Source organism: Ruegeria sp. YTSA108 (assembly GCF_059610185.1).
The window spans coordinates 1-55,932 of sequence record NZ_JBXWND010000001.1; the positions used below are offsets into that span (position 1 = coordinate 1).

The window sequence follows — 55,932 nt, forward strand, 5'->3', positions numbered from 1 at the left end:
CTACGACCAATTGATTAACAGTCAACTGCTCTACCGCTGAGCTACGCCGGAACGGTTCGCGCCGTATAGCAACCCGACTCTTCGCCGTCCAGAGGGGGGCGTGAGTTTTTTCGTCGAAAAAACATGCGCACAGCGAAGGCGGGCATCCATGATAATTTGCGGTGTGTTTTGGGGAAATTGGCTCCGGCGGTAGGGATCGAACCTACGACCAATTGATTAACAGTCAACTGCTCTACCGCTGAGCTACGCCGGAACGGTTCGCGCCGTATAGCAACCCGAATTTTCGCCGTCCAGAGGGGAAGCGCGGTTTTGGAAAAAAATTTACCTCGGCATCTATGGGGTTCTGGCGAAGATCGCGCCGACAGATAATTTTGACTGCGGTGCAACCAGAAATCGGCACGTAAGATCAACGAGATGGGCGAATACATTCCGTTCGGCAGCGGGCAACAGGGCAGCGGGGGTTTCGGTATAGATTCGCTCGGCCAATTCCCGGGCGGTCCCTGGCCTGGTTTCCAATGCGGACAGAATCTGTGTTTCCCGGGCGCGCCGGTGGGTGATCAACCAATCGAGCCTTTTGGCAGGGTCGTTAATCGGTGCGCCATGCCCTGCGTGGAATACGGACCAGTTATGTTGTCCTAGCTTTTCGCAAGCCGCCATGAAATCGGTCAGATCACCATCAGGTGGTGACACCAGTGAACTGGCCCAACCCATCACATGATCGGCGGTAAAGCAGACATCCCCCCAACCCAGCGCAATATGGTTACCAAGATGACCGGGCGTATGGATCACATTCAACTGCCACCCTTCGGCGGCGATTACATCACCATCTTCGACTTCGATATGCGGGCGGAACGCCGTGTCGATCCCTTCACCTCCGCCTGCGAGCCCCTGAGTAGCCAATTCGGCCATCACCTCACTGCGGCCTGCTTCGGGGCCTCCGAAAGCAATGATCTTTGCTTGCGTTCGTTCGGCCAGCGGTGCAGCAAGCGGAGAGTGGTCCAGATGAGAATGTGTGACAATGATGTGGCTGATCCGTTGTCCGGGTTTAACCGCGTTCAGGATTGCATCCAGATGATCCGCGTTGGCAGGGCCGGGGTCAATCACCGCAAGATCGGTTTGGCCAAGCAAGTATGTATTGGTGCCGCGATATGTCATCGGAGACGGGTTGGGGGCAAGAATCCGCCTCAGGCCCGGTTGTAATTCATCATCTCGACCTGGCATTGGATTGAAATCGTCCGGTGCTTGCATTCTGCACTCTTTCTCTCGTCTGAACAGCCCGTTAGGTTTAACCCATGACGACGCAATGGCTCAAACTTTATATGCCGCGCAGCCTGTACGCTCGGGCGGCTTTGATTCTCATTTTGCCGGTGGTGGTGATGCTGCTGGTGATCAGTGTCGCCTTTTTGCAAAAGCACCTGGAAGATGTCACTGCGCAAATGACTCGTGCCGCATCGCGTGAGGTTACGCTTGTTACGGATGTGATAGAACATTCTGAAACGCAGCAACAGGCGGTGGCCGAACTTCGGCCCGATCTGGCCGCGCTTGATATGAAACTGCGGTTTCTCGGGATAAACGAAACGCCAGTCATCGGGAAACGCCGCTGGTATGATTTCATTGCACCTCAAGTCGAATCCGAGTTGCGCGCCCTGCTTCCCGATCTTGTAGCGGTCGCCTTGCCAAGCGGGCAGGAGGCTCGATTGTATCTGCAGACGGATTTGGGTGTATTGCAGCTAACTTTCGACCGTCGGCGATTGTCCCCAACCGCGCCGCATCAGTTGATTGTGACCGTCTTGTTCTTTGCGATCATCATGACAACCATTTCGTTCTTGTACATGCGCAACCAGCTACGACCGATCACCCGTCTGGCCGAGGCTGCACAGGCATTCGGACGCGGGCGGGTTGTTCCTTATTCGCCAGGCGGCGCGATCGAGGTGCGAGCGGCTGGCAGTGCGTTTCTGGATATGCGCGCCCGGATAGAGCGTCAGATGGAGCAGCGCACCATGATGCTGTCCGGTGTCAGCCACGATTTGCGAACGCCTTTGACGCGTCTCAAGCTTGGGCTGTCTTTGTTGCCCGAAGGTGAGGCAGCGCCATTGCAACAGGACGTGGATGAAATGCAGCTATTGCTGGACGCGTTTTTGGACTTTTCCAAAGGAGCGGCAGAGGTGGCGCCGGAATCCGTAGACCCTGAGAGGTTCCTTCGGCAGATCGTCAAGGATGCGTGCAGGGCAGGGCATAAGGTCGAATTGGTAAAGGTTGATGGCGCAGGAACCGCGATGTTGCGCCCGACGGCTATTCGTCGCGCGGTAGAGAATTTGATCGGGAATGCGGTCAGGTATGGAAATCGCGCTGAGATCAGCCTGTCGGTCTCTTCCAAATCGCTGCGTATCCGCGTCGAAGATGATGGTCCGGGTATTCCGCCCGAGCAGCGCACCGAAGCGGTCAAACCTTTCTCGCGATTGGATCCGGCGCGCAACCAGAATCGGGGCAGCGGTGTTGGTCTAGGGTTGGCCATTGTGGCAGATGTCGCCCGAGCCCATGGCGGCGTGCTTCGATTGGGCAAAAGCGAACATCTGGGCGGTCTGTGTGCCGATATTATCATCGGTCGCTAGAGCATCGTGCACCGGACCTCTGCTCTGCCAAATCTGGTGTGAGTTCATCTTGGATTGTCGGATGTTCAGTGACCGATAAACTGATTCAAGCGCCTGAAAAGTTTCCGGGATATCCCGGGCGGGAATCGAAGATATGTCCTGAAACCGTGGGGCACTTGCCTCGCAACCTATTGTTAGGTCGTGGAGCATCTCTCTCTATTTTCGGGCCAATCGAGCGTTGTTTTTAAAGGGAAATTTGCGGATTTTGGTAGGCCCGGAGGGACTCGAACCCCCAACCAAAGCGTTATGAGCGCTCTGCTCTAACCAATTGAGCTACAGGCCCGCCTAGGCGCTTTGCCTATCATGGTGAACGCCCGCGTCAAGCCTGACCGTTGCAACATCTCCAACAATCGACTAACCCGCGCGGGAACCATTCAAAAGAGGTTGGCCATGACAGCAGGCAAAAACGGAATCACCTACGCGGATGCGGGCGTTGATATTGATGCGGGGAATGCTCTGGTCGACCGGATAAAACCTGCTGCCAAGCGGACCAACAGATCCGGTGTGATGAGCGGGCTGGGCGGGTTCGGCGCATTGTTCGACCTGAAGGATGCAGGTTATCGGGACCCGATTCTTGTCGGCGCCACCGACGGTGTTGGCACCAAGTTGCGGATCGCGATTGATACAGGCCTGGTCGATGGCGTCGGTATCGATCTTGTGGCCATGTGCGTCAACGATCTGATCTGTCAGGGGGCTGAGCCACTTTTCTTCCTCGACTATTTCGCCACAGGCAAACTGGATACCGAGACCGCCGCACGGATTATTGAGGGCATTGCCGAAGGCTGCGTTCAATCGGATTGCGCATTGATCGGTGGTGAAACTGCCGAGATGCCGGGCATGTACCCCGATGGTGATTTCGATTTGGCCGGGTTTTCGGTCGGTGCGATGGAGCGCGGCGCACACCTTCCTGCAGATGTTCAAAAGAGTGACGTGTTGCTTGGGCTGGCCTCAAACGGGGTGCATTCCAATGGCTATTCGCTAGTGCGCAAGCTGGTCGAGATCTCGGGCCTGGGTTGGGATGCGGCATCGCCCTTTGGGGATGGATCGCTGGGCGAGGCACTGCTGACCCCGACGCGCCTTTACGTGAAACCTGCGCTACAGGCGATCCGGACAGGCGGGGTGCATGCGCTCGCCCATATCACCGGCGGTGGCCTGACCGAAAACCTGCCACGGGTGCTGCCCGAAGGGCTGGGTGCCCAGATCGACTTGAACTCCTGGGATTTGCCACCCGTATTCCGCTGGATGGCAGAAACCGGCGGTATTGCTGAATCCGAGATGCTCAAGACTTTCAACTGTGGCATCGGCATGATCGTGGTTTGCGGCGCAGAGCAGGCCGACGACCTGTCGGCACTGCTGGCCCAAGCTGGTGAGACGGTTTCGCGGATTGGCACCGTGACCGACACCGCAGGAGTGGCCTATTCGGGCAAATTGCTGTGAGCCATAAGCGCGTCGCCATTCTGCTCTCGGGCGGGGGGTCGAACATGGTCTCTCTGGTCGACAGCATGACCGGCGACCATCCGGCACGGCCTTGTCTGGTCTTGTCCAACGATGCCGGGGCAGGCGGGCTGAAAAAGGCCGCTGATCGTGGAATCGCGACCGCCGCCGTTGATCACCGACCCTTTAAAGGCGACCGCGCGGCTTTCGAAGCCGAGCTGCTGAAACCGTTAGAGCAAGCACAACCGGACATCGTGTGTTTGGCTGGGTTCATGCGGGTGCTGACCGGTGATTTCGTCTCGCGCTTTCAGGGTCGGATGCTCAACATCCACCCGTCACTGTTGCCGAAATACAAGGGTCTGAACACCCATGCCCGTGCGATTGCAGCAGGTGATATCGAGCATGGATGCTCGGTTCACGAAGTGACCGCAGCGCTGGACGATGGCCCAATCTTGGGGCAAGCCCGCCTGAATATTGAGGCTGGAGACACTCCTGAGACTTTGGCGTCGCGCGTTCTGACCTACGAACACAGGCTTTATCCGGCCGTATTGCGCCACTTTGCCGGAAATGACCGCACACCGGTGCTTTTGCCGTGAATCCCGCGGGGTGATTTACACGCGGTTGCCATTCGGCCTATGGTTCGCCCGACGGCCCGGAAACGTGTAGGACTGACGGGTGATTAAAAACAAAAGCAAGAATAGCACCACGAATGAAAACCCTCACGACGACGCAAGAGCTGGCCGATTTCTGCAAAGCGGCTGCGGCCTTTGATTACGTAACCGTAGATACCGAGTTCCTGCGCGAACGGACCTACTATTCCAAACTTTGCCTGCTTCAACTGGCGGTCCCGTCGCCCGACGAAGACAGCGCCGTTTTGGTCGACCCGTTGGCCGAAGGGATGACTCTGGAGCCTTTGTACGAGCTCTTCGCCGATGAAAGCGTGGTTAAAGTATTTCACGCAGCCCGTCAGGATCTTGAGATTTTCTGGGTTGAGGCGGGTGTGTTCCCCAACCCTCTGTTCGACACCCAGGTCGCTGCTATGGTCTGCGGATTTGGCGAGCAGGTTGGCTATGAAACCCTAGTGCGCAAGATTTGTAAGGAAGGCGTGGACAAGACCTCTCGATTTACTGACTGGTCACGCCGCCCACTGTCCGAGGCGCAAAAGACGTATGCCCTGGCAGATGTAACGCATCTGCGGAAAATCTATGAGTATCTGTCGGCCGAGTTGACGAAAACCAAGCGCAGCCATTGGGTCGCCGAAGAGCTGCGCACGCTGACGCAATCCGGCACCTATGAGATCCAGCCCGAAAATGCGTGGAAGCGTATCAAAACCCGGACGAACTCGGCCAAGTTTTTGGCTGTTGTTCGCGAGTTGGCCGAGTTCCGCGAAACCTATGCGCAGGAAAACAACGTACCGCGCAGCCGGGTGTTCAAAGACGACGCTCTGATCGAACTGGCATCGACCAAGCCGAAATCTTTCTCAGATTTGGGTGGATCGCGCCTGCTGTTGCGCGAGGCCCGCAAAGGGGTCATTGCGGATGGGATTCTGGCCGCCGTCAAAAAGGGTGTTAATTGCCCACCAGAAAAATTGCCCAAGATTGATACCAGCCGTGACAAGATGAAGGTAAATCCTGCGCTTGCCGACCTATTGCGGGTGCTGCTGAAATCAAAAACGGAAAGCTCGGGCGTGGCTGCCAAACTGATTGCTACCAGTTCCGAACTGGATCAGATCGCAGCCGGTGAACGGGAATTACCTGCAATGTCCGGTTGGCGGTTCGAGGTATTCGGCGAAGATGCTCTGAAACTGTGCGATGGCAAAATCGCCCTGGCAGCTAAAGGGCAGACCGTCACGGTCGTAGAGCTTTAGCAGGAATTATCTGCGGCGGGATTCCAGGGCATTTTGTTCCCCTTTGACGCGGACCAGCCGAATGTTTACAAGCTCGTCTCGGCTGATATTGATTGCATTGGATACCCTTCGGGACCGTTCGGTCCCCTGGCTTGTCGCATATGACGGGTAGTCGACACGGAACGTGAATTCGAGAATGCCGTTTTTTGCATTCTCTTCGCTTTCAACACGAACAAGCCGCGCATTATATGCACCCTGCCTTGCAGCAATCCCAGTCGTGTAAACGATAGCTCCATTCGGAATTGGATCGATCCGCAATTCTTCGATCTTGGCGATCGGGAAGCTCTTATCCTCGGGTGGCTTCTTGGAAAACAGGCCAACACCATCGTCTGTCTGGGGAACCAGCGCATTTGCATCGTTCACCGAGACTTCAGAGGGTGCCGGAGTACTGGACCCAAACCAGTTTGTCGGGTTGACCCGAGAATCACGCCAAGCGCTGCAAGCCGACAGGGTCAAGGCAGCAGCCAAAAGAACAGACAGTGATTTCTTCATCGTCACAACACCCAGAGCAGTCTATATGGCAATGAGTTATAGCACTTTTCCGGGTTTGAAAAGCCACGTGGGGGGCTGGACAGATGCTGGTCAGGATCATAGTTCAAAAATGTGAACCCAATGAGAGGACAGCCCCGAGATGGCGACACCTGCTTTTGAAGAAATCGTCGAAGATTTCGAATTCCTGGAGGACTGGGAAGACCGGTACCGCCATGTCATCGAGCAGGGGAAAGCGATGGCGCCATTGGATGATGCGTTGAAGGTGCAGGCAACCAAAGTCCATGGTTGCGCCAGCCAGGTCTGGCTGCATCCCAGTGTCGAGGGAGGGACCTTTCATTTTGACGGCGACAGTGATGCTCTGATCGTGCGGGGGCTGATTGCGGTTCTGCGATCCCTATATAACGGCCTGCCGGTTCAAGAAGTCCCGCAGGTTGACGCAGGAGGCGAACTGGCGCGGCTGGGGTTAAACGATCATCTTTCCGCGCAACGATCTAACGGTTTGAGGGCGATGATCGACCGTATCCGCGAGGTCGCGATAGAGGCCGCCTAAAGCGGGCGGTTGGCCCAGTCGCTCAGCGTGGATTGCAGATCACCATAACCGGTAAAACGGCGCTCGAAAGCCAGGCCCATTCGGTCTGCGCACTCCTTGGCCCGTTCGGTCAGAGCCGCATCATCAGTCTGTGCCTGATAAACCAGTTTCGTGTAGTTGCCGAAATACATTTCCCTAAGCTCGGGGTGGCGATCCAGCCCCAGCGGCTTCCAGACGAAGGCATCGAATTGACGTGCCAGAAAATCTGTTAGGTAGAACGCTGTAGTTTCATCCTCGCCGCGATTTTCAAAGACCTGGTTCCCCTCGAAGAAAGAATAGCAGTGGGGCCCTTTAATCATCTCCACGCCCATCTCCCCGCAGGCTTTCTGTAACAGGCCACCGGTGCCGCAATCTGCGTAGACGACATAAACTTTATCGTATTGGTCGCGGTGTTTGGCAACGGCCTCTTCCACCGCCTGCGTGATCCGTTCCGGGTGGATGTGCAAGATGGCGGGCAAGCAGGTCAGTTCCATATGATCCCAGCCATTACGACGCTTTAGGTCCAGGATTTCCCGCGCCAGCGCACCGCAGGCCAATAACAGAATTCGCCCTGCGCCGTGATGGTCTGAATAGCCCTGCGTTGTCAGGCTGGCGTCGTCGGGAAGTTGGTCCTGAGTCATTTCGCGCCTCTTTCTCGTTATCTAGAAAATCGGCTTATTCGGTGGCTGGCAAGCCCGTATTCGACACATAATGTCGGCTTCGGATCAGGGTAGGGTGAATAAATGAAAAAGGCCGCCCGAAAACCGGACGGCCCTGAAATGGTTTAGATGTCGATCAACCCGCCAGCTGATTGTGCTTGCGCGAGACAAAATCCTTTGCCGTTTCAACAGCTACGGCCGCGTCACGGCAATAGGCATCAGCACCGATCGCCTTGCCGAACTCTTCGTTCAGGGGCGCGCCGCCAACCAGAACGATATAGTCATCGCGCCGACCCTGTTCGATCAGTGTGTCGATCACGACTTTCATATATGGCATGGTCGTCGTCAGCAGGGCCGACATGCCCAGAATATCGGGCTGTTCGGTATCAAGCGCTTCCAGATAGTTTTCGACGGGGTTGTTGATGCCGATATCAACAACCTCGAATCCGGCGCCTTCCATCATCATTGACACCAGGTTTTTGCCAATGTCGTGAATGTCGCCTTTAACAGTGCCGATCACCATTTTACCAACGCGCGGTGCGCCGGTTTCGGCCAGCAGCGGCTTGAGGATAAACATGCCGCCCTTCATTGCGTTTGCGGCCAGCAAGACCTCGGGTACGAACAGAATGCCGTCACGGAAGTCGTGGCCCACAACCGTCATGCCGCCGACCAGTGCCTTGGTCAGGATGTCATAAGGTGTCCATCCGCGCTCCAGCAGGATGTTCACACCTTCTTCGATTTCTTCTTTCAGACCGTCGTAAAGGTCATCGAACATCTGTTCGACCAGTTCGTCGTCGTTCAGTTCGGACAGGACGATGTCTTCTTCATCGGACATGGGGCGTTTCCCTGAGCTGTTCGGGCCTTGCGCCCGTGGTGGCATTTTTTCCGTTTTGGCCATTTCGCCGTAATACTACTGTGACGATTGCGACCTTGGCAGTTCCGAGACCGACCTATAGGCCAAATTTGTCGTTATCTCGACGTCATTTTACACATGAACATCCTGCAATTCGTTCAAATGCACCAATTGTTCAGGGCCTGATTGGGGTTCTGATGATGCCTCAGCAAGGTAAATGTGCCGCTTGCCGGACCGGTCGATATTCCATATACCAAATAGCATGAACAAAAGTAGAACAAACCTTCCTTCGGCCATTGCCAAGGGGCGAGCAGCCACGGAAAATACGGCAGGCAGATTCGAACGGTTTGACACAATCCCCTGCGATGACGGCTGGGGGTATGATGACGATCTTCCTCCGTTGCGGACTGAAGTCAGGCACGAAACGGCACGCAGCATAATCACTTATAACCGCTCCCCCGACTTGCCATTTGATCGCTCGATTAACCCCTATCGGGGGTGTGAGCACGGCTGCATCTATTGCTTTGCGCGGCCCAGCCATGCCTATCTGGGTCTGTCGCCGGGGCTGGATTTTGAGACGCGCTTGATTGCCCGACCCAATGCGGCCGTGCTTCTTCGCAAAGAGCTTTCTGCGAAAGGTTACACTGTTGCGCCAATCGCGATTGGAACCAATACCGACCCTTATCAGCCAGTTGAAAAAAACCTCGGAATCACAAGGTCTTGTTTGTCGGTGCTTACTGAGTTTCGCCATCCGGTTGCGATTGTGACCAAGGGGGCACTGATCGAACGTGACCTCGATCTGCTCGCACAGATGGCGGAACAGGGTTTGGTTCGGGTCGGGATATCTCTGACCACGTTGGATGCGGATTTATCGCGCCGAATGGAGCCACGGGCACCCGCGCCAAATCGGCGCCTGAAAATCATTCGCAGGCTGACCGAAGCGGGGGTTCCGGTACGAGTCATGACCTCGCCTTCTATTCCCGGTTTGACAGATCATGAGATGGAAAGCCTGTTAGAGGCGGGCAGGGATGCCGGGGCGGATGCAGCAAGCTGGATTATGCTGCGGCTGCCGCGCGAAGTTTCGCAACTTTGGCAAACCTGGCTGCAAGAGCAAGAGCCAACGCGCGCCGAAAAAGTCATGTCCAAGCTTCGGCAAATGCACGGGGGCAGGGACTATGATCCGCGCTGGGGCCACCGAATGCGCGGTGAGGGCGAATATGCCGAGATGGTGGCTAAGCGGTTTTCACTGGCTGTAAAACGACTGGGCCTTGCAACGCGCACCCCGAAGCTGCGGTGCGATTTGTTCGATATCCCGCCCCAAGCCGGGGACCAGTTGACGCTGTTCTAACAAATCAGCCCCGGATTCTGGTCCGGGGCTGTTTGGTTTGTTGGGGATCGAAATCAGCGTTTTTCGATGTCCACGTAATCGCGACTGGTTTCGCCCAGATAGAGCTGGCGCGGGCGGCCGATTTTGTTCTGTGGATCTGCGATCATCTCTTTCCACTGACTGACCCAGCCAACGGTGCGCGACAGTGCGAAAATCGGGGTGAACATCGACGTCGGGAAACCCATCGCCTCAAGGATGATCCCTGAATAGAAGTCCACGTTCGGGAACAGTTTCTTTTCGGAGAAATACGGATCTTCCAGTGCCTGTTTTTCCAGCGCCTTGGCGACCTGCAGCTTGGGATTGTCCTCAATCCCCAGCAGATCCAACACTTCGTCGGCGGATTGCTTCATAACCTTGGCGCGCGGGTCAAAGTTCTTATAGACGCGGTGACCAAAGCCCATCAGGCGGAACGGATCAGCCTTGTCTTTGGCGCGGGCGATAAATTCCGGGATACGGTCAACCGTGCCAATTTCTTCCAGCATTTCAAGGCAGGCCTGGTTTGCGCCGCCATGGGCAGGGCCCCAAAGACACGCGATACCAGCGGCAATACACGCAAACGGGTTCGCCCCCGAGGACGAGGCCAGACGCACTGTCGAAGTCGAGGCATTCTGTTCGTGATCCGCGTGCAGAGTAAAGATGCGGTCCATCGCGCGGCTGAGGATTGGGTTTACCTCATATTCTTCGGCAGGGACGCTGAAGCACATGCGCAGGAAGTTTGAAGCATAATCCAGATCGTTGCGCGGGTACACGAAGGGCTGACCGGTATGATACTTGTAAGCCCAGGCGGCGATGGTCGGCATCTTGGCGATCAGACGATGGGATGCGACCTCACGCTGATGCGGGTCCGAAACATCGGTCGAATCGTGATAGAACGCAGACATCGCGCCCACGACACCGACCATGATCGCCATCGGATGCGCATCACGGCGGAAGCCACGATAGAAATACTGCATCTGTTCGTGCAGCATGGTGTGGCGGGTGATCGTGGTTTCAAACTTTTCCAGTTCCTTGGCCGCCGGCAGCTCTCCGTAAAGCAGCAGGTAGCACACTTCGAGGAAATGCGATTTCTCGGCCAACTGGTCGATCGGATAGCCACGGTGCAGCAGTTCACCTTTTTCGCCGTCGATATAGGTGATGGTGCTGTCGCAGCTGGCTGTCGAGGTGAAGCCGGGGTCATAGGTGAACACATCCGCTTCGCTGTACAGCTTGCGGATGTCGATGACATCAGGTCCCACGGTAGGCGAATGAACCGGCAACTCGTATGTTTTACCATGTACGGTCAAAGTGGCTGATTTATTGCTGTCGGTCATAATGTCCCTTCCTCATTCATACGTGAAACGGATCGTCGTCCGTTTCGGCGGGCAACGGTTGCGCACAGGGGCGCAGCCCGGGTGTTAGCGGAGCAGCGTTACCCAAATGTGAAACCTTTGGTTATGTCGCTGCGTCGGAGAGCCGTGCCAGGGTTTCATCCCGCCCAAGCACAAGCATCATATCAAAAACCGAAGGCGTTACAGCCCGACCAGCCAATGCAGCGCGCAACGGCCCTGCCAGCTTGCCAAACTTTAGCCCTTTCGCTTCTGCAAACGAGTTCAGGGCACTCTCCAGTTCGTTCCGGGTCCAGCTAGCATTTTGCACGTGCGGCGTCAATTCACTCAGTATACCGTCGGATACAGAGGACAGCGCCTTTGCAGCCTTCTCATCAGGTTTAATCGGGCGTGACGTCAGCACAAAATGCGCTTTTTCAAGGAGTTCCGGGAATGTGCGTGCCCGATCCTTGAGGCAATACATCGCACGTTCCAGATCACCTGATTGTGCATTGGTGAGAGCGGGCAGTCCCGCCGCCGCCAAGTATCCCTGAATTTCCTGCCGCAACGCGGCATCGCCAGTGATTGGAATATGCTGACCACATAGATTCTCGAGCTTTTTCAGATCGAACCGTGCAGGGCTTTTACCGATTCCAGCCAGATCGAACCACTCTTTCGCCTGCTCATCTGTAAAGAATTCGTCATCCCCATGGCTCCAGCCGAGACGGGCTAGATAGTTGCGCATACCCGCGGCCGGGTACCCCATCGCCTGATATTCTTGGGCACCCAAAGCTCCGTGACGTTTGGATAGTTTCTTGCCGTCCGGACCATGAATCAGCGGAATATGTGCCCAGACCGGAACATCCCAACCCATGGCTTCATAGATCATCATCTGGCGTGCGGCATTGTTCAGGTGATCGTCGCCCCGGATAACATGGGTCACACCCATGTCGTGATCATCCACAACAACCGCCAGCATATAAACCGGTGTTCCGTCCGAGCGCAGCAGGATCATGTCGTCCAACTGATCGTTGCGGATTGTCACGTCGCCCTGAACCTGATCGCGGATCACAGTGACCCCGTCCCGCGGTGCCTTTATGCGGATCGCATATGGGGTGTCAGGTTGGGTCGAAGGGTCAGCGTCGCGCCAGGGGCTCTGGAACAGCGTCGATTTTCCCTCTGCACGCGCCTGTTCGCGAAAGGCTGTGATCTCGTCCTGGGTCGAAAAACATTTGTAGGCTTTGCCGTCCGCCAGCAGCTGATGTGCCACTTCAGCATGACGCGGGGCGCCTTCGAATTGGCTGATCACATCGCCATCATGGTCCAGGCCCAACCAGGACATCCCCTGAAGAATTGCTGCAGTAGCCTCTGGCGTTGAGCGTTCGCGGTCCGTGTCTTCAATCCGCAACAAGAACTTGCCACCACGTCCCCGAGCAAAGAGCCAGTTGAACAATGCAGTGCGCGCGCCGCCGATGTGAAGAAAACCAGTGGGTGAAGGTGCAAAACGGGTGACGACCTGATCGGACATAGTGTGGATTAACCTTTTGGTAACCGTGTCGGGCTTAACTTGGCGCCTGTCTAACGAGCCCGAAGGACGGGGGCAACCATGCGTGTTCTGGCACGGGTCGAGACCGCATTGCTGAACCAGACAGGCTATTTGTTTCAGTGGTCACCAGTGTGCTTGGCCATTGGCATCGGCCTGTATTTCGCGCTCCGGTTCGAGCCGGGGTGGCAGATCTACGTCTGTTTCAGCTCGGTGATTGTTGCGGCTATGGGGATGGCCCGCAAATCGCGGTCTGGCTGGGCTTCGTTGGCAATCGGGGGGACGCTGATCGCTGCCGGGTTTATCCTGGCCGGCGCACGTGCCCATACGGTGGCAGAGCCGGTTCTGTCTTGGCGGTACTATGGCCCGGTCGAGGGACGTGTTGTCGCCATAGACCGCTCTGCGTCGGATGCGCTGCGGGTGACGCTCGATCGGGTGCGATTAGGGGACGTGCCCTTGGATCGACGACCGCGGCGCGTCCGACTTTCCCTGCATGGTGGGGATGTCGCGCTGGTTCCTGGGCAAAGGATCATGACAACAGGTCATCTGTCGCCACCTCAGGGGCCGGTAGAGCCCGGCGGTTTCGATTTCCGTCGCCACGCATGGTTTCAACGTTTAGGGGCAGTCGGATACACGCGCGTACCGGTGTTGTTGGTTGCCCCGCCGGACAGGACCAATCTCCGCATCACGGCGTGGAGGATGGCGATCTCTGCACATGTGCGCGCTTTGCTGCCTGGAGAGGTCGGAGGTTTCGCCGCGGCTGTCACGACGGGTGATCGCAGCGGAATGGGTCAGGAAACGCTGAACAATCTACGGGCATCTAATCTGGCTCATCTGTTGGCGATATCCGGATTGCATATGGGGTTGTTGACAGGTTTTGTTTATCTGATTTGCAGGGTCACGCTGTCTGCTGTCCCGGTGCTCGCTCTTAGACTTCCGGTCCGCAAGATTGCAGCGGTTTGCGCCTTGGTCGCGGCGGTTGTTTATCTATTGCTGTCTGGCGGGAATGTCGCAACAGAGCGGGCCTTTATCATGGTCAGCGTAATGCTGGGGGCCATTTTGATCGACAGAAGGTCAATTTCGCTACGCGCGGTGGCCGTCGCTGCCCTTATCGTGCTGTCGTTGCGCCCGGAATCTCTGTTAAGCCCCGGTTTTCAGATGTCCTTTGCTGCAACAACGGCACTTGTGGCCGTTTTCGGAGCCTTACGCGGTTTCGGTTCCGCTTTCGGGCCGAAATGGCTACGGCCCATTATCGGGGTATTGATGTCCTCTGCCATAGCCGGGCTTGCAACCGCACCGATTGGGGCCGCGCATTTCAACTCACTGTCTCACTATGGGCTCGTTGCGAATATGCTGTCGGTCCCGGTGATGGGAGCCGTCGTGGTTCCTGCGGCCGTTATTGCCGCAATCCTGGCGCCATTCGGGCTCGAGTGGTTTGGGCTGGCGGTCATGGGGGCAGGGTTAGAATGGATTCTGGCGGTTTCAGACTGGATCTCGGGACTGGAAGGTGCGCAAGGTTATGTGGTCAGTCCACCGTCCTACGTCTTGCCCATATTTGCATTGGGTGCGCTGTGGATCGCCTTGTGGCGCGGTGGGGCAAGGTGGGTCGGCGTCGCACCTTGCATGGTGGCGATTGCGCTTTGGGGGCAGGGTAACCGTCCGGAAGTTTTGGTCGCAGACTCCGGTGGGTTAGTTGGTGTGATGACTGATCAGGGGCGCGCGCTGAGCAAGGAAAAGGGCAGCAAATTTATTGCAACCGTGTGGCTTGAAAACGACGGAGACGGCGCGAGCCAGAAAACTGCCGCAAATCGCTGGCCCGATGGGAAAGATCTGTCGCAAAGATATTTCTGGCAGGGCAAAGAGCTGATTCACCTCACCGGCAAACGATCTGCGCGCGAATTCAGCGAATGTGGAGATGACCAAATCGTCATCTCTGCTGTTCCGGTCCAGCTGTCCGGCACCTGTATGGTGATTGATCCCGAGTTGCTGAACAAGACAGGAAGTATTGCACTGTCCATCGGAAACGTAATGACCAGTGCCGAAGTCATAGGCAAAAGGCTGTGGTCGCCAGACAGCTAAAGATCAATAGCTTCGGATCAGCCCAACCAAACGGCCCTGAACCTTGACCTTATCTTCAGGCAGTACACGCGTTTCATAGGCCGGGTTCGCAGCCTCAAGCGCTATCGCCTGACCTCTCCGAAAGAACCGTTTGAGCGTTGCTTCCTGATCTTCGACCAGAGCGACAACGATATCGCCATTATCAGCCGCGGAGGTTTCGCGGATGACGACCACATCACCGTCGTTGATGCCAGCGTCAATCATCGAGTCGCCACGCACCTCAAGCGCGTAATGCTCACCTCTGCCGGAAACCATGCTCCCGGGAACGGCAACGCGGTGCGAGACATGGCTGATCGCCTCGATCGGAACACCTGCTGCGATGCGTCCCATGACCGGCAATTCCATTGCGTCTACGGTCACTGGTTCGAAATTCGCGGGGCGTTTGCCTTCGGGCTTGTCACCTTCGATAACACGGGGTTTGAAAGCGACTGTTGGCTCTCCTCCCAGGCTTTCAGGAAGTTTGACGATTTCGATGGCACGGGCACGATGGGCCAGACGACGGATAAAGCCGCGTTCTTCAAGCGCTGTGATCAACCGATGGATGCCGGATTTGGACCGCAGGTCCAGCGCAGCTTTCATTTCATCGAAACTTGGGGGGACGCCATCCGCCTGAACGCGTTTATGGATGAACTCCAACAAATCCAACTGCTTCTTGGTCAGCATTGCTCACACCTCGTCGCTCATGCGTTTTCTTTTGTTCTACGCATGTTCACGTTTTGTGTCAATGATCTTGTAGGGACTCAGATCGGAAGGAACATCACTTCGTCTCCGGCCAGGCGTGCCGGGTCATTGGGTTGCCGAACCAAAAGCGCGTTTGCTTCGGCAAGCACGCTGAGCAGCGAACTGTCCTGGTTTTGGCAGGCTTTAATTCCATCACCAGTCACGATAGCGCGCATGTAATGCTCGCGCGGCCCATTCGCTGGGATAGCCTCAGTTAAATTGGCGCTTTGAAGCGGGGTCAGAACCTGTTCCAGGCCCAGCATCTTACGGATCATCGGGGCAAGAAACAGATAGCTGCAAACCATTGCGCTGACCGGATTACCCGGAAGTCCAACCATCACGCTATCGCCCAAGCGACCGGCCATCAGCGGTTTGCCGGGGCGCATGCGGATTTTGTAAAAACTCCGCTCCAACCCCAGTGCGGTGGTGACCTGAGAGACATGATCATAATCCCCAACCGAGGCACCGCCGATCGTAACCACCAAATCAACGTCGGCTGCTAGGGCAAAGGCGGTCTCGAGGGACGAAACCGTGTCAGAGGCGATGGGCAGAACCCGCACATGCGCTCCAACATCCTCTAGCAAGGCTTTGATACCAAAGGTGTTTGAGGCGATTATCTGATCCGGTCCCGGTGTTTCGCCGGGCATGATCAATTCATCCCCGGTTGCGATCAGCGCGACCACGGGTTTACGTGCAACCGGCACCATGGGGATATTCATCGCCGCCAAAAGCGCCAGATCCTCGGGGCGCAAACGGCGTGGGGCCGACATCTTGGCGCCAATTTCGAAATCGACGCCTTTTGGACGAATGTTGGATTTAGGGCCCGGCAGATCAGAAATGGTGATTAGGTCACCTCGGCGATCAACATCCTCTTGAATGACAACAAAATCTGCACCTTCAGGAATAGGGGCGCCAGTGAAGATCCGAACCGCCTGTCCGGGTCCAACCTGACCGTCAAATCGCCGACCGGCCGCAGCCTCGCCAATGACTTTGAACATGGCGTGCAGCTCGACCTCGGTCGACTTTACCGCGTAGCCATCCATAGAAGACGAAGCGAATGGCGGCTGATCGCGTGTGGCTGCTACATTCTCGGCCAGTACTCTACCCGCCGCATCCATCAAGGGAGCCGTCTCCGAGGGGAGGGTGTTTACAAGATCGAATAGCTGCGCCCGGGCGCTTTCAACGGTTATCATTTCGCCTCGTAACGGCCTGACTTACCACCATCTTTTAGCAAGACGCGAATGCCGCCAATTTCCATTGCCTTATCGACGGCTTTGGCCATGTCGTATATGGTCAGTGCGGCAGTTGAGGCCGCTGTCAGCGCCTCCATTTCCACGCCGGTTTGACCAGATGTCTTGACGGTTGCTTGTACCTGTATGCCGGGTAATTCTGGGTCCAGTGTCAGGTCTACGGTAACTTTGGTCACTGGCAGTGGGTGACATAGCGGGATCAGATCGGGTGTCTTCTTTGCCCCCATGATACCGGCCAGACGTGCCACCCCCAAGACGTCACCTTTTTTGGCGCGACCTTCTGCGATCAAGTCGAACGTATCTTGTGCCATCGTGATACGAGCCGCTGCGACGGCGACACGATCCGTGATGGGCTTGTTCGACACATCGACCATATGAGCCTGTCCCTGGGCATCGAAGTGAGTCAGCGGCATCACATCACACCCGGGCTGAGCGGACGCGACAGCAGATCGTGTGTCGCTGCTGCGACGTCTTCCTGACGCATCAGGCTCTCGCCAATTAGAAAACAACGCGCACCGTAACGGGCGATATCGGCCAAGTCTGCTGGTGTGCTCAACCCGCTTTCGCAAACGATGGTCCGGTCAGCGGGAACTAGTTTTGACAGGCGGCGTGTCGTATCAAGAGTGGTCTCGAAGGTCTTGAGATTACGGTTGTTTATCCCAATCAACGGGCTTTTGAGCTGCGTTGCTCGTTCCAGCTCGGCTTCATCATGAACTTCAATCAGAACGTCCATGCCCCAGTCAAAGGCGGTCTGTTCCAACTCAGCCGCCTGGCTGTCATCAACCGATGCCATGATGATCAAAATACAATCCGCCCCAAGAGCGCGGGCTTCGGCCACCTGATAGGGATCGTACATGAAATCTTTGCGTAGAACCGGCAAAGAACAGGCTGCGCGTGCCTGAACCAGAAACTCTTTGGCACCCTGAAAGCTGGGCGTGTCGGTCAACACGGAAAGGCAGGCAGCGCCGCCTTCTTCGTAAGCTTGTGCAAGTGCTGGTGGATCAAAGTCAGCGCGGATCAGACCTTTGGAGGGGCTGGCTTTTTTGACTTCTGCAATCAGCCCGTACCCGCTACGTACAGCCATTTGCAATGCCGATGCGAATCCGCGCGGTTCAGAGGCTGATCTTGCTTCGTTTTCAACAGCTTCCAGAGACTTATTGGCCTTGTCCGAAGCGACCTCTTCGAGCTTGTAAGCTTTGATTTTGTCCAGAACCGTTTCGGTCATGCGGCCTCCTGAGTAATGCGGGCCAGGGCCGCGATCTTGTCTTTGGCTTTTCCGCTGTCGATACTTTCAGCGGCTTTTGCGACACCTTCGCGCAGATCAGCAGCGGCCTCTGCGACGACCAGGGCAGCTGCGGCATTCAACAATACCGCATCGCGATAGGCGGAGGCCTCGCCGTCTAGAAGAGCTCGGAAGGCTACTGCGTTTTCCTCGGGGGTTCCGCCGAGAATGTCCTCGAAGGGATGTACCGGCAGCCCTGCATCTTCTGGGTGAAGCTCGACCTCTTTAATTGTGCCGTCTTCGAGGGCCGCAATCCAACTGATACCCGTGATGGTCAATTCGTCTGTGCCGTCCGATCCGTGCACCAGCCATGCGCGTTCGGACCCAAGCAGGCCCAACGTTTCGGCCATCGGGCGGATCAACTCTCGGCTAAAGGCTCCGGTCAACTGCCGCTTGACGCCTGCCGGATTGGTCAGCGGACCGAGAATGTTAAAGATCGTCCGTGTCCCAAGCTCTTGCCGGGTGGGCATGACATGCGCAATCGCCGGGTGATGCATGGGGGCCATCATGAATCCGATGCCGACATCTTGCAGTGCATTTTCAACGGTTTGCGGGCCGACCATAACGTTGATACCCAGCTGGCCTAGCGCATCTGCGGCTCCGGATTTAGAACTCAGGTTCCGGTTGCCGTGTTTGGCCACGGTGACACCGGCACCCGCAACCACAAAGGCGGTCGCGGTCGAGATATTCAGCGTTCCCTTGCCGTCACCGCCGGTGCCCACAATATCTATCGCGCCAGCTGGTGCCTGAACTGCATTGCATTTTGCACGCATCACGGCAGCGGCGGCGGCATATTCATCGACGGTCTCTCCGCGTGTGCGCATAGCCATCAATAGCCCGCCGATCTGGCTGGGTGTTGCGGCGCCGTCAAACAGGATCCCAAAGGCTTCTTCCGCTTCGGCGCGAGTCAGGGGGCGGTCGGCGGCAACTCCGATCAGCGGTTTCAGGGCGTCGCTCATGCGGGAACTTTCATCTCGGACAGGAAATTCTTGAGCAACGCGTGGCCGTGCTCGGAAGCGATGGATTCCGGGTGGAACTGTACGCCATGAATGGGCAGTTCGCGGTGCTGGAGGCCCATTATGGTGCCATCTTCCAATTCCGCCGTAATCTCCAGGCAATCGGGCAGGGTATCGCGATCCACAATCAGCGAATGATAGCGCGTCGCCTCAAACGGCGTGGGCAGGCCCGCGAACACACCTTTACCGGTGTGGTGCATTGTTCCCATTTTGCCATGCACAATCTCATGGCAACGCGTGACTTTTCCACCGAAAACCTGACCTATGGTCTGATGGCCAAGGCAGACACCCAACAAAGGCGTCCGTGTTTCGGCGGCTGCCTCGGTCAGGGCAAGGCAAATGCCTGCCCGGTCAGGGTCGCAAGGGCCAGGGCTGAGCAGGATGCCAGCGGGGTTCATGGCCATCGCTTCTTGCACGTCCAGCGCGTCATTCCTTCGAATGACCATTTCCGAGCCAAGTTCGCCTAAATAATGTACCAGGTTGTAGGTAAATGAGTCGTAGTTGTCGATCAGCAGCAGCATTTGGCTCTTGTCTCGTGTTGGGCATTTCGGGCTGGCGATGCAACCCAAGGCCACGGTATAGTGTTGGCACATACATGCTCAGGCTTGTGGGGCAGCGTCAAGGGTGCATCCCGAACTTGGCGGTCCTGCAGGCAGGTGCCACAACAGATGGTGCAAGGGCAAGGCAGCAGGACTAAGGCGAGAGGCAAATATTATGGGCGGATTTGTCGGCGGAATGATCGCAGGCGCAGTTGTCGTTGTGGTGCTGGGGGCAGTCTTATCGCTCAACGCGCCGCTGTCGAAAAAGCCGTCCATAGCGACAGTCGCACCAGAACCTGCACCGGTGCAGACGTCGGAGAGCTCCGAGGTTGTCGCTGAGGCGGGTGCAGATGCCGATCTGCTCAAACTCCCTGCGCAGACGCCCGAGAATGAAGTCGAAGAAGAGGATTCTCTGGCCGGTTTATCCGAAGCTGAGAACGCCCCGGACAGCCAGCCGGTAGTGAATGACGTAAGCGTTCCGGTCGAAGCGCCGACGCCCAGCGAGGCGGATTCCGTAAGCATCTCGAGTGAGGCCCCGGTCGTTCCGCGAATGCCTGTCCCCGTTCAGCCTGCGCCGCTTGCCGACCTCAGCCCAGATGCCGCAGAAGATGCCCCTGAACCACCGGCTGATCAGGTTGCTCTTGACGAGCCCTTGCCCGAAGTCTCGCCTTCGGAATCAATCGAGCTGGAGGTGAATCCGGAGGATAACCCAATCGCAGTGGAAGGGGACGAGGACACGCTGCCCAGTCAGCCGCTACCGCGTATCGCCTCGGTTCCGCAGATCGGCGCAGAGGAAAACACGTCGGGAAATACCACTATCGGGCGTCGTGTAGTGCCTTTGACTGAACGAGATGATGAAGTAGCCCAAGATCCGCAGGAAGAGGTTCCTGTAGGTAAACCGATCGAGGCCTTCGCAGAGAAGTTTGACAATCCGGATTCCAAACCCCTCATGTCGATCATTCTGATTGACGATGAGGGTGCATATGGCGCCGAGGCGCTTCAGGATTTTCCATATCCGCTTACGTTTGCGGTGCGCCCATCAGACCCCGATGCAGCTGAGAAAATGGCTCGACATCGGGCGGCCGGGTTCGAAGTGATGGTCACTGCTGACCTGCCAAAGGCGGCCAGCGCACAGGATGCTGAGGTATCGCTTTCGGTGTGGCTTGAAGCGTTGCCCGAAACGGTAGGAATTCTTGAAGGTGATGGATCCGGCATCCAAGGTAACCGGAAACTGGCGGATCAGGTCGCCGCCATCGCCGGTGGAACGGGTCGAGGACTGATCACTCAGGATAACGGGCTCAACACGGTACAGAAGTTGGCCTCCCGTAATGGAATTCCGTCTGCGGTAATTTTCAGGGATATCGACGGCGCGCGGCAGGATGCAAAAATCATGCGACGTTTCCTGGACCAGGCTGCGTTCCGGGCCGGGCAGGAGGGCACTGTTGTCATGTTGGGCCGGTTGCGCCCGGATACCATATCGGCCTTGCTGCTTTGGGGTCTGGAAGATCGCGGAGGCCGCGTTGCAATGGCGCCTATTTCGGCGGTGATGATGCAAGGGGCGCAATAAGCCCGATCACATCCTTCCCCGAAACAGGCAGCCCAGACGGGCTGCCTTTATCAATTCTTGCCGGACAGCGTAAATCGGGCCGCGTCAGCCGCAGCGCGTCTGATGGCGTTGGACTTGTGGACGGTTTCCATGAATTCAGCCTCTGGATCGCTATCATACACAACGCCACCACCGGCCTGAATATATAGCTTTTGATCCTGAACGATGGCCGTTCGCAGGGCGATACACATGTCCATGTCTCCGCCGGCGCTGAAATAGCCGACGCCGCCGCCGTAGACACCGCGTTTTTCCGGCTCAAGCTCATCAATGATTTCCATGGCTCGTACCTTGGGCGCGCCCGAGACCGTCCCCGCAGGCATTCCCGCAAAAAAGGCGTCCAGCGCATCCTTACCCTCGGCCAGCTCACCCACAACGTTTGAAACGATGTGCATAACATGGCTGTACCGTTCAATGATGAACTCTTCGGTCGGGCGCACCGTTCCGATCTTTGAAACCCGCCCGGTGTCATTGCGGCCTAGATCCAACAGCATCAGATGTTCGGCCAGTTCTTTCTTGTCGGCCAGCAATTCAATCTCGTAAGCTTTGTCCTCTTCCGGGGTCGCTCCACGTGGACGCGTCCCGGCGATGGGTCGTATGGTGACTTCATTGCCAAACACGCGCACCAGGATTTCCGGGCTGGCGCCGATCACCTGAAACCCGCCAAAGTTAAAATAGAACATGAAGGGCGACGGGTTTGTTCGCCGAAGCGACCGGTACAGCGCAAATGGAGGCAGCGGGAAATCCTGCGTCCAGCGTTGCGCTGGCACTACCTGAAAGATATCGCCAGCTCGAATGTATTCCTTGGCTTTCTCGACTGCTTCCAGATAGCCGGACTTGGTAAAATTCGAGACGGGTGGAGCGACTTCGTACGCATCGCCAAGGTCGCGTGTTTCAGCAGGCATCGCCCGCTCCAGATCGCGCACTGCGTCCATGACGCGCTCGGCGGCCTGGGCATACGCAGCCTTGGCTGACTGGCCATCGCTGACCCAGGCGGGGGAAACGACCGTGACTTCGCCCTTCACACCATCCAGAACCGCGACGACAGAAGGACGCAGCATGACAGCATCCGGCAGGCCCAGAGGGTCGGGGTTGATGTTCGGCAGATGCTCGACCAAGCGCACCATGTCATAACCGAGATAGCCAAATAGTCCCGCCGCAGCTTGTGGAAGGTCGTCAGGCAGCTCGATCCGGCTTTCGGCCAGAAGCGTCCGAAGGTTGTCCATCGGATCGCCATTCTGCGCCGTGAAAGCGTCCGGGTCGAACCGGGCCGAGCGGTTCAGTTCCGAGGTCTCAGCGCGACAGCGCCAGATCAGGTCGGGTTTCATACCGATGATAGAATACCGTCCGCGGACCTCGCCACCAGTTACCGACTCGAGCATAAAGGCGTCTTTTTGCGCTCCGGTCAGTTTCAGCATCAAGGAGACAGGCGTATCAAGATCGGCTGCCAGACGGGTGTAAACGACCTGGTTTTCGCCGGCCTCATAAGCACGGGCGAAGCTGTCAAACTCGGGGGTCAGGGCCATATTCGGTCTCTTAATTAATAGCTCGCCTGAACGGCGTTCAGTGCTTGCTGATCCACCACAGGACGGGCGCGGGCCTGGGCGTCGCGAACATAGGCATCGAAAATGTTCTGTGCCAGAGCCTGATTCAGCTGAGCGGCCAGCGCTTGTTGAACCTGACGGCGTTCATCGGTCTCGGCAGGGGGCAACAATTCGTCAAGTCGAACGATCAACGCGACCCCGGCACCGGGAACGACACGATAGCTTCCTAGTTCCATGTCGAACACTTCCGGCATGAAACCTGCGGGTACATCTTCTAGAAATGCAGTTCGTGTCAGAGCGTTTTCCACGCGGTGAGGTAGGCCGGTCGTGGTGAAATCCCCGTTCTCCTGCAACTGCTCCAACACGGCATTCGCGCGGTCTTCCAACGCTTTGCCAGTTTGAACCTGTGTCCAGGCCGCCGCAACGCGATCACGCGCTGATTCCAGCGGTTCAGGCCGACGAGGCAGCGTTTCGTTCAGGCGCAGCGCAAAGATCGAACCGTCCTCCAGGAATGCAATCTCGGGAAAATCCCCGTCTTGCACGGCTTCGGCTGCACTGCGGAAACCGTCATATGCGGCCACGCCATCCTGACTGGCGCGAGTCCAGTCGATCTGTCCCAGCTCCATCCCGGTCTCGGCTGCCAACTCCTCAAGTGTTGCCCCGCCTGCAAGCAGGTCATTGATGTCTTCGGACTGAGCCTCGATCTGGCGGCGCGCACGGTCTGCGGCCAACTCTTCGCGCAGAGCTGGGGCGGCGTCTTCGAAGGGAGTGTTGTTCTCAGCCAGCGAGCCGTTGATACGGAAAAGGGCAGGGCCGAATACCGAGGGCAGAGGTCCAACAACAGTGTCCAGTTCAGCCGCGAAAATGGCCTCGGCCGCATCGCCCAGGTCGTCGCGGGTAACGTCGCCCAGATCCACGTCGCTCAGCTCAAGCTCACGGTCACGGACAAGTTGTTCGAAGGTTGTCCCGCCAACTTCAATCTGTGCCATGGCATCTTGCGCAGCGGCGTCATCAGAAAAAGAAAGGCGTTCAACAAGGCGGCGTTCGGGTTGCTGAAACTCGTCTGCGCGCTGTTCGAAAAGCCGGAGAACTGAATCTTCGTCCACCTCGACACTATCCAGCAGCATATTGGGCGACAGAATCGTATAGGTCAGCTTTTTGGTGCGGGGCAGGGAAAACTGGTCCTGGTTCTCGTCGTAATAGGCCTGGATTTGTTCATCGGTTGGGGTTGCAACCGGCTCTGCCAAAACTTCGGGTGAAACGGTTGCAACAGTAAAGCTGCGGCGGGCACCGACAAAGTCTGTCAGAACTTCAGTCAGGATCGAGGGCATTTCTACTCCGCTGACCACGGCATCCTGCACGATGGTCCGTGCGGATTCTTTCCTCAGATCGGTTTCAAACTCGGTGTCGGTCATGCCAACCTGTTCAAGCTGAAAGCGATATGCCTCACGGTCGAAAGAACCATCAGGCCCCTGAAACGCAGGGATCGAGACGATTTCTTCCTGCAAATTTTCATCGCCGATCGAAATACCCAGCAGACCAACTTCGTTATCCAAAGCAGCCAGCGCGGTGAGGCGCGACAGAGCCAGCTGGTCCAAGCCAAAATCGCGGGCCTGTGACATTTGCAGGGGCTGGCCGGTCTGGCTTTCGACCGCGCGGATTTCGCGCTGAAGTTCGCGGACGTAATCGTCAATCGAGATATCTTCGTTGCCCACCTGTGCTACAGTGCGCACAGTTCCAGTCAGGCTGGTCGCGCCAAATCCTGCAAGGCCCAGCATCAAAAGACCCATGAGGATCCAGACAAAGGTCTTTGATAGATTTTTCATGCCTGCGGCCATGGTGCCCTCTTGTTTTATTCGGCAAGTATTTGCCCTGTCGGTTGCGGCCCTGAATACGACGCGCACCGCCGAGGGGCAAGCTTAGAAGGAGAGAGCGTGCAGGCGGTCAAACAATTCCGTAATTCCGTTGCGATCAAGATTGGCAAATGCGATGCGGACCTGTCGTTTTCCGGCCGGGTCGTGATCGGGCATGAACATCGTGCCTGGCAGCAACAGAATGCTGGCATCCGTGACCAGCCGACGGGCTAAATCATCCGAAGAGATGTCAAACGGGTGTTCGAAATAAGCAAAATAGGCGCCCAACCCAAGCAACCGCCATCCTTTACTGGTCAGTTTGGGAAGTTGTCTTGTAATGACAGCGCGACGGTCGAGGATTTCCCTTCGTTCATCGGCCAGCCATTGCGACAGGTTTTGCATCCCCCAAAGCGCACCAAACTGACCGATTTGGTTTGGACAGATCGCGACGGTATCCAGAAATTTCTCAATCTCAGACAGCAGCGACGGACTGGTCGCAACAGCACCTACTCGGTGACCGGTCAGACGGTAGGCCTTTGAAAACGAATATAGATGAATCAGAGTGTCATCCCAGCCCGGCTGAGCGAACAGATCATGGGGCGGGCCGCTGCGGCTGTCGAAATCGCGGTAGGTCTCATCAACCAAAAGCTTAATTCCGGTTTCGCGCGACAGTTCGAAAAACGCGCGCAGCAGCTCAGCCGGGTATTCGACACCGCCGGGATTGTTCGGGGTGACCAGAGCAATGGCGCGGGTCTTATCCGTTATCAAATCCCGCGCCGCGTTCACCTCTGGCAACAGTCCATCATCAGTTCTCAGATCAATGGCGTTAACACCTGTCATATCCAGCCACATTTTATGGTTGAAATACCACGGCGTGGGCAGAATGACCTCATCCCCTTGGTCTGTGATGGAGGAAATCGCAGCGGCGAAGGCCTGATTGCAGCCAGAAGTAATGGCAACCTGTTCCTGTGCGACAGGTGCGCCATAATGAACCGTAATCTGGCTGGCCAGTTCAGACCTGAGGGCGCTGTTGCCCAGAACCGGGCCATAGAGATGAGCGGAATCCTCGGTCGACGCATAAGCCGCCATCGCCTGACGCATCTCAAGTGGAGGCGGATCGACGGGGGCCGCCTGACTTACGTTTATCAAGGGCCGCTCTTCAGGGAAGGTCACGCCTTCGATCCACCGGCGCGCCTCCATGACTGGGGGCGGAAAGGTGGCGGCGGTGCGTGTCCGGGTCATCTCTGCGCCCCAGTCAGTTGCTGCGCTTGGGCCGGATCAATCCGTGCCCCGGTAGGGTTCGACATATTGCAAAGCCATATCCCACGGGAAGAAAATCCAGGTGTCCTGGCTGACTTCGGTGATGAAAGTGTCAACCATCGGGCGGCCTTTCGGCTTGGCATAAACCGTCGCGAAATGCGCCTTGGGATACATCGCCCGCACCAGTTCCAGAGTTTTGCCACTGTCGACCAGATCGTCGACAATCAGGATTCCGGTGCCGTCGCCCATGAGGTCAGCGTCGGGTGCTTTGAGCACTTCGGCTTCGCCTTGATCCTGGTGATGGTAGGAGCGCACGCTGATCGTGTCGACTGTGCGAATGTCCAGCTCGCGGCTGACAATCATCGCCGGTGCCATACCGCCACGGGTAATGGCAACGACGCCACGCCAGGCCCCATCATTCGGACCTTGCCCATCCAGCCGCCAAGCGAGCGCTCGGGAATCGCGGTGAATCTGATCCCAGCTGATGTGAAAGCCTTTTTCGTGGGGCAGGCGGTCCTTGGCACTCATGATTCAACCCTTCTCAACGTCTGGAGCATCAACGGCTTTCATACCGACGATGTGGTATCCCGAATCCACATGCAGGTTCTCACCAGTGACACCGCCGCTTAGATCGGAAAGCAGATACAGCGCCGAGTTGCCCACATCGTCGATGGTCACATTGCGGCGCAGGGGTGAGTTATATTCGTTCCACTTCATGATATAGCGAAAGTCGCCGATGCCGCTGGCGGCCAGTGTCTTGATCGGCCCGGCCGAGATCGCATTCACACGAATGCCGTCCTTGCCTAAATCCTCGGCCAGATATTTGACCGATGCTTCCAGCGCGGCTTTGGCAACGCCCATGACATTATAATGCGGCATCACCTGTTCGGCGCCGTAATAGGTCAGGGTGATGGCGCTGCCGCCTTCGGTCATCATCTTTTCGGCACGCTGCATCACGGCGGTAAAGGAATAAACCGACACGTCCATCGTGAGGTTGAAATTCGCCCGCGACGTATCAACGTAGCGCCCGCGTAGCTCATTCTTGTCTGAAAACCCGATTGCGTGGACAACAAAGTCCAGCTTTCCCCATTTCTCGGATAGCGCATCAAACAATCCGTCGATCGAGGCTTCATCGCTGACATCGCAGGGCAGGACGATTTCACTGCCCAGCTGTGCCGCCAGTGGGTCAACGCGCTTTTTCAAGGCATCCCCTTGATATGAGAATGCTAACTCGGCCCCGGCCTCGGACAAGGCGCGGGCGATTCCCCATGCGATTGATTTGTCATTGGCCAGTCCCATGATGAGGCCGCGCTTTCCGGCCATCAACTGATTTGACATGTTCGGTTCTCCGCCTGTCTTCGCGTTATGTTGCGTTGGTTTATGCCATTGGCTGGTCTGCTTCAAGGCCGTGCACTCTTGCCCGTGGCGGGAACTCGCCCTAGGGTATCCCTCAATAGTTTCCAGGGGATGGAAATGAGCGAACGTGATGGCATCTTCGCAGGAACCGACCCATTTGCAATAGCAGGGCGGTGGCTGGGCGAAGCTGTGAAGAGTGAACCCAACGATCCTAACGCGATTGCACTGGCAACCGTGGGCGAAGATGGTATGCCCAATGTACGAATGGTGCTGTTGAAAGAGATCGAAGCCGACGCCTTCGTTTTCTACACAAATTACGAAAGTGCCAAGGCAGGCGAGTTGGACAATGCTGGCAAGGCGGCCTTCGTGATGCATTGGAAATCTTTGCGGCGTCAAATCCGCGTTCGTGGTACAATCACGCGCGAAGATGGACCAAAGGCTGATGAATATTATGCCTCCAGGTCATTGAAAAGTCGGCTTGGTGCATGGGCGTCCAAGCAATCTCAGCCGCTTAGCAGCCGTTCCGCGCTGATGGCGGATGTGGCGAAAGTGACAGCAAGGCTTGGCCCTAACCCTCCGCGCCCTAAATTTTGGGGTGGTTACCGGCTTGTGCCGACGGAAATTGAATTCTGGGCAGACGGCGCATTTCGTCTGCATGACAGGTTCAGGTGGTGCCGGGATGACGCTGCTTCGGAATGGCAGATTCAGAGGTTGAATCCATGACGTTCACGTGTCGCGAATTGCAATGCGCAGATAACAAAGGGATTTTTCACCTTGAATTTGCGCGTCAATCCCATACACATCGGACCCTTAACAAAGTGAAAAAAAACGCAGTGGGACCACAGTGCCAGAAGATCTGAACAACATGTACCGCGTCCGAGGACACGTTAAATGGTTCGACCCTGCCAAAGGATACGGCTTTGTCGTATCGGATGAAGGTGGGCCGGATATTCTGCTGCACGTAAACGTTTTGCGTAATTTCGGTCAAAGCTCGGTTGCAGACGGGGCAGGCATCGAAATTATGACGCATCGCACTGATCGCGGTGTGCAAGCTGTCGAAGTCATCAGCGTCGATCCGCCAGCGCGCGCCGATACGATGATGCTCGCGGATTTTGCTGAACTTGATCCAGTTGAGATTGCAGCGGCTCCTTTGGTGGCTGCGCGGGTTAAGTGGTTCGACAAGGGCAAAGGGTTTGGCTTCGCTAATGTATTCGGGCGTGGCGAGGATGTGTTCCTGCATATTGAGGTTCTACGCCGTTCGGGGCTTGCGGATCTGCAACCCGGTGAAGCATTGGCCATGCGGGTCATAGACGGACAGCGTGGTCGGATGGCGGCCCAGGTTATGGCCTGGGAAGCAGCTATGGATGACTGATCTGCCATGGCAGGGCTTTTCAAGGTTCTGACTGTCGTCTTGTTACTTTGGGCCGGTGGCGCAGAAGCCGCCTGTCGTACAGATCGTGTTAGCCTGAAAAATGATAAGTCCCAAATCGGCTTTGATATTGAACTCGCCGTGTCGCCACAGGAGCGATCGCGCGGACTCATGTTTCGAGAATCGCTTCCGGTACGTTCAGGGATGCTGTTTGTATTCGACCCGCCGCAACCTGTTGCGTTCTGGATGAAGAACACGCTGATTCCTCTGGACCTGATCTTCATAGATAAGACGGGTATGGTAACGAAAGTTCATCACAACGCGATTCCCGGTGATTTGACCCCCATCGGAGGGGGCGATTCGGTATTCGCGGTGTTGGAAATCAACGCTGGTCTCGCAGATCGTTATCTGATCACGCCTGGAACACAGATCCAGCACAAAGTTTTTTCACATGGTCCGGCGATTTGGCCCTGTTAGGGCTTTTCAAATCAGAACGGCACGGTTAGGAAGGCGCACGGTTCGGGGCGTGGCGCAGTCTGGTAGCGCACCTGTTTTGGGTACAGGGGGTCGTAGGTTCGAATCCTGCCGCCCCGACCACTTCTTCAAAAATTAAAATGGCGACCCACCCATCGTTCGATAGATGGCGCTAAGGGTTTTATCCAATTCTTTGCTTTCTACAGGGACTTTTGCAGCAGGCCCTGTTTCGCGCGGCACATTAAAAAACAGATCCGCTTCAACTAGATAGCCACCTGCGTTTTTTTCGGCGGTCAGCCGAGTCACACTTTTGGGTAGGTTCTGTGGATAGCCGTCATAGTTGAGAATCAGGTAGGCTGTGGTCTTCGGAGGCAGAAGTTCCTGACACTCGAACTGACGATTTCCGATTTTCCTAAATTCCTCACCCGGGCCGTTGCAAGATGTCTCGAACGTAGCAAACAACTTGTCTGGAAAGGCTGAGAACTGCGCGCTGCGCGATGTGGCGGGCGTTTCTTGTGGTGTGCAGGCCACGATCAGGACAAACAGGGAAATTATTCGAAACGCGGTCATTGATCGGTCTGCCCTTTGTTGGATGTGCTTTTACGCGCACCTCTGAATAATGTCGAAATCGGCCGGATGCTGATTCTATTTCAACCTAGACATCTTAAGGCTGGTTTATCAAATCCCGATAAGTAAGCCGGAAAGAACGGTTAATCGTATTACGGACTTGGCTAGGTGATGGCGAACCATGGCGGATAACTCTGTGGAGGAATCGGAAACTGTCCTTCACCAGTTTGTCTATGCGGATCGGTCAACATAAAAGATTCCAAAAATGGCGGAAAAAGGCCGTTGACGATCTATGTGTGAATACGCCAGATTGTATAGGCCGAAAGTGCTGCCACTAAATCTGGTAGAAAATCCAGAACGTGGCACAGGGCGAGGGCTGGAGAGCACATCATACTTACGTGCGTCCGTCGGAACGGGGTCACGCTGCTTCGGGCAGCGGCCGGTTTCCTGCGCCCAAGATTTTCGGTTAGGGCAGATGGTCCGTTTATTGGGATCAAAAGCCAAGGGACAAGTTGATTGAATCTAGGGCGGCGGACATGAAGATTGACAGAAAATTTACCAAATCGGGACAGGATGCTTATGCAGAGCTTAAGTTCGCTTCTGCGACGTCAGAAATCCGAAACCCGGATGGGACCATCGTTTTCCGCCTGGACGATATCGAGGTTCCTACCAGCTGGAGCCAGGTCGCAAGCGACGTCATCGCGCAGAAGTATTTCCGCAAAGCAGGCGTTCCGACCAAGCTGAAGAAGGTCAAGGAAAAGGATGTCCCTGAATTCCTGTGGCGTTCTGTTCCGGCTGAGGACGCTGAATTTGGGGGCGAAATCTCGTCCAAGCAGGTGTTTGACCGTCTTGCCGGCGCCTGGGCCTATTGGGGCTGGAAAGGTGGCTATTTCTCGACCGAGGATGACGCGAGCGCCTATTTCGACGAGATGCGTTATATGCTGGCGACTCAGCGCGCTGCGCCGAACAGCCCGCAATGGTTCAATACCGGCCTGCACTGGGCTTACGGAATCGATGGCCCAGCACAGGGGCACCACTATGTCGATTATAAGACAGGCAAGCTGACCAAATCGAAATCCGCCTATGAGCATCCGCAGCCGCATGCGTGTTTCATCCAGTCCGTAGATGATGATCTGGTGAACGAGGGTGGCATTATGGACCTGTGGGTCCGCGAGGCGCGCCTGTTCAAATACGGAAGCGGAACCGGGACCAACTTTAGCCACCTGCGTGGCGAGGGTGAGGCACTGTCGGGTGGCGGTAAATCCTCGGGTTTGATGGGCTTTCTCAAGATCGGCGACCGCGCCGCTGGCGCGATTAAATCAGGCGGCACGACCCGTCGAGCAGCAAAGATGGTCATCGTCGATGCAGATCACCCAGACATCGAGAAATTCATCGAATGGAAGGTGATCGAAGAGCAGAAGGTGGCCTCGATCGTTGCCGGATCGAAGATGCACGAGAAGATGCTGAACGGCATTTTCGAGGCCATCCGCAGCTGGGACGGCGCGCAGGAAGACGCGTATGATCCCAAGACGAATGACAGCCTGAAAAAGGCGGTTCGCCAGGCGAAAAATGTTGCGATCCCCGAGACTTACATCAAACGCGTTCTGGATTACGCCAAGCAGGGTCACGATAGCATCGAATTCCCGACCTACGATACGGATTGGGATTCGGAAGCCTACAGCTCGGTTTCGGGCCAGAACTCGAACAACTCGATTCGCGTAACCAACGCCTTCCTGACCGCTGTCGAGAAGGACGCGGACTGGGAACTGGTCAACCGCACAAACGGGAAAGTCGCCAAGACCGTCAAGGCGCGCGACCTGTGGGAAAAGGTTGGCCACGCGGCCTGGGCCTGCGCCGATCCCGGCATCCAGTTTCACGACACAGTCAACGAGTGGCATACATGCCCCGAAGATGGGGAGATTCGCGGATCGAACCCGTGTTCGGAATATATGTTCCTCGATGATACGGCCTGTAATCTTGCGTCGATGAACTTGCTGACTTTCCTCAAGGATGATGAGTTCCAGGCAGTGGACTATATGCATGCCTCGCGCTTGTGGACCCTAACGCTGGAAATCTCGGTGACCATGGCGCAGTTCCCGTCCAAGGAAATCGCGCAGCTGTCCTATGACTTCCGCACTTTGGGTTTGGGCTATGCCAATATCGGCGGTCTGCTGATGAACATGGGCTACAGCTATGACTCGGATGAAGGCCGCGCGATCTGTGGCGCGCTGACCGCGATCATGACCGGTGTAGCCTATGCAACCTCGGCCGAGATCGCTGGTGAATTGGGTCCGTTCAATGGCTATGAGCGCAACGCCGATAACATGCTTCGGGTCATCCGCAACCATCGCCGCGCATCTCAGGGTGTGACTGAAGGGTATGAGAAACTGGCAGTGAAGCCTGTACCTCTGGACCATGGCAACTGCCCGGATAAACGTTTGGTTGATCTGGCGATGTCAGCTTGGGATGAAGCGCTGAGCCTGGGTGAGCAGAACGGTTATCGCAATGCGCAGGCCACTGTGATTGCGCCAACCGGAACCATCGGTCTGGTGATGGATTGCGACACCACCGGGATCGAGCCGGACTTTGCTTTGGTAAAGTTCAAGAAACTGGCCGGTGGCGGGTATTTCAAAATCATCAACCGCTCGGTGCCTGCAGCGTTGGAAAAGCAGGGGTATTCCTCGGCTCAGATTGAAGAGATCGTCAGCTACGCGGTTGGTCATGGCACCATCGGCAACGCTCCGGGGATCAACCACACCTCGCTGACGGGTCACGGCTTTGGCCCCAATGAACTGGCCAAAGTGGATGCCGCACTGGAAAGCGCCTTCGACATCCGGTTCGTGTTCAACCAGTGGACTCTGGGCGAGGATTTCTGCACCGGTGTTCTCGGCATCCCTGCGACCAAGCTGAATGACCCGACCTTCGATCTGCTGCGCCATCTGGGCTTTACCAAAGCGGATATCGACGCGGCCAACGACCACGTTTGCGGAACCATGACGCTGGAAGGTGCACCGCATCTGAAAGAAGAGCATTATTCGATCTTCGACTGTGCCAACCCGTGCGGCAAGAAAGGCAAGCGTTTCCTGGGTGTTGACAGCCACATCACCATGATGGCTGCAGCGCAGAGCTTCATTTCGGGTGCGATCAGCAAGACGATCAACATGCCGAATGACGCCACCATCGAGGATTGCCAGAAAGCTTATGAGCTGTCCTGGTCGCTGGGTGTGAAGGCAAACGCGCTGTATCGCGACGGCTCTAAACTGTCGCAGCCATTGGCAGCCGCGCTGGTCGAGGATGACGAAGAGGCAGCAGAAGTTCTGGAAACCGGGACGCCGCAGGAAAAAGCCGTCGTTCTGGCCGAGAAGGTCATCGAGAAGGTCGTCGTCAAGGAAATCATCCGCAGCCATCGTGAGAAACTGCCGCATCGCCGCAAGGGTTACACTCAAAAGGCAATCGTGGGTGGCCACAAGGTATACCTGCGCACGGGCGAGTTCGAAGACGGCCAATTGGGTGAGATCTTCATCGACATGCACAAGGAAGGCGCTGGCTTCCGTGCGATGATGAACAACTTTGCCATCGCCGTGTCGGTTGGCCTGCAATATGGCGTACCGCTGGAAGAGTTCGTGGATGCCTTCACCTTCACCAAGTTCGAACCGGCGGGAATGGTACAGGGCAACGACTCGATCAAGAATGCGACGTCGATCCTGGATTACATCTTCCGCGAATTGGCCGTGTCCTATCTGGACCGCACCGATCTGGCTCATGTGAAACCAGAAGGCGCAAGCTTTGACGATCTGGGCCGGGGCGAGGAAGAAGGTGTCTCGAACGTGTCCGAGATCAGCGAAAGCGCGGCGTCCAAGTCTTTGGAAGTTCTGAAACAAATCAGCTCGTCCGGGTATCTGCGCAAACGGATGCCGCAGGAACTGATGGTTCTCAATGGCGGACAAACCGTAGTTAACGGCATGGCCGAAACCGCAGCCACTTTCGAAGCTTCGGTGGTTGAATCCGCCGCCGCAACCGGAATGGACGCCCGCACCAAAGCCAAGATGCAAGGCTATGAGGGCGATCCCTGCGGTGAATGCGGAAACTACACGCTGGTGCGCAACGGCACCTGCATGAAATGCAACACCTGCGGCTCAACAAGCGGGTGTAGCTGAGTTAAGCGCCCCGGCAACCCGGGGCGCAGGGGGTCGGAAGCTGCCACAGTTGCCGGCCCCGACGAATACGGATCAAGGCGCAGAGACTTACCTTCGATGCCTTGGTCCACTCGGCCGACATGCCCGTGTTGGCCGGGAACAGGGTGGGGCGGAATATTTGCTCTTTCCCACTCTTTCACGGAACGGGTGCGCTCGTTCCATGCGACGTCCAGGCCGCAGGCAAACAAAACACCGGGCGGTCAACGAATGGAGCCTGGATGGCGAAACTGACAGGGGGCTTCGGCCCCCTTTCTTTTTGTCCTAAAGCCGTTAACTCGGCAGAGCCTCGCCATATTGCCTGTTTCCCATCGGGCAAGAACCGCCGACCGTGTTTGGGGGAGTTTTACCCAGCGACAGACCGCGGATGCGACTCTTGCAAACACGCGGAGTTTGGCGCGAAATCAAAGCGATGGTACTCAGCGGCTGACAACTGGTGGTGATTGCGTGTTCTTGATGCTTGTCCGGACACAAAACACACAAACTCTATCAGGAGGCATCACAATGAAACTGAATACTCTGGTCACATTTTCCGCACTTGCTTTTGCTCTGCCGACTTTGGCTGTCGCGCAGTCTGCGGCGGATACCAATGGGGACGGCGTTCTGACAATCGAAGAAGTTCAGGCCGTCGTGCCAGACGTTGACGCAAACGGATTTGCAGCAATGGATGCAAATGGCGACGGCGCGCTGGATCAGGATGAAATTGCAATCGCGCAGGAAGCCGGGTTGCTGCCATCTACAAACGGCTGATCAACAAATTATCAAGGCGGCCAGACGAAATTTCTGGCCGCCTTTCTAGGTGTTTATCTGGGTAGGTGAATGTTGAATTTACTGCGAATCTGCGCATCCAATGCCGGATCGAACTGTGCCGGAGAAGAGGTCGACAGGATTTCCAGTTTTCGCGCGGTCGCTTTTTCGATCAAGTCAGGTTTGCCAAGCTCGACCCATTCTTTCGGAGACGTTCGATCTCCATGTGCGGGATACACATAATCGGCCTGCATGCGCCCAAGTGTGGCATCGGTTCCCAAATAGTGACCGGGCCCACCAAGGCAAACCTCGGCCATCTGATCCAATGCCAGTGTTTCGTCAGATACTTCGATCCCGCGGACGCAGCGCATCGCCTGTCCGATAAGATCATCCCCTAAGATCAAGCTTTCAAAGCAAAAACCCAACAGAGACGAGTGCATCCCGGCGGATTCATAAACCATATTCAGGCCCGACAGGCCGGCCATGACGTTCGAGCACATCTGCTCCCATCCCGCTTGCATATCGGGCAATTTGGAATCCGACGCGCCTGCGGCGGCTCCGCCTGGCAGATCATAAAACTTGTGCATTTGGGCACAGCCTGCGCTGAGCAGAGCCTGTTCACCTGATCCTACGGACATGGCGCCTGTCCGAAGGTCCAACCCAAAGGGCCAGGTTCCAAAAATCGCCGGTGCACCTGGCTTTACGGCATTTACATAAACCAAACCGGCAAGACATTCTGCTGTCGCCTGGGCAATGGCGCCTGCGATTGTGGACGGAGCAGTTGCACCTGCCATTCCGGCCGAAAGAAGAAGAACAGGCATTCCTTCCTTGATGCATTCCTCCATCACCTGACAGCTTTCAGTGGCAAACTTCATGGGCGGTACGACAAAGCAGTTCGAGTTCGAGATGAATGGCCGCTCGCGCCACTTGTCTTCACCGCCTGCGATCATGTGGATTAGTTCCATCGCTGGCGCGACATAACTAGGATCGGTGAACGATGTGCCGATATGCTTGTAAGTGCCAGAACTACAAGCATAAATCGTGTTCAGGTCCATCTCGAGATTGTCGGAAATATCGCGACAAACCATCGGGCGTTGGACAAAATGGATGTTATCCAGCTGTTGGCAAATCCGCGCGGCATCGTGCAGATCCTGCACAGTCGAATCGCGGTATTCGCGGCCGTTGACTTCAACCATACTGACAGCGGCACCGGCGGTCCCATAGTGAACCTTTGCCCCCGACAATTCCAGGTCAGTTTGACCATCCCGGCTGAACAATGTGACCGAGCGGTTGGCTTTGGCAATGGTGTCTTCAACCAGCGCGCGCGGAAACCGGATGCGTCCGTCGTCGCCAAGTGTGCAGCCCGCGCCAACCAGATAGTCGATCCCGCTTTGCGGAGCATCCGCCAGACCTATGGTTTCAAGCGCCTGCAGCGCGGCCTCGTGAATGCGTTCGACTTGTGGCTGAGTCAGTGGCTTGTAGCGTCCGCCCTCCATTCCCGGGCGGATAGGGCGCAGATGATCAGGCAGAGCAGATGCGCGGGCAGCACGACGCGCAGCACGTCCGCCACTGCGGGAAGAGTTACGGGGTTGGTCGTTCATGTTTAGGATCCAATAGTGAGAAACGTATTTTGAGAGGCCTTACAAAAAGCCTGAAGGACGCCCCCTGGCAGCACGTCCCCGATCCGCGCCGATTGTGCGGCTGATCAGGTGGATTTTCCAAAATTCGTTCTGCATTTGGTTCCTCATCCAGTGGCCGCAGTGTTCCAATTCAGAACGGCATTATCTGTTCTATTTGCGACCTTGATGCCGAAAAGCGAAGCAAATTCTCAAGTGATTGTTGCCTAAAGATATTTTTCCCCGAGGCGGTCGAAATCTGCTATAATTTCTCTGCTTACTTGAATTGGGCCACTAGGCTAAACACTTTTTTAACGAATGCGGCCCAGTTTGTAGCAAATTGATCTGAATACTCGAAAGCATTTCTGAAAGGTTTTTGGTGAATCGTAGGAAGGTGCATATCGCATTAATTGTTGCTCTGGCGACATCCGGCTTCTCACCGGCTTTGGCCGAGGATTGGAGCGGTGCCTATGCGGGATTCAGCTTTGGCTATGCTGATGCAGACGGGCCGAATGGTTCAAGCGGCAGCGACACCAGCTTTGGTCCTCATCTCGGGTATGACTTTGATTTCGGCAAGTTCGTGTTGGGTGGTGAGCTTGAGTATAACCGGCTGTCGCTGAATCTTGGTCAGGGCGAAGGCAGTCTGGATAGCATGACCCGGCTGAAACTGCGCGGCGGATACGATTTCGGTAATGCGTTGGGATATGTAGTTATCGGTGCGGCGCGCGTGGATTCCACGGTCGAAAACGATACCGCAGCGGTTTATGGCATTGGTGTCGCTTATCCGATTGGCAATAATTTCGTCATCAGCGGTGAGGCGCTGCGCCAGAATTTCAATGACGTTACCCGATCGAATGGGGGGCTGGATTCGAATGTGTTCAATCTGCGTACGACATTTCGGTTCTAGCAAGATTTCCAGATTGAATCTGATCTGAGCTGCCGAATTCACGACTATGAAGGTCTGGCGTTTGCGGAGCATGGCGTCGATTTCCTGTTCCAATTCAGGGCGTTCGCCAATCACTCCCCGGTCATGATAGAACGTAAGGCTTGGCGCGGCGGGATAGCCGTGCTAGAGGATGATCCATGAACCGGATGACCTGCATCATTATCTGCTGCATTACCTGCTGATTTATCAAGCGGGCCGGTTTCTTTCGTTTTCTTCCCTGAGACAAGTTGCTAAGCCCGCGCCAACGCGAGACGCTATGCCGTTCTTAGGAGCCGACAGATGAAGACGATCAAACTGCACAACACACGGACACGGACAAAAGAGGATTTCGTTCCGATCAGCGCCGACAATGTGCGGATGTATGTCTGTGGACCTACCGTCTATGACCTTGCCCATCTGGGTAACGCGCGGCCCGTGGTCGTGTTTGATGTGCTCTATCGTTTGCTGCGGCATGTTTATGGCGCAGATCATGTGACCTATGTGCGCAATTTCACCGATGTGGATGACAAGATCAACGCGACCGCCCTGGAACGCCAAAAGGCGGGGGCCGCGGGGACGTTGGAAGAGTTGGTGAAGGAACGGTCAGATGAGACCATCGGCTGGTATCTGCGCGACATGGGTGAGCTTGGCGCGCTACAGCCCGATCATATGCCGCGCGCCACTGAATTCATCGCGCAGATGGTCGCGATGATCGAGGATCTGATTGCCAAGGGTCACGCCTATGCGGCCGAAGGGCATGTTCTGTTCGCGGTGGACAGTTGGAAAGAGCAGTACGGAGCCCTGTCCGGTCGGTCCGTGGATGACATGATCGCGGGTGCCCGGGTCGAAGTTGCGCCGTATAAGAAGAACCCGATGGATTTCGTTCTGTGGAAGCCGTCTACCGACGAGTTGCCCGGGTGGGAGTCTCCTTGGGGCCGAGGGCGTCCGGGTTGGCATATCGAATGCTCGGCCATGAGCTATGAGCTGTTGGGTGAGAGCTTTGACATTCATGGTGGTGGCAACGATTTGATGTTCCCGCACCATGAAAACGAGATCGCCCAGAGCAAATGCGCCCACCCGCATAGCGAGTTTGCGCGCGTTTGGCTGCACAATGAGATGTTGCAGGTCGAAGGCAAGAAAATGTCCAAATCGCTGGGCAACTTCTTTACCGTGCACGATCTTCTGGAGCAGGGTGTGCCCGGTGAGGTGATCCGCTTTGTCTTTTTGCAGACGCATTATCGCAAACCGATGGACTGGACAGAGAAAAAGGCACGTGAAGCCGAGGCAACGCTGCGCAAGTGGCGGGCGCTGACATCAGGCATCGAGCCCGCCGCCAGCGCGGCGCCCGCGGTCATCGCTGCGCTGAGCGATGATCTGAACACAGCGGGCGCCATCACCGAGCTATACCGGCTGGCGTCCGAAGGTGACCATGCAAGCCTGTTGGCTGGCGCCCAGGTTATGGGTCTGTTGATGCCCGAAATGGGTGCATGGGCCGATCTGGCCTCAGTGGATTTAGGGTCGTATGCGGATAGACTTGCAGAAGCGCGGGCCGGGGCGATGCAGAGCAAGGATTTCTCAGAGGTGGATCGCCTGAAAGCAGTATATGTGGCCGCTGGCCTTGAAGTGCGGATGAGCAAAGAAGGTGTAGAGTTGGTTCCTGGTACCGGCTTTGACCTCACCAAGTTGGAGGGAGTGTTATGACAAAAACTCGCCTCTACCTCTACGACACCACCTTGCGCGATGGGCAGCAGACGCAGGGCGTGCAGTTCTCGACCGCTGAGAAGGTGCAGATCGCGCAGGCGCTGGACGAGTTGGGTGTGGATTACATCGAAGGTGGTTGGCCCGGTGCGAACCCGACTGACAGTGCGTTTTTTGATGCCGCGCCGAAAACTGCGGCGCGGTTGACCGCTTTTGGGATGACCAAACGCGCGGGTCGGTCGGCTGAGAATGACGATGTTCTTGCGGCGGTGATGAACGCTGGCACGAAGGCAGTGTGTCTTGTGGGCAAGTCGCATGATTACCATGTGACCCAGGCGCTGGGGATCGCTCTGGAGGAGAATGTCGAGAACGTGCGCGCCTCGGTTGCGCATATCGTGGCGCAGGGGCGTGAGGCGCTTTTTGACGCTGAGCATTTCTTTGACGGCTACAGAGACAATCCCGGATATGCGGTCCAGGTTTGCAAGGCCGCTTTAGAGGCCGGAGCTCGCTGGGTTGTTCTGTGTGACACCAATGGGGGCGCATTGCCCGGTGAAGTGTCGCGGGTTGTATCCGAGGTGATTGCCGCAGGTTTGCCAGGTGATCGTTTGGGCATTCATACTCATAATGACACGGAAAACGCGATTGCGTGCTCGCTCGCTGCTGTGGATGCGGGCGTGCGTCAGGTTCAGGGAACCCTGAACGGGTTGGGCGAACGCTGCGGGAATGCAAATCTGACGGCTTTGATCCCCACTTTGCTGCTGAAAGAACCTTATGTGTCGCAGTTTGATATTGGGGTCAGCGTCGAGGCCTTGGCGGGTCTGACTCGGGTCAGCCGTATGTTGGACGAAATCCTGAACCGGGTGCCCAGCAAGCAGGCGGCCTATGTGGGGGCGTCTGCTTTTGCGCATAAGGCGGGGCTGCATGCCAGCGCGATCCTGAAGGATCCGTCGACATACGAACATGTCGATCCGGCGACTGTCGGCAATGCACGGATCATCCCGATGTCGAACCAGGCGGGGCAGTCGAATCTGCGTAAACGCCTGACTGAGGCCGGCCTGAGCGTGGAAAGTGGTGATCCGGCGCTGGGGCGCATTCTTGACCGGATCAAGCAGCGCGAGGCCGAAGGCTATTCTTATGACACCGCCCAGGCCAGTTTTGAGCTGTTGGCGCGCGATGAGCTGGGCCAGTTGCCCGCTTTTTTCGAGGTCAAACGCTATAAGGTCACGGTTGAGCGGCGGAAGAACAAGTATGACAAGATGGTCAGCCTGTCCGAGGCGGTTGTCGTGGTGAAGGTCGACGGGGAAAAGAAGCTGTCGGTCAGTGAATCTCTGGACGAAGATGGCAGCGACCGGGGTCCGGTGAACGCTTTGGCCAAGGCTCTGGCCAAGGATCTGGGGCAATATTCGCGGATATTGGACGACATGCATCTGGTCGATTTCAAGGTGCGGATCACCCAAGGCGGAACCGAGGCCGTGACGCGGGTCATCATCGACAGCGAAGATGGGCAGGGGCGGCGCTGGTCAACTGTCGGGGTCAGCGCGAACATAGTGGATGCGTCGTTTGAGGCCCTATTGGATGCGATCCAATGGAAGCTTGTACGGGATTGCCGTCCTCGGGCGGTGGTGGCCGAGTGACGGTGCAGTTCAATGACGATCTGAAGGCTTGTGCTGCATTGGTGCATCGCGCCGATCCGGACCGGTTCATGGCGGCGATGGCCGCGCCGGTTGCCGCACGTTCGGTTCTGTTTCCGATCTATGCCCTGAATGTCGAGGTCGCCCGAGCGCCCTGGGTCACGCAAGAGGCGATGATTGCCGAAATGCGCCTGCAATGGTGGCGCGATGCATTGCAGGAAATTGCTGAAGGTCCGACTGTGCGTCGACATGAGGTCGTGACGCCGTTATCGCAGGTTCTTTCCCCACATCTGGCGGTGATGCTGGATGAATACGTGGCCGTAAGGCGCTGGGATATCTATCGCGATCCTTTCGAGGACGAGGCCCATTTCGAGGCCTACCTAAATCACAGCTCGGCCAGTTTGATGGTGGCGTCGGCGCAATCTTTGGGTGAGGCCGATGAGCCTGTGTTACGAGAGTTCGGCTATGCCGTTGGCGTGGCGAACTGGTTGCGCGCAATCCCGGATCTTGAGGCGCGCGGGCGTATTCCTTTGTTGGATGGAACACCCGATGCAGTGCGCGATCTGGCGCAAAAGGCTCTGAACCGGTTGCGGCGCGCACAGGGACAGCGTCTGGCGATTTCACCAGAGGCGCGCCCGGCGCTTTTGGCGGGTTGGCAATCTGAATGGGTGTTGCGCAAGGCGATTGCTCAGCCAGATCGCGTGGCCGCAGGGAATTTGATGCAGGGTGAGGTTCGGCGCCGGGTTTCCCTGATGTGGAAGGTGGTCCGGGGTCGCTGGTAGACCTCAGACCGTTTCGGGATCGGACGGGCGCAGAACCAACCAAAGCAATGCGCCCCCGGCCAGAGTCAACAATGGAACCATGGCAAGGTTTACCGCGGTCCAGCCTTCAACCGGTGAGCCGCCAGAGCAGTTCATTAACCCACCCGAAGCAAGTGAAGCCAGTGTGACGCCACCGAATACCAGCAGGTCGTTCAGACCCTGCATACGGCCACGCTCGTTGATGTCATGCGATGCCGCCAACATGGTGGTCGCGCCAATAAAGCCAAAATTCCAACCGACGCCCAGCAAGATCAGAGCGATGAAGAAGTTTTCGAGCTCAACCCCTTGCAAGGCGACAACGCCAGCACCGGCAAGGATTGCCAGACCAAGAGCTACGATCTTTTCGACGCCAAAACGGGCAATCAACTGGCCGGTGAAGAAACTGGGGATGTACATGGCGAGAACGTGAAAAGAGACCACATCTGCCGCGTCATTGGCTGTGTAGCCACAACCAACCACTGCCAGCGGAGTGGATGTCATGACCAGATTCATCAACGCATAAGAAACCATTGCGCAGATGATGGCCACGGCGATGCGCGGCGTCTTTAGCATCTCAAGCCGGGTGCGTCCGGTCGGGGCCCCCTCAGCGGCTTTTGCAGGCGTGGGGATGTCCAGAAAGAAAAACAAGACCGAACCCAGAATGTTGAGCACAATCACCGCCAGATAGGTGCCCAGGAATGGGATCACATAGGCGGTTGAGGTCAGCTTAACGATTTGGGGGCCAATGAGCGCGGCGGCCAGACCGCCGGCCATGACGTATGAGATTGCCTTAGGGCGAAAGGCGTCCGAGGCTGTGTCCGCGGCGGCAAAGCGATAGAATCCGTGCGCGCTCATATAGATTCCGGTCAGCAGACTGCCCGCCAGGAAGACCGGGAACGAGGCCAGATACAAACCGTAGGCCCCAACCAGCCCCCCGCAGGCACCTGCCGTTGCCCCAACCAGAAACCCTGCGCGCCGTCCCCAGCGTTGCATTATGGCCGAAATCGGTGTTGCCGCCAGCATTGACCCCAGCACGATCAACGAGATGGGCAGGGTTGCTAGACAGGCATTGGTGGCCAGCGACTGCCCGGCCAGACCGCCAACAATAAAGATCATCGGCATCTGCGATCCCAGAATGGCCTGAGCTGCGACCAGAACAGCGACATTACGCTTGGCCTGACTGTTATCCGGGATCGTGAGTGTCATTGTCATGCGCCAATGCGTAGCGATGAAAGCAGGGTCATACAAGACGGTTGCATCTGCGACAAAGCACCCTAACGTGCTGCTGACCAATTTGCCGGAGCGCGCATGTCCGTCGGACGTATCATTGAAACCCCCGATTGCGTGGCCGAGGGGGCCAAGTGGCTGGCCGAGACCTGTCCGCGCATGGCCTATGCGATGGACCAGACCGGGCCTTTGCCGCTGCGCCGTAAGCCTGACGGGTTTGCCCAGCTGCTAAGTGCGATTGTCAGCCAACAGGTCAGTGTGGCCTCGGCGAACGCAATCTGGAAACGACTGCAAGATGCAAAACTGACGGGCCCACGCAAAATCATGTGGGCCACCGATGAGGATTTGCGTGCGGTGGGCCTTAGCCGCCAAAAGATCGGATATGCCCGAGCGCTTGCGGAGGCTCGTATTGATTACAAGGCGTTACGCGACGCACCTGATGAGGATGTTGTGGCGATCCTGACCGAAATTTCAGGCATAGGCGTCTGGACTGCCGAGATTTACGCGATATTTTCTCTGGGCCGTGCCGATGTGATTGCACCGGGCGACCTTGCGCTGCAAGAGGCCGCGCGCATCCTCTATGATTTACCCAAGCGCCCTACGGATAAAGAACTGCGCCGGATGGCCGAAGCGTGGTCACCCTGGCGGTCGGTTGCAGCGCGGGTGTTGTGGGCCTATTACCGGGTCGCAAAAGAACGAGAAGGGATCAGATGACACGGGTTTTGAATGCGCTCCGAAAAGAGCCGGTTTCGGGCGATACGCGCTCGGTCGTGGTGTTCGTGCATGGCTATGGCGCCAACGGGGCCGACTTGCTGGGGCTGGCCGATGTGTTGGGCGAGCACTTGCCGGACACGCTGTTCGTTGCCCCTGACGCGCCCGAGCAGATCCCGGGTATGCCCAATGGCTTTCAGTGGTTCCCGATCCCGTGGATTGATGGCTCTTCCGAAGAAGAATCGCGCCGCGGGATGGAAATGGCGGCGGATGACTTCGACGCTTTCCTCGATGCGTTGATGGTGGACGAAGACGTTCTGCCCGAGCAGGTGGTTCTGTTCGGATTTTCGCAAGGCACGATGATGAGCCTGCATGTCGCCCCGCGCCGCGAGGACCCAGTGGCCGGGATAGTAGCCATTTCAGGACGCCTTCTGGAACCCGATCTGCTGCCGGATGAAACAGTCAGCCGCATGCCGGTCCTACTGGTACATGGCGACGCCGATGACGTCGTGCCGCCACAATCATTGCCCGAAGCCGCCGAGGCCCTGCAAGCGGCTGAGTTCAAAGAGGTCTATGCCCATGTCATGAAGGGCACCGGCCACGGTATTGCCCCGGATGGTCTTAGCGTCGCACTGGCATTCATGCGTGACAAGCTGAGCCTTTAAGCAATGATTGCGGTCCGCCCCATGATGCCCGAGGATGTCGCAGCAGCTTGCGATTTGCTCAACCAGATCATCGCCATTGGTGGTACGACTGCGAATGAAACCCCTTTCTCCGAGGCGCAGTTTGCGCAGAGTTATCTGGAGGGGCAGGATAAGATATGCTGCCACGTGGCGCTGGATGCGCAAGGTGAGGTTTCCGGGTTTCAATGGCTCGGGGTGAATGACGCACTTCCCGACGATTGCGCTGACATTGCAACCTTCACCCGCCGCGAACCGGTATTGAAGGGGGCAGGGCGTGCCTTGTTTGAAGAAACCGCCAAATTTGCCGTAGGGGTTGGGCTCGGTTCCATCAGCGCGACAATAAGGGCCGATAACCGGATGGGCCTGAACTATTACGAGAAGATGGGATTCCAAGATTACTCGGTTGATTTTGGTGTGCCCCTTCGTGACGGCACGCCGGTCGACAGGATTACCAAACGGATTGATCTGAGATTGGAGATACCATGCTGATCGTAACCGGAACTATCGAAATTACGCCGGAAGGTGCCGAGGCTGCCAGAAAAGCTGCGCAGGAAATGGTTGCCGAGACGGTGAAGGAAGCAGGCTGCACGGTCTATGAATTCAGCCAGATTCTGGGTCATGCCAATCGGTTTCGGGTTTACGAAGAATGGGAAAGTCAGGCCGCGCTCGAGGCGCATTTTGCCACACCGCACATGGCAACATTTCAGGCGGTGCTGGGCAAGGTCGGAGTGACTGAAAGTCTAATCTATCGGATCACGGGAGGTGACAAGAAACCGCTGCGGTGATCCTAGTCCCATAAGGAAGGCTCGGCGAATTCGATGGAATTCCCGGACGGGTCGCGAACGTATAAAGACAGTACTCCGTTCGGCCATTCAAATTCAGCGTCTACGGGCACGTTCCAGTCTATAAGATGTTTTCGCATCACCGCGATTTGCGCGCGCGCCATGCCAAAGCAGGCATGACCCGGACCTTGGGCGCCATGGGCGGGAACAGGCAGGCGCGGGTTGCCCGGAGGTTTTTCGGTCTCTGCCGCATTGAATAGCAGCAACACTGAACCACCCACCTTGTAGAACACATGCCGGTTGGCGACACGCTGGATTTGCTCAAGCGCCAGAACGTCCCCATAGAAATGCTCTGCAGCATCCAGGTCGTCGACATAAAGTGACGCTTCTAAAAGGCCGGTTGGCTGCGGAATGTCAGGTGATACCTTCATTCCGCTATCCTATCACAAATAGGCGTTTCGGTCACCGACGTGGGCGCCGGTCCCGTTTGCGCGAAGAAGATGGTGCGAGGGCAGGCATAGATAGGCTATCCCATTGCCCCGGCTCAAGCCCGTCCAATGTCCAGTCGCCTATCCGGGCGCGGATCAGTCGAAGGGTCGGGTGCCCAACGGCCGCCGTCATCCGGCGCACTTGCCTGTTTCGACCTTCTCGAAGGACCAGTTCGACCCAACAATCCGACACCGTCTGCCGCACTCTAATCGGCGGGTCGCGCGGCCATAATGCCTCGGGCTGATCCATCAATCGCGCCTTGGCAGGGCGGGTCAAGCCCTCCTTCAGCTCAACACCATCGCGCAGGGCTTTTAGGGCGGAGGCGTCTGGCTCCCCTTCGACCTGCACCCAATAGGTCTTAGCCATTTTATGCTTGGGATCGGCTATCTGCGCCTGCAGGCGACCATTGTCGGTCAACAGCATCAAACCTTCGCTATCGCGGTCCAATCGCCCGGCCGGATACACATCCGGCAGATCAATGAAATCCGACAGCGTCCTGCGCGGAGACTCCGCATTCGCGCGATCCGTGAACTGTGGCAATACATCGAATGGTTTATTGAAGCGGATGAACCAGGACATTACCCGCCATAGCCCGGCGATCGAATTGGTGCAACCTGTGGATAACTGTCATCGGCCTGTTACGGATTCGGAATACTCAATCCCCGAGATATTGTGGAAACTCAGGGCTTGTCAGAGCTTTAACACGATATATAGTAAAGCTAAGGCCGGGGCGGGGGTTCTCCGCTCTGATGTCAAAATAGGCAGAGCAGAGCGTGGAGCGATTCTGATATGGACGGAGACTTCAGGACCGAATTTGTCAGGGAACCCGGTGCGCTCAAGCATCATCCGGCATTGGTTTTGAACGCCGATTACCGCCCCTTGTCCTACTATCCACTATCGCTCTGGCCGTGGCAGGAGGCCATAAAAGCTGCCTGGCTGGACAGGGTGGATATCGTCGCCGAATATGACGAAGTTGTCCGAAGCCCGAGCACCGAAATACGAATACCCTCGGTCGTTGTGCTGAAAGATTATGTAAAACCCAGAAAGCGCGTGGCCTTCACGCGCTTTAATTTATTTCTGAGGGATGAATTCCGCTGCCAATACTGTGGCAGCCGTGGGGATCTGACCTTTGATCACGTGATCCCGCGCGCGGCGGGCGGGGTGACAAGCTGGCAGAACGTTGTTGCGGCCTGTAGCCCATGTAACTTGCGCAAAGGGTCTAAATCACTGCGGCAAGCAGGAATGACATTGCGCAAGCCTCCGCGGCAGCCAGATGCCGAGGCTTTGCGCAACGTTGGACGAAAATTCCCACCGAACCACCTGCATGACAGTTGGATCGACTTTCTCTATTGGGATGCGGAACTGGACGAGCTCTAACGGCCTTCACGCCACGCGGCGAACCAGAGCAGAACCAGAACGAAAGACAAAGCGGCATTCCATCCGGCCATGGAAACACCAAATAACTCCCATGGAATATCATCACAGCGTACCAGTGGTGCCGACATGATCTGATCCAGCAGTTCTTCTGCCGACAGACCGCCGATGCTGCTTGATGTGCAGCTTGACGGACCTTCCCACAAACCGCGTTCTACACCAGCGTGATAGACACCAATGACCGCAGTGGTCAGCGCCGCCATGACGCCTAAAAGAGGGAGGATCGCCAGCCGAGGTAGCGCAAGCGCCGCAGCACCGATCAGGATGGCGACAGCATGCGGATAGCGTTGCCAGATGCACATTTTGCAGGGTGGAAGCCCGCCGAGATACTGAAACGCAAAGGCTCCAAGCAGCAATGCTACAGATCCAAACGTGGCAACCAGGACCAGTAAATTTCGTCTTGTCATAGGAATCTCACCGCTAGGAACCCGCCGAACAGAAGGATGATGAACAGGGTAAACATAAGGCCCAGCCGCTTTTCTATAAAGCTGCGGATCGGCTCTCCGAAGCCCCAAAGCAAACCTGCGACAATGAAAAACCGTATCGCTCGGGCCAGAATCGAGGTGGCAATGAAGGTGCCCAGAGGCATCCCTGTCCAGCCGGACATGATGGTGATGACCTTATAGGGAAAAGGCGTAACCCCAGCGGCCAGAACAGCCCAGAAACCAAAGTCATTGAACCGTGTGTTGAACTCTTCCATGGCGTGGGCTTTGCCCATGTATTCAAGGATGGGCTGACCGAGGCTTTCATAAAAGAACGCGCCGATTGCATAGCCTAACATACCGCCCAAAACCGAAGCTACCAGTGCAACAGAAGCAATCAGCCAGGCCCGGGAGGGTCGGGCAAGGATCATGGGGATCATCAGAACGTCCGGCGGTATCGGAAAGAAAGAGCTTTCGATGAAGGAAACAATAGCCAGCGCCCACAAGGCATTCGGGTGTTCTGCCAGGCGAATGGTCCAGTCATAAAGAGGTCGCAGCATCAGGTGCAATTTCCCTGTACATGTGTTGGGTAAGCCAAATCATGCGCCCCGCAGGCCGTCAACCTTGCAGGCTGGAACATTCCTCAATCAGGGTGTTTTTTGCCTCTGGACCTTCTCGATTTTGAACGCTAATTCAGTGTCCGTGGCCCAAGTGGCGGAATGGTAGACGCAGGGGATTCAAAATCCCCCGGTAGTGATACCGTGCCGGTTCGAGTCCGGCCTTGGGTACCAAAGTAAAAACAGAGGGTTAGGGGAACCTGCCTTCTGTTTTTTCTTTTCGGCAGTTCTAATTGCTCGCATTCCCAACTCACACGTTCGCGTTCTGGTCAGAATTCCCGATGTCAAAAGCGCATAATTGGATTTGTTTGCGGTCACTGCGGGGCAGATGCGCAAGAAAAGCGTCAAAGGCGGGGAAAATTCAGGAGGGCTTGTCAAATCTGAGGATACGCCTGCTTTGGTGACCTGCTGGCCTTGACAAGCTAATGCTCAGAATGAAACCTCTTACGGGTTGGGAGATTCTGAAAAATCAAAGATATGCCTGCTGCATAGCGGGCGTTGTTGCATATCGCAGGGCCATTTATCCGGCGCTTTGATGTGTCTCCCACCAGAAAAATAATGGGAGTTCACTTATGAAAAACAGCAGCAAGCTTAGCCTCGGCGCGGTTGTCACGGCGGCTCTGATGGCGCCTGCGGCCTATGCCGAAGAGTTTATCACGATCGGCACAGGTGGCGTGACCGGGGTGTATTACCCAACTGGCGGTGCAATCTGTCGTCTGGTCAACAAAGGGCGTAAGGAACATGGTGTGCGCTGCTCGGTCGAATCGACCGGCGGTTCCGTGTACAACATCAACACCATTCGCGAAGGCGAGCTGGAGTTTGGTGTTGCGCAGTCCGACTGGCAGTACCATGCCTATAACGGCAGCTCGAAATTCGAAGAGGCGGGCCCGTTTGAAAACCTGCGCGCCGTCTTCTCGGTTCACCCCGAACCGTTTACCGTTGTGGCCCGTGCCGATTCCGGTGTGACCAATTTCGAAGACCTGAAAGGCAAGCGCGTAAATATCGGTAACCCCGGTTCCGGTCAGCGTGGCACCATGGAGGTTCTGCTGGGCGAAATGGGCTGGTCCACTGACGATTTCGAACTGGCGACCGAGTTGAAGGCGGCGGAACAGTCTGCGGCGCTTTGCGACAACCAGATTGACGCAATGGTCTATACCGTGGGTCACCCCTCGGGCTCGATTCAAGAAGCCACCACGGCTTGCGACTCGGTTCTGGTCAATGTCAGCGGCGAGGCCGTGGACAAGCTGGTCAACGACAACTCGTTCTACCGTACTGCTACCATTCCCGGCGGCATGTACCGCGGGTCGGATGGTGATACCGCGACATTCGGCGTTGGCGCGACCTTCGTGACTTCGGCGGACGTGTCGGATGATGCGGTTTATGCGGTTGTCAGCTCGGTTTTCGAGAACTTCGATGACTTCAAAAAGCTTCACCCGGCATTTGCCAACCTTAAGCCCGAAGAGATGATCGCGGACGGCTTGTCGGCTCCGCTGCATCCGGGTGCCGAGAAGTACTATAAAGAAAAAGGCTGGATTCAATAAGCCAGACCTGACGCGGGGTGCCCGTCGGGCGCCCCGCACAAAACCCGTATCAAGCGGGTGATGCAGAAGGCCGCAAATGGCCACGACGGGGAGACATTTTCATGAGTTCCGAGACACAATCGAACCGCCCGCTATCCGAAGAAGAACTACAGGATCTGGTCGCATCTTCAGATGCCGGAGGGCGTAATCCGGTTGGGAATGTAGGCGTTTTCCTTGCGATCGTGGCGGCGATCTGGTCGATCTTTCAGGTCGTACTTGCTTCGCCTCTGGCGAACTATGTGTTGCCCGGCAGCGTGGTTAACAATTCGCGTCAGTTTCACCTGGCCTTTGCGATGTTTCTGGCCTTTGCAGCCTATCCGGCGCTGAAATCCAGCCCACGGGATTATATCCCTGTGCATGATTGGATCATGGGCCTTCTGGGCGCTTTTGTGGCGCTGTACGGATATTTCTTCTACACCAAGATCGTTGATGCCGGAGGGCTGGCAGACGATACAGACAAATGGATCGCCCTGGGTGGGCTATTACTGTTGTTCGAGGCCGCGCGCCGCGCGCTTGGCCCGGCGATGGCGATTATTGCGACGATCTTTTTGGCCTATGTCTTCTTTGGATCATCCGAATGGGTGCCCGAAGTCATCCGCTGGAAGGGCGCCAGCCTGAAAAAGGCGATGAGCCATATGTGGATCACCTCCGAGGGCGTGTTCGGTATCGCCTTGGGTGTTTCGACCAAGTTTGTATTCCTGTTTGTTCTGTTTGGCGCCTTGTTGGATAAGGCCGGGGCAGGGAACTATTTCATCAAGATGGCCTTTGGCGCGCTGGGTCACCTGCGCGGCGGCCCCGCCAAGGCGGCGGTTGTGGGCTCAGCTGCGACCGGCCTGATCTCGGGCTCGTCCATCGCAAACGTTGTGACCACTGGTACCTTCACCATTCCATTGATGAAACGCGTTGGGTTCAGCAGCGAACAGGCAGGTTCGGTCGAGGTTGCCTCTTCGGTGAACGGGCAGATCATGCCACCCGTCATGGGCGCTGCAGCCTTCTTGATGGTAGAATATGTGGGAATTTCCTATGTCGAGGTGATCACCCACGCCTTCCTGCCAGCGGCGATCTCGTACATTGCTTTGGTCTATATCGTGCATCTCGAAGCCGTAAAGCGGAACATGCCCACGTTGGGCGACCGCGAAGTGAAACTGGCACGTACCGTGGTTGGTATGTTCTCGTTCTTCATTGTCTTTGCTGGGCTCTGCTATGGCTCTCAATTCCCTGTGGAAGCAGTGACAAATTGGATGCCGAACTCGGCCGGTCTGGTCCTCAGCCTGATCATCTGCGCAATTTACGTGGCGCTGCTGTACCTGGCCGCACAGGTGCCCGATCTGGAACCCGATGACCCGAATGCCAAAGAGGTGACGCTGCCGGTCATTAGCGAGATCTACAAGGCGGGCCTGCACTACCTTCTGCCGATCATCGTGCTGGTCTATTTCCTGATGATTGAACAGAAATCGCCCGGTCTTTCGGCCTTTTGGGCCACGTCCTTGCTGTTTGTGATCCTGCTGACGCAGAAACCGCTGAAGGCGATGTTCCGGGGGCAAAGCAACCTCTACAACGCGTTCATCGACGGTGTCGCGGATCTGTGGCAGGGCATGATCGACGGCGCGCGCAACATGATCGGTATCGCGCTGGCGACGGCCACGGCGGGTGTGATCGTTGGTACCGTGACCCTGACCGGTGTGGGCCAGGTGATGGCCGATCTGGTCGAGTTCCTGTCGGGTGGCAATCTGATCCTGATGCTGATCATGGTCGGTATCCTCAGCCTGATCCTGGGCATGGGCCTGCCGACCACTGCGAACTATATCGTCGTCAGTTCTTTGATGGCCGGTGTGGTCGTGGAGCTGGGCGCGCAGAGCGGGCTGATTGTGCCGCTGATCGCGGTGCATCTGTTCGTCTTCTACTTTGGCATCATGGCGGATGTGACACCGCCCGTGGGGCTGGCCAGTTTCGCGGCTGCGGCTGTATCGGGGGGCGATGCGATCAAGACCGGATTCATCGCCTTCTTCTATAGCCTGCGCACGGTCGCGTTGCCGTTTGTCTTCATCTTCAACACAGACCTTCTGTTGATTGATGTGACCTGGGTCGAAGGGATAATCGTTGCGATATTTGCGACGATAGCGATCCTTGTCTTTACGGCGGGCACGATGGGCTACTTCCTGACCCGCAGCCGGATCTATGAGAGCGTTGCCTTGGTCGCGGTTGCTTTCGCACTATTCCGTCCGGATTATTTTATGGACAGGATTTCACCGCCATATCAGACCGTTGAACCGGCTGCATTCACCGAAACGATCGGGGAAACACCGCCCGGAACCGAGGTGCGTCTGGTCATCAGCGGCCCGGATTTCGACACGCTTGAGATGGTGGATACCACGGTTGTCGTCTCTGTTGGCGACGAAGACGGCGGTCCTGCACGGGTTGATGCGATGGGTCTACTGCTGATCGAAGAGGACGGTCTGATCAAGCTGGAAGAGCCGCTGTTCGGCGCGCCTGTTGCCGATGATCTGAGCATCTTCGACTATTACGGGGATGAGGCCGTGCGCCTGACCTCGGTCAGCCTGCCGTCAAGCCAGCCACCCAAGCAACTGGTCTATATCCCGGCGATGATCCTGTTGGGTCTGATCGCCTTCCTGCAACGCGGCCGTGCCGCCAGACAAGGGGTGCCCGCATGACACGTTCTGTTCTGTGTGCTGTTGATATCAGCAATGGCAAAATTGATGGCCCGGTCCTTCAAAAGGCCGCTGCATTGGCCGATTTAGAGGGGGCGCAGCTGGATGTGGTCAGTGTTCTGCCCGATTTTGGAGAAAGCTGGGTGTCCGGCTTTTTCCAGGCGGATTTCCATGAAAAGGCTTTGGCTGAGGCGCAAAAACAACTGACCGAGCTGTGCGCATCAACATTGGGCAGTGAGCGCAATGAAAAGATCCGCCATGTCGTGGCCACGGGCACGGCCTATCAGGAGATCCTGAAAACCGCAGAAAGCGCCGGATCTGACCTGATCGTCATTGGGGCGCATAAGCCGGACTTCAAGGATTACCTGCTGGGTCCGAATGCTGCGCGCGTCGTGCGGCATTCGACAGTCTCGGTCTACGTGGTGCGATGATCTAATACCCGGTCATTTCAAGATAGCCACGGCCTGAATGGCTGCCTGAGACCGTAACGGGCCCCTCCCAATAGGCAAAGCGGGTTGCCATCCAGGCTTTGGGTGTCAGGGCGCTGACGACAATATCCACCCCGCGGGCGGGGAGTGTAACACGCCATTCAATCGGGATATCCCGGTCAGCGACATGAGCGGTCTGAAGCGGTTCAAATGAAACAGAGCCATCGGCAAGCGCGGTGGTTTCGCCATCCTTGCCGATCCACGTTGCAGAGGTGAAATCCTCAGCCTCTCCGCGCAGGCGAAAGGCCATCAGCTTGTCGCCGCCTTCAAAGCTGAGCGAGAACCAATCCCATCCGCTTTGATCCTCGGCCAAGGGCTGCGAGGACCATTCCCGATCCAGCCAACCCTGTCCGGATACCGCAACATCCCCATCCGGCAGATGCACTGTGCCTGTCAGGTCGAAAAACGGCTGTGAATAGTAATGACTTGCCTGCCCCTGCGTAGACTTGACCGAATACCCGGCATCCCCGTGAAAGACCAAAGGCCCCGTTGCGCGCATTGACAGATCGTATCCGAACTCAGAACCGTTGGCCCTAATCTTCAGCGCATTAAAGTCGGGTCCGCGCATGTACCATTCGTCGATCCAGGCTTCGAATGGGGTGGCGGTTACCCCGGCCTGACCGATACCGCCCCGCGACAGGCGTTCAGCAAAGTAATGGGCAACAGGGGTGGTCAAGGCGGCATGGCCCAACCACAACTGCGGACTTTGCCAGGATTGCTCTTCATAGGGTTTCAGCGCCGAGCGGAACAAAGTCCATTGTACTCCGTAATCGCGCCCGTCTTCTCCTTTCAGGTTCGCGGTCAGATACCACCATTCGATCTTGAAAGTGGGATGGGGACCGTGATCCTGCGGAAAGCTCAACTGATACCCAAGCTGGGGGACGTCGAACCCGTCGGCCTCACCTCCAAGACCGGCAAAGCCCTGCGCCCGAAGTTGGGCGGGCAATAGCAGGGCCAGAATTAGGAACCAGACTTTAGCGTTCATTGGCAAACACTCTTAACAACTCGGCAGGCGGGATGCGCAGCAACCGAATGGCTGGAACCGCAGCGGCGATAACAGCGGCCAGTAAGGTCAGAAGAAATAGATAGAACCAGTCGCTTGGGAATAGGTACATTGGTAACCGCCAGCCAAACGCCTCGACATTGATGACCGTCAGCAACGTCCAGGCCAGAACCAACCCAAGCGGCAAGGCCAGCGCGGCGGTCAGAGAGGCGAGAAGCACGCTCTGCGTCAGTTCAAACCGCGCCAGCTGCGCCCGCGTCAGGCCAAGCGCCCAGACCGGTGCGATCTGTGGAAGCCGTTGCGTCCAAAGCGTCAGCAGGCTGGTCAGAATTGCAAATCCAGCAACCCCGAGCGTCAGGATATTCAGCGCAGAGGTCACCACAAATGTGTCTTCGAAGATTTCCGTGGATCGGGCCTTCATGTCTGCTTGATGAACGACTGCCTGCGGAGGAAGGTCAAATTCCGCCCGAAGCCTTTCGGCAACATCGCTGGCCTGATCAGGGGGCATGCGAACGCCATATCGCCGTTCCTCGGTATTGGGTGCGATGTCTTCCAAAAGCTCCATCGACACGATGGCTTGTCCGGTTGGATTGCCATAATCAGAATAGACCCCTGCAATGACCAGCTTGTGACCCGGGCGGAGCGTGATTTGATCTCCGGGCCACAAATTGGATCTGCGCGCAAGCTGTTCGTTGATCAGAACGGCGGTTCCGGACATCACCTGATCCCATACTCCGGGCACTGAGGCGATCAGCGGCCAGTTTTCTTGATAAACCGGATTGTTCACCACCCCGTAAAGAAACAAGGGGCCGCTTCCGTGCGCCAGCTCGACGTTTCGGATCGGCAAAACGGCGTCGACCTGAGGCAGCAGCCATTTCTTGATGTCCTGCGCCTGTTGTTCGTCGGCTGCGGTTATATACAGTTCCGATGTCAGTCGTTGGTCAAGCCACCCAGTAAATGTCAGCCGGAAACTCGACACCATGGTTCCAACGCCGATATTTGCGGCCAATGCCAACATCAATGCTATCAGGGCCAAAGAGAGACCGGGCAGTTGCGCCTGCATGTCGGCGAATACCCATTGTCTGACTGGGCCGTTCTGTAGCTTCTGAAGTCCGGTTACTGCGATCAGCAAGAGAAACGGTAAAATCAACGCAGAACCCGTCAGGATTCCGGCAACCAGCACGAACCCTGCGACCAAACCGTCGGCCACAAAGATTGAAACGATCCCCAACCCAATCAGGAATACTCCGATCAGAGCCAATCTTTTGGTTGCAGTGTCATCCCCCCGCCAGGCCTGCGGACCCGGGCTGGATAACAGCGGCAGCCGAGCCAATCGGAACAAAGCCTGAGAGCTGGCCAATAGCGTTCCGAACAGGGCCATGGCCAAGCCCGCGAGAACCCAGTGCAGTTGAAGCGAAAGCTGACCTTCAACTGGTGCACCATACAACCCGCGTAGGGTCGATGCCACGTCGGGCAGCAAGGACCCGGCCAGCAGGAAACCCAGTACCAGACCGGCGCCCCCTCCAATCAGGGCCAGCAGCGAAAGCTCGGCCAGAATGATCCATACGATCTGACGCATCGGAACGCCCAGCGCACGTATTGTTCTGATAATTGCTCGGCGCTGTGCAAAGGCCAGCCCGACGGTGCCATGGACGATGAACAGCCCGACGGCAAAGGACAAAAGAGCAAAGGCAGACAGGTTGAGGTGGAAGCTCTCTGTCAGTTGCGCCGTGTCCAATCTGGTCGAGGCTGCAACGCGTGTCAGATCGGGGGCGATCTGCTCAAGCGATGGGATCGCTCGGGGCTGCTCTGGCAAGACGACCAGACGTGAAATCTGCCCCTTTTTGTCAAGCAGCTGTTCGGCAACGCCAATATCGGTAAAGACCAGATCCGGTGGCAGCGCGTCGCTGGACAGGATCGGGGGCAGGTTGCTGGCCTGCTGCAGAATCTGGGCCAGTTCCGGCGCGACCAGTATCCTGCCGGGCGCGGTCAGCATGTCTGCGGGATCAGGCGGCGTATCGCTTTGTTCCAGACGGCTGAGGGCGGGCAGGGGTGGAAAGGCGACCATGTCGACCCCCATGACCTGCAGATTGTGACCGCTATGGCGCCAACGCCCCTCAAGCACCGCGGCGATCTGCCAGCCAGCCCGACGCAAGCTGACATAATGGTCGATCGTCAAATTCCCCGAGGTGGCGAGCAATTCATCGTATTGACCAAATGAGAGTTGATCATTGGCCCGTTGATAGCTTGCCCGCGCCTCGGAATTTATGGCTTGAACTGCCGACCACAGCCCGGTCGCAAGCGCAATGCCGGTCAACAAGGTTAACAGCTGAAGCCAATGGGCACGCCAGTGCGACACCAACGCCTGTGTGATGGCCAAAGTCACGAGATATGACCGCCGGACAGGCGAACCTGTTGGTCCAGACGGGCTGCTATGTCCTGCGAATGTGTCACCAAAAGCAGGGCTGC

52 protein-coding genes and 4 tRNA genes (1 of these 56 only partly in view) are annotated in these 55,932 nt (G+C 56.7%); 27 read left to right on the forward strand and 29 right to left on the reverse strand.

What is annotated here, in order from left to right:
* Positions 1-178: 178 nt before the first annotated feature.
* Positions 179-253, reverse strand: a tRNA-Asn gene (locus tag AC2FHW_RS00005).
* Positions 254-333: 80 nt separating this feature from the next.
* The gene (locus tag AC2FHW_RS00010) at positions 334-1,248 is read right to left on the reverse strand and encodes an MBL fold metallo-hydrolase (protein WP_496821285.1); all 915 of its coding nucleotides are present in this window, start codon (positions 1,246-1,248) and stop codon (positions 334-336) included.
* A 44-nt stretch (positions 1,249-1,292) separates the two neighbouring features.
* Here AC2FHW_RS00010 and AC2FHW_RS00015 point away from each other — a divergent pair, with 44 nt between their 5' ends.
* Positions 1,293-2,612 carry an ATP-binding protein gene (locus AC2FHW_RS00015; RefSeq protein ID WP_496821286.1) on the forward strand — a complete coding sequence of 440 codons (1,320 nt, stop codon included), beginning with the start codon at positions 1,293-1,295 and terminating at the stop codon, positions 2,610-2,612.
* 245 nt (positions 2,613-2,857) lie between these two features.
* On the opposite strand, the gene AC2FHW_RS00020 is transcribed toward AC2FHW_RS00015, so the two are convergent.
* A tRNA-Ile gene (locus AC2FHW_RS00020) sits at positions 2,858-2,934 on the reverse strand.
* Between the two features lie 107 nt (positions 2,935-3,041).
* Between AC2FHW_RS00020 and purM the strand changes: the two genes are divergently transcribed.
* From purM to rnd, 3 genes are all read left to right on the forward strand, one after another.
* Positions 3,042-4,088, forward strand: a complete 1,047-nt coding sequence (gene purM, locus AC2FHW_RS00025) for a phosphoribosylformylglycinamidine cyclo-ligase (RefSeq protein ID WP_496675783.1) — start codon at positions 3,042-3,044, stop codon at positions 4,086-4,088.
* A complete protein-coding gene (gene purN, locus AC2FHW_RS00030) occupies positions 4,085-4,681 on the forward strand; it encodes a phosphoribosylglycinamide formyltransferase (protein WP_271947289.1) in 597 nt (198 codons plus the stop codon). The genes purM and purN overlap by 4 nt, the downstream gene beginning before the upstream one ends.
* 113 nt (positions 4,682-4,794) lie before the next feature.
* Positions 4,795-5,952 carry a ribonuclease D gene (gene rnd, locus AC2FHW_RS00035; protein WP_271947287.1) on the forward strand — a complete coding sequence of 386 codons (1,158 nt, stop codon included), beginning with the start codon at positions 4,795-4,797 and terminating at the stop codon, positions 5,950-5,952.
* 6 nt (positions 5,953-5,958) lie between these two features.
* On the opposite strand, the gene AC2FHW_RS00040 is transcribed toward rnd, so the two are convergent.
* Positions 5,959-6,483: a hypothetical protein gene (locus AC2FHW_RS00040; RefSeq protein WP_496821287.1), complete on the reverse strand. Its 525-nt coding sequence runs from the start codon at positions 6,481-6,483 to the stop codon at positions 5,959-5,961.
* 139 nt (positions 6,484-6,622) lie between these two features.
* On the opposite strand from AC2FHW_RS00040, the gene AC2FHW_RS00045 reads away from it, so the two are divergent.
* Complete coding sequence (locus tag AC2FHW_RS00045; protein WP_496700428.1) at positions 6,623-7,033, forward strand: SufE family protein; 411 nt, start codon at positions 6,623-6,625, stop codon at positions 7,031-7,033.
* Here AC2FHW_RS00045 and AC2FHW_RS00050 read toward each other — a convergent pair.
* Together AC2FHW_RS00050 and AC2FHW_RS00055 are read right to left on the reverse strand one after the other, a co-directional pair.
* Positions 7,030-7,692, reverse strand: coding sequence for a DUF1638 domain-containing protein (locus AC2FHW_RS00050; RefSeq protein ID WP_496700427.1), 663 nt, complete (start codon positions 7,690-7,692; stop codon positions 7,030-7,032). The two genes, AC2FHW_RS00045 and AC2FHW_RS00050, sit on opposite strands and share 4 nt — an antisense overlap.
* Positions 7,693-7,846: 154 nt before the next feature.
* Entirely contained in the window at positions 7,847-8,545 is a 699-nt protein-coding gene (locus AC2FHW_RS00055; RefSeq protein WP_271947279.1) for a corrinoid protein, read from the reverse strand.
* Positions 8,546-8,825: 280 nt separating this feature from the next.
* Here AC2FHW_RS00055 and AC2FHW_RS00060 point away from each other — a divergent pair, with 280 nt between their 5' ends.
* Positions 8,826-9,911, forward strand: coding sequence for a PA0069 family radical SAM protein (locus AC2FHW_RS00060; protein WP_496821288.1), 1,086 nt, complete (start codon positions 8,826-8,828; stop codon positions 9,909-9,911).
* Positions 9,912-9,964: 53 nt separating this feature from the next.
* Here AC2FHW_RS00060 and gltA read toward each other — a convergent pair whose 3' ends face one another.
* Both gltA and gltX read right to left on the reverse strand, forming a co-directional pair.
* Entirely contained in the window at positions 9,965-11,260 is a 1,296-nt protein-coding gene (gene gltA / locus AC2FHW_RS00065; protein ID WP_142633596.1) for a citrate synthase, read from the reverse strand.
* Between the two features lie 121 nt (positions 11,261-11,381).
* Positions 11,382-12,782, reverse strand: a complete 1,401-nt coding sequence (gltX, locus tag AC2FHW_RS00070) for a glutamate--tRNA ligase (protein WP_271947273.1) — start codon at positions 12,780-12,782, stop codon at positions 11,382-11,384.
* Positions 12,783-12,860: 78 nt separating this feature from the next.
* On the opposite strand from gltX, the gene AC2FHW_RS00075 reads away from it, so the two are divergent.
* Positions 12,861-14,876 (forward strand): ComEC/Rec2 family competence protein, encoded by a 2,016-nt coding sequence (locus AC2FHW_RS00075; RefSeq protein WP_271947271.1) that lies wholly within the window; start codon positions 12,861-12,863, stop codon positions 14,874-14,876.
* A 3-nt stretch (positions 14,877-14,879) separates the two neighbouring features.
* Here AC2FHW_RS00075 and lexA read toward each other — a convergent pair whose 3' ends face one another.
* The 6 genes from lexA to AC2FHW_RS00105 all read right to left on the reverse strand — a co-directional run bounded on the left by lexA (position 14,880) and on the right by AC2FHW_RS00105 (position 19,704).
* Positions 14,880-15,578: a transcriptional repressor LexA gene (gene lexA, locus AC2FHW_RS00080; protein WP_496821289.1), complete on the reverse strand. Its 699-nt coding sequence runs from the start codon at positions 15,576-15,578 to the stop codon at positions 14,880-14,882.
* Between the two features lie 77 nt (positions 15,579-15,655).
* On the reverse strand, positions 15,656-16,828 hold the full coding sequence (locus AC2FHW_RS00085; protein WP_496821290.1) for a molybdopterin molybdotransferase MoeA: 1,173 nt from the start codon (positions 16,826-16,828) through the stop codon (positions 15,656-15,658).
* Entirely contained in the window at positions 16,825-17,298 is a 474-nt protein-coding gene (gene moaC, locus AC2FHW_RS00090) for a cyclic pyranopterin monophosphate synthase MoaC (RefSeq protein WP_282021214.1), read from the reverse strand. Before moaC ends, AC2FHW_RS00085 begins: the two co-directional genes overlap by 4 nt.
* A complete protein-coding gene (gene trpC, locus AC2FHW_RS00095) occupies positions 17,298-18,110 on the reverse strand; it encodes an indole-3-glycerol phosphate synthase TrpC (RefSeq protein ID WP_282021215.1) in 813 nt (270 codons plus the stop codon). The genes moaC and trpC overlap by 1 nt, the downstream gene beginning before the upstream one ends.
* Positions 18,107-19,126, reverse strand: a complete 1,020-nt coding sequence (trpD, locus tag AC2FHW_RS00100) for an anthranilate phosphoribosyltransferase (RefSeq protein ID WP_142633610.1) — start codon at positions 19,124-19,126, stop codon at positions 18,107-18,109. The genes trpC and trpD overlap by 4 nt, the downstream gene beginning before the upstream one ends.
* Positions 19,123-19,704, reverse strand: coding sequence for an anthranilate synthase component II (locus tag AC2FHW_RS00105; RefSeq protein ID WP_142633613.1), 582 nt, complete (start codon positions 19,702-19,704; stop codon positions 19,123-19,125). The genes trpD and AC2FHW_RS00105 overlap by 4 nt, the downstream gene beginning before the upstream one ends.
* A 193-nt stretch (positions 19,705-19,897) precedes the next feature.
* Here AC2FHW_RS00105 and AC2FHW_RS00110 point away from each other — a divergent pair, with 193 nt between their 5' ends.
* A complete protein-coding gene (locus AC2FHW_RS00110) occupies positions 19,898-21,289 on the forward strand; it encodes a divergent polysaccharide deacetylase family protein (protein WP_496821291.1) in 1,392 nt (463 codons plus the stop codon).
* A gap of 50 nt (positions 21,290-21,339) precedes the next feature.
* On the opposite strand, the gene trpE is transcribed toward AC2FHW_RS00110, so the two are convergent.
* From trpE to fabI, 5 genes are all read right to left on the reverse strand, one after another.
* Positions 21,340-22,851 (reverse strand): anthranilate synthase component I, encoded by a 1,512-nt coding sequence (gene trpE, locus AC2FHW_RS00115; RefSeq protein WP_271947261.1) that lies wholly within the window; start codon positions 22,849-22,851, stop codon positions 21,340-21,342.
* A 14-nt stretch (positions 22,852-22,865) separates the two neighbouring features.
* The gene (locus tag AC2FHW_RS00120; protein ID WP_271947259.1) at positions 22,866-24,707 is read right to left on the reverse strand and encodes a peptidylprolyl isomerase; all 1,842 of its coding nucleotides are present in this window, start codon (positions 24,705-24,707) and stop codon (positions 22,866-22,868) included.
* Positions 24,708-24,788: 81 nt separating this feature from the next.
* Positions 24,789-25,964 carry an aminotransferase gene (locus AC2FHW_RS00125; protein WP_496675761.1) on the reverse strand — a complete coding sequence of 392 codons (1,176 nt, stop codon included), beginning with the start codon at positions 25,962-25,964 and terminating at the stop codon, positions 24,789-24,791.
* Positions 25,965-26,000: 36 nt separating this feature from the next.
* Positions 26,001-26,510: a xanthine phosphoribosyltransferase gene (gpt, locus tag AC2FHW_RS00130; RefSeq protein WP_142633622.1), complete on the reverse strand. Its 510-nt coding sequence runs from the start codon at positions 26,508-26,510 to the stop codon at positions 26,001-26,003.
* Positions 26,511-26,513: 3 nt separating this feature from the next.
* Entirely contained in the window at positions 26,514-27,320 is an 807-nt protein-coding gene (gene fabI / locus AC2FHW_RS00135; RefSeq protein ID WP_142633624.1) for an enoyl-ACP reductase FabI, read from the reverse strand.
* 135 nt (positions 27,321-27,455) lie between these two features.
* On the opposite strand from fabI, the gene pdxH reads away from it, so the two are divergent.
* The 4 genes from pdxH (at position 27,456) to AC2FHW_RS00155 (ending at position 29,304) form a co-directional block, all read left to right on the forward strand.
* Positions 27,456-28,061 (forward strand): pyridoxamine 5'-phosphate oxidase, encoded by a 606-nt coding sequence (gene pdxH / locus AC2FHW_RS00140; protein ID WP_142633627.1) that lies wholly within the window; start codon positions 27,456-27,458, stop codon positions 28,059-28,061.
* A gap of 142 nt (positions 28,062-28,203) precedes the next feature.
* Entirely contained in the window at positions 28,204-28,710 is a 507-nt protein-coding gene (locus AC2FHW_RS00145) for a cold-shock protein (protein ID WP_282021219.1), read from the forward strand.
* A gap of 6 nt (positions 28,711-28,716) precedes the next feature.
* Positions 28,717-29,184, forward strand: coding sequence for a DUF192 domain-containing protein (locus tag AC2FHW_RS00150; RefSeq protein WP_142633632.1), 468 nt, complete (start codon positions 28,717-28,719; stop codon positions 29,182-29,184).
* A 43-nt stretch (positions 29,185-29,227) separates the two neighbouring features.
* A tRNA-Pro gene (locus AC2FHW_RS00155) sits at positions 29,228-29,304 on the forward strand.
* A 12-nt stretch (positions 29,305-29,316) separates the two neighbouring features.
* On the opposite strand, the gene AC2FHW_RS00160 is transcribed toward AC2FHW_RS00155, so the two are convergent.
* Positions 29,317-29,751, reverse strand: coding sequence for a hypothetical protein (locus AC2FHW_RS00160; protein WP_142633634.1), 435 nt, complete (start codon positions 29,749-29,751; stop codon positions 29,317-29,319).
* Positions 29,752-30,284: 533 nt separating this feature from the next.
* Between AC2FHW_RS00160 and AC2FHW_RS00165 the strand changes: the two genes are divergently transcribed.
* A complete protein-coding gene (locus AC2FHW_RS00165) occupies positions 30,285-33,905 on the forward strand; it encodes a vitamin B12-dependent ribonucleotide reductase (RefSeq protein WP_496812941.1) in 3,621 nt (1,206 codons plus the stop codon).
* A gap of 540 nt (positions 33,906-34,445) precedes the next feature.
* Positions 34,446-34,691, forward strand: coding sequence for an EF-hand domain-containing protein (locus AC2FHW_RS00170; RefSeq protein ID WP_271947247.1), 246 nt, complete (start codon positions 34,446-34,448; stop codon positions 34,689-34,691).
* 53 nt (positions 34,692-34,744) lie between these two features.
* On the opposite strand, the gene AC2FHW_RS00175 is transcribed toward AC2FHW_RS00170, so the two are convergent.
* Positions 34,745-36,289: a trimethylamine methyltransferase family protein gene (locus AC2FHW_RS00175; RefSeq protein ID WP_496675744.1), complete on the reverse strand. Its 1,545-nt coding sequence runs from the start codon at positions 36,287-36,289 to the stop codon at positions 34,745-34,747.
* 409 nt (positions 36,290-36,698) lie between these two features.
* On the opposite strand from AC2FHW_RS00175, the gene AC2FHW_RS00180 reads away from it, so the two are divergent.
* The 4 genes from AC2FHW_RS00180 (at position 36,699) to AC2FHW_RS00195 (ending at position 41,340) form a co-directional block, all read left to right on the forward strand.
* Positions 36,699-37,211 carry an outer membrane protein gene (locus AC2FHW_RS00180; RefSeq protein ID WP_142633643.1) on the forward strand — a complete coding sequence of 171 codons (513 nt, stop codon included), beginning with the start codon at positions 36,699-36,701 and terminating at the stop codon, positions 37,209-37,211.
* A gap of 318 nt (positions 37,212-37,529) precedes the next feature.
* A complete protein-coding gene (gene cysS / locus AC2FHW_RS00185) occupies positions 37,530-38,930 on the forward strand; it encodes a cysteine--tRNA ligase (RefSeq protein ID WP_281994575.1) in 1,401 nt (466 codons plus the stop codon).
* The gene (gene cimA, locus AC2FHW_RS00190; protein WP_496821292.1) at positions 38,927-40,561 is read left to right on the forward strand and encodes a citramalate synthase; all 1,635 of its coding nucleotides are present in this window, start codon (positions 38,927-38,929) and stop codon (positions 40,559-40,561) included. Before cysS ends, cimA begins: the two co-directional genes overlap by 4 nt.
* Positions 40,513-41,340 (forward strand): squalene/phytoene synthase family protein, encoded by an 828-nt coding sequence (locus AC2FHW_RS00195; RefSeq protein ID WP_281972055.1) that lies wholly within the window; start codon positions 40,513-40,515, stop codon positions 41,338-41,340. Before cimA ends, AC2FHW_RS00195 begins: the two co-directional genes overlap by 49 nt.
* Positions 41,341-41,343: 3 nt before the next feature.
* On the opposite strand, the gene AC2FHW_RS00200 is transcribed toward AC2FHW_RS00195, so the two are convergent.
* Positions 41,344-42,570, reverse strand: a complete 1,227-nt coding sequence (locus AC2FHW_RS00200; RefSeq protein ID WP_271947239.1) for an MFS transporter — start codon at positions 42,568-42,570, stop codon at positions 41,344-41,346.
* Between the two features lie 96 nt (positions 42,571-42,666).
* On the opposite strand from AC2FHW_RS00200, the gene AC2FHW_RS00205 reads away from it, so the two are divergent.
* Genes AC2FHW_RS00205 through AC2FHW_RS00220 form a run of 4 tightly spaced genes read left to right on the forward strand, consistent with a single transcriptional unit; the run spans position 42,667 to position 44,764 of the window.
* Positions 42,667-43,299, forward strand: a complete 633-nt coding sequence (locus AC2FHW_RS00205; protein WP_271947237.1) for a DNA-3-methyladenine glycosylase family protein — start codon at positions 42,667-42,669, stop codon at positions 43,297-43,299.
* The gene (locus AC2FHW_RS00210) at positions 43,296-43,961 is read left to right on the forward strand and encodes an alpha/beta hydrolase (RefSeq protein WP_142633653.1); all 666 of its coding nucleotides are present in this window, start codon (positions 43,296-43,298) and stop codon (positions 43,959-43,961) included. The genes AC2FHW_RS00205 and AC2FHW_RS00210 overlap by 4 nt, the downstream gene beginning before the upstream one ends.
* A gap of 3 nt (positions 43,962-43,964) precedes the next feature.
* On the forward strand, positions 43,965-44,468 hold the full coding sequence (locus AC2FHW_RS00215; RefSeq protein WP_142633655.1) for a GNAT family N-acetyltransferase: 504 nt from the start codon (positions 43,965-43,967) through the stop codon (positions 44,466-44,468).
* The gene (locus AC2FHW_RS00220; protein WP_142633657.1) at positions 44,462-44,764 is read left to right on the forward strand and encodes a putative quinol monooxygenase; all 303 of its coding nucleotides are present in this window, start codon (positions 44,462-44,464) and stop codon (positions 44,762-44,764) included. The genes AC2FHW_RS00215 and AC2FHW_RS00220 overlap by 7 nt, the downstream gene beginning before the upstream one ends.
* Before the next feature lie 2 nt (positions 44,765-44,766).
* On the opposite strand, the gene AC2FHW_RS00225 is transcribed toward AC2FHW_RS00220, so the two are convergent.
* Entirely contained in the window at positions 44,767-45,192 is a 426-nt protein-coding gene (locus AC2FHW_RS00225; RefSeq protein WP_142633659.1) for a VOC family protein, read from the reverse strand.
* Positions 45,193-45,223: 31 nt separating this feature from the next.
* On the reverse strand, positions 45,224-45,829 hold the full coding sequence (locus AC2FHW_RS00230; protein ID WP_142633661.1) for a pseudouridine synthase: 606 nt from the start codon (positions 45,827-45,829) through the stop codon (positions 45,224-45,226).
* Between the two features lie 210 nt (positions 45,830-46,039).
* Here AC2FHW_RS00230 and AC2FHW_RS00235 point away from each other — a divergent pair, with 210 nt between their 5' ends.
* A complete protein-coding gene (locus AC2FHW_RS00235; protein ID WP_142633663.1) occupies positions 46,040-46,627 on the forward strand; it encodes an HNH endonuclease in 588 nt (195 codons plus the stop codon).
* On the opposite strand, the gene AC2FHW_RS00240 is transcribed toward AC2FHW_RS00235, so the two are convergent.
* Entirely contained in the window at positions 46,624-47,091 is a 468-nt protein-coding gene (locus tag AC2FHW_RS00240; RefSeq protein ID WP_271947233.1) for a disulfide bond formation protein B, read from the reverse strand. The genes AC2FHW_RS00235 and AC2FHW_RS00240 overlap by 4 nt on opposite strands.
* Positions 47,088-47,666 (reverse strand): YqaA family protein, encoded by a 579-nt coding sequence (locus tag AC2FHW_RS00245; protein WP_496728278.1) that lies wholly within the window; start codon positions 47,664-47,666, stop codon positions 47,088-47,090. The genes AC2FHW_RS00240 and AC2FHW_RS00245 overlap by 4 nt, the downstream gene beginning before the upstream one ends.
* A gap of 145 nt (positions 47,667-47,811) precedes the next feature.
* Between AC2FHW_RS00245 and AC2FHW_RS00250 the strand changes: the two genes are divergently transcribed.
* The 4 genes from AC2FHW_RS00250 to AC2FHW_RS00265 all read left to right on the forward strand — a co-directional run bounded on the left by AC2FHW_RS00250 (position 47,812) and on the right by AC2FHW_RS00265 (position 52,403).
* Positions 47,812-47,897, forward strand: a tRNA-Leu gene (locus AC2FHW_RS00250).
* Between the two features lie 398 nt (positions 47,898-48,295).
* Entirely contained in the window at positions 48,296-49,264 is a 969-nt protein-coding gene (locus tag AC2FHW_RS00255; protein ID WP_142633669.1) for a TAXI family TRAP transporter solute-binding subunit, read from the forward strand.
* A 101-nt stretch (positions 49,265-49,365) separates the two neighbouring features.
* Complete coding sequence (locus tag AC2FHW_RS00260) at positions 49,366-51,975, forward strand: TRAP transporter permease (protein ID WP_496707788.1); 2,610 nt, start codon at positions 49,366-49,368, stop codon at positions 51,973-51,975.
* Positions 51,972-52,403, forward strand: a complete 432-nt coding sequence (locus tag AC2FHW_RS00265) for a universal stress protein (RefSeq protein WP_271947228.1) — start codon at positions 51,972-51,974, stop codon at positions 52,401-52,403. Before AC2FHW_RS00260 ends, AC2FHW_RS00265 begins: the two co-directional genes overlap by 4 nt.
* Before the next feature lies 1 nt (position 52,404).
* Here AC2FHW_RS00265 and AC2FHW_RS00270 read toward each other — a convergent pair whose 3' ends face one another.
* The 3 genes in view from AC2FHW_RS00270 to AC2FHW_RS00280 are tightly spaced (each overlapping or abutting the next) and all read right to left on the reverse strand, a layout consistent with a single transcriptional unit that may run on beyond the window.
* Positions 52,405-53,445 (reverse strand): lipocalin-like domain-containing protein, encoded by a 1,041-nt coding sequence (locus AC2FHW_RS00270; RefSeq protein WP_496675702.1) that lies wholly within the window; start codon positions 53,443-53,445, stop codon positions 52,405-52,407.
* Entirely contained in the window at positions 53,435-55,849 is a 2,415-nt protein-coding gene (locus AC2FHW_RS00275) for an ABC transporter permease (RefSeq protein WP_496821293.1), read from the reverse strand. The genes AC2FHW_RS00270 and AC2FHW_RS00275 overlap by 11 nt, the downstream gene beginning before the upstream one ends.
* Positions 55,846-55,932 carry the 3' portion of an ABC transporter ATP-binding protein gene (locus AC2FHW_RS00280; RefSeq protein ID WP_496704569.1) on the reverse strand. 561 nt of this gene lie beyond the right edge of the window, so only the last 87 of its 648 coding nucleotides appear in the window; its start codon lies off the right edge, out of view; it ends in the stop codon at positions 55,846-55,848. The genes AC2FHW_RS00275 and AC2FHW_RS00280 overlap by 4 nt, the downstream gene beginning before the upstream one ends.

Excerpts from the sequence above, each read along its gene's own strand:
- AC2FHW_RS00010 (WP_496821285.1), bottom strand. The coding sequence starts at position 1,248 with ATGCAAGCACCGGACGATTTCAATCCAATGCCAGGTCGAGATGATGAA.
- AC2FHW_RS00015 (WP_496821286.1), top strand. The coding sequence starts at position 1,293 with ATGACGACGCAATGGCTCAAACTTTATATGCCGCGCAGCCTGTACGCT.
- purM (WP_496675783.1), top strand. The coding sequence starts at position 3,042 with ATGACAGCAGGCAAAAACGGAATCACCTACGCGGATGCGGGCGTTGAT.
- rnd (WP_271947287.1), top strand. The coding sequence starts at position 4,795 with ATGAAAACCCTCACGACGACGCAAGAGCTGGCCGATTTCTGCAAAGCG.
- AC2FHW_RS00040 (WP_496821287.1), bottom strand. The coding sequence starts at position 6,483 with ATGAAGAAATCACTGTCTGTTCTTTTGGCTGCTGCCTTGACCCTGTCG.
- AC2FHW_RS00045 (WP_496700428.1), top strand. The coding sequence starts at position 6,623 with ATGGCGACACCTGCTTTTGAAGAAATCGTCGAAGATTTCGAATTCCTG.
- AC2FHW_RS00050 (WP_496700427.1), bottom strand. The coding sequence starts at position 7,692 with ATGACTCAGGACCAACTTCCCGACGACGCCAGCCTGACAACGCAGGGC.
- AC2FHW_RS00055 (WP_271947279.1), bottom strand. The coding sequence starts at position 8,545 with ATGTCCGATGAAGAAGACATCGTCCTGTCCGAACTGAACGACGACGAA.
- AC2FHW_RS00060 (WP_496821288.1), top strand. The coding sequence starts at position 8,826 with ATGAACAAAAGTAGAACAAACCTTCCTTCGGCCATTGCCAAGGGGCGA.
- gltA (WP_142633596.1), bottom strand. The coding sequence starts at position 11,260 with ATGACCGACAGCAATAAATCAGCCACTTTGACCGTACATGGTAAAACA.
- gltX (WP_271947273.1), bottom strand. The coding sequence starts at position 12,782 with ATGTCCGATCAGGTCGTCACCCGTTTTGCACCTTCACCCACTGGTTTT.
- AC2FHW_RS00075 (WP_271947271.1), top strand. The coding sequence starts at position 12,861 with ATGCGTGTTCTGGCACGGGTCGAGACCGCATTGCTGAACCAGACAGGC.
- lexA (WP_496821289.1), bottom strand. The coding sequence starts at position 15,578 with ATGCTGACCAAGAAGCAGTTGGATTTGTTGGAGTTCATCCATAAACGC.
- AC2FHW_RS00085 (WP_496821290.1), bottom strand. The coding sequence starts at position 16,828 with ATGATAACCGTTGAAAGCGCCCGGGCGCAGCTATTCGATCTTGTAAAC.
- moaC (WP_282021214.1), bottom strand. The coding sequence starts at position 17,298 with ATGCCGCTGACTCACTTCGATGCCCAGGGACAGGCTCATATGGTCGAT.
- trpC (WP_282021215.1), bottom strand. The coding sequence starts at position 18,110 with ATGACCGAAACGGTTCTGGACAAAATCAAAGCTTACAAGCTCGAAGAG.
- trpD (WP_142633610.1), bottom strand. The coding sequence starts at position 19,126 with ATGAGCGACGCCCTGAAACCGCTGATCGGAGTTGCCGCCGACCGCCCC.
- AC2FHW_RS00105 (WP_142633613.1), bottom strand. The coding sequence starts at position 19,704 with ATGCTGCTGCTGATCGACAACTACGACTCATTTACCTACAACCTGGTA.
- AC2FHW_RS00110 (WP_496821291.1), top strand. The coding sequence starts at position 19,898 with ATGGGCGGATTTGTCGGCGGAATGATCGCAGGCGCAGTTGTCGTTGTG.
- trpE (WP_271947261.1), bottom strand. The coding sequence starts at position 22,851 with ATGGCCCTGACCCCCGAGTTTGACAGCTTCGCCCGTGCTTATGAGGCC.
- AC2FHW_RS00120 (WP_271947259.1), bottom strand. The coding sequence starts at position 24,707 with ATGGCCGCAGGCATGAAAAATCTATCAAAGACCTTTGTCTGGATCCTC.
- AC2FHW_RS00125 (WP_496675761.1), bottom strand. The coding sequence starts at position 25,964 with ATGACCCGGACACGCACCGCCGCCACCTTTCCGCCCCCAGTCATGGAG.
- gpt (WP_142633622.1), bottom strand. The coding sequence starts at position 26,510 with ATGAGTGCCAAGGACCGCCTGCCCCACGAAAAAGGCTTTCACATCAGC.
- fabI (WP_142633624.1), bottom strand. The coding sequence starts at position 27,320 with ATGTCAAATCAGTTGATGGCCGGAAAGCGCGGCCTCATCATGGGACTG.
- pdxH (WP_142633627.1), top strand. The coding sequence starts at position 27,456 with ATGAGCGAACGTGATGGCATCTTCGCAGGAACCGACCCATTTGCAATA.
- AC2FHW_RS00145 (WP_282021219.1), top strand. The coding sequence starts at position 28,204 with ATGTACCGCGTCCGAGGACACGTTAAATGGTTCGACCCTGCCAAAGGA.
- AC2FHW_RS00150 (WP_142633632.1), top strand. The coding sequence starts at position 28,717 with ATGGCAGGGCTTTTCAAGGTTCTGACTGTCGTCTTGTTACTTTGGGCC.
- AC2FHW_RS00160 (WP_142633634.1), bottom strand. The coding sequence starts at position 29,751 with ATGACCGCGTTTCGAATAATTTCCCTGTTTGTCCTGATCGTGGCCTGC.
- AC2FHW_RS00165 (WP_496812941.1), top strand. The coding sequence starts at position 30,285 with ATGAAGATTGACAGAAAATTTACCAAATCGGGACAGGATGCTTATGCA.
- AC2FHW_RS00170 (WP_271947247.1), top strand. The coding sequence starts at position 34,446 with ATGAAACTGAATACTCTGGTCACATTTTCCGCACTTGCTTTTGCTCTG.
- AC2FHW_RS00175 (WP_496675744.1), bottom strand. The coding sequence starts at position 36,289 with ATGAACGACCAACCCCGTAACTCTTCCCGCAGTGGCGGACGTGCTGCG.
- cysS (WP_281994575.1), top strand. The coding sequence starts at position 37,530 with ATGAAGACGATCAAACTGCACAACACACGGACACGGACAAAAGAGGAT.
- cimA (WP_496821292.1), top strand. The coding sequence starts at position 38,927 with ATGACAAAAACTCGCCTCTACCTCTACGACACCACCTTGCGCGATGGG.
- AC2FHW_RS00195 (WP_281972055.1), top strand. The coding sequence starts at position 40,513 with ATGGAAGCTTGTACGGGATTGCCGTCCTCGGGCGGTGGTGGCCGAGTG.
- AC2FHW_RS00200 (WP_271947239.1), bottom strand. The coding sequence starts at position 42,570 with ATGACAATGACACTCACGATCCCGGATAACAGTCAGGCCAAGCGTAAT.
- AC2FHW_RS00205 (WP_271947237.1), top strand. The coding sequence starts at position 42,667 with ATGTCCGTCGGACGTATCATTGAAACCCCCGATTGCGTGGCCGAGGGG.
- AC2FHW_RS00210 (WP_142633653.1), top strand. The coding sequence starts at position 43,296 with ATGACACGGGTTTTGAATGCGCTCCGAAAAGAGCCGGTTTCGGGCGAT.
- AC2FHW_RS00215 (WP_142633655.1), top strand. The coding sequence starts at position 43,965 with ATGATTGCGGTCCGCCCCATGATGCCCGAGGATGTCGCAGCAGCTTGC.
- AC2FHW_RS00220 (WP_142633657.1), top strand. The coding sequence starts at position 44,462 with ATGCTGATCGTAACCGGAACTATCGAAATTACGCCGGAAGGTGCCGAG.
- AC2FHW_RS00225 (WP_142633659.1), bottom strand. The coding sequence starts at position 45,192 with ATGAAGGTATCACCTGACATTCCGCAGCCAACCGGCCTTTTAGAAGCG.
- AC2FHW_RS00230 (WP_142633661.1), bottom strand. The coding sequence starts at position 45,829 with ATGTCCTGGTTCATCCGCTTCAATAAACCATTCGATGTATTGCCACAG.
- AC2FHW_RS00235 (WP_142633663.1), top strand. The coding sequence starts at position 46,040 with ATGGACGGAGACTTCAGGACCGAATTTGTCAGGGAACCCGGTGCGCTC.
- AC2FHW_RS00240 (WP_271947233.1), bottom strand. The coding sequence starts at position 47,091 with ATGACAAGACGAAATTTACTGGTCCTGGTTGCCACGTTTGGATCTGTA.
- AC2FHW_RS00245 (WP_496728278.1), bottom strand. The coding sequence starts at position 47,666 with ATGCTGCGACCTCTTTATGACTGGACCATTCGCCTGGCAGAACACCCG.
- AC2FHW_RS00255 (WP_142633669.1), top strand. The coding sequence starts at position 48,296 with ATGAAAAACAGCAGCAAGCTTAGCCTCGGCGCGGTTGTCACGGCGGCT.
- AC2FHW_RS00260 (WP_496707788.1), top strand. The coding sequence starts at position 49,366 with ATGAGTTCCGAGACACAATCGAACCGCCCGCTATCCGAAGAAGAACTA.
- AC2FHW_RS00265 (WP_271947228.1), top strand. The coding sequence starts at position 51,972 with ATGACACGTTCTGTTCTGTGTGCTGTTGATATCAGCAATGGCAAAATT.
- AC2FHW_RS00270 (WP_496675702.1), bottom strand. The coding sequence starts at position 53,445 with ATGAACGCTAAAGTCTGGTTCCTAATTCTGGCCCTGCTATTGCCCGCC.